Origin of the sequence: Pseudomonas sp. VE 267-6A (assembly GCF_024126555.1) — a bacterium.
Taxonomy (GTDB): domain Bacteria; phylum Pseudomonadota; class Gammaproteobacteria; order Pseudomonadales; family Pseudomonadaceae; genus Aquipseudomonas; species Aquipseudomonas palmensis.
Genome location: NZ_JAMYBY010000012.1, coordinates 1 through 57,671 on the forward strand (window position 1 = coordinate 1; position 57,671 = coordinate 57,671).

At 64.5% G+C, this 57,671-nt stretch carries 48 protein-coding genes and 2 pseudogenes (1 of these 50 running past the window's edge); 31 read left to right on the plus strand and 19 right to left on the minus strand.

Annotation, left to right across the window (positions count from 1 at the left end; translation table 11 throughout):
- Positions 1-93: 93 nt before the first annotated feature.
- Together NJH59_RS15305 and NJH59_RS15310 are read right to left on the minus strand one after the other, a co-directional pair.
- Positions 94-588, minus strand: a complete 495-nt coding sequence (locus tag NJH59_RS15305; RefSeq protein WP_043859917.1) for a DUF934 domain-containing protein — start codon at positions 586-588, stop codon at positions 94-96.
- Positions 572-2,230 (minus strand): nitrite/sulfite reductase, encoded by a 1,659-nt coding sequence (locus NJH59_RS15310; protein WP_043859916.1) that lies wholly within the window; start codon positions 2,228-2,230, stop codon positions 572-574. Before NJH59_RS15310 ends, NJH59_RS15305 begins: the two co-directional genes overlap by 17 nt.
- Before the next feature lie 228 nt (positions 2,231-2,458).
- Here NJH59_RS15310 and NJH59_RS15315 point away from each other — a divergent pair, with 228 nt between their 5' ends.
- On the plus strand, positions 2,459-3,541 hold the full coding sequence (locus tag NJH59_RS15315) for an ABC transporter substrate-binding protein (protein WP_229589289.1): 1,083 nt from the start codon (positions 2,459-2,461) through the stop codon (positions 3,539-3,541).
- 272 nt (positions 3,542-3,813) lie between these two features.
- On the opposite strand, the gene NJH59_RS15320 is transcribed toward NJH59_RS15315, so the two are convergent.
- Positions 3,814-4,026 carry a hypothetical protein gene (locus NJH59_RS15320; protein WP_054915446.1) on the minus strand — a complete coding sequence of 71 codons (213 nt, stop codon included), beginning with the start codon at positions 4,024-4,026 and terminating at the stop codon, positions 3,814-3,816.
- A gap of 10 nt (positions 4,027-4,036) precedes the next feature.
- Positions 4,037-5,464 (minus strand): cytochrome-c oxidase, cbb3-type subunit I, encoded by a 1,428-nt coding sequence (gene ccoN / locus NJH59_RS15325; protein ID WP_043863022.1) that lies wholly within the window; start codon positions 5,462-5,464, stop codon positions 4,037-4,039.
- A gap of 451 nt (positions 5,465-5,915) precedes the next feature.
- Between ccoN and NJH59_RS15330 the strand changes: the two genes are divergently transcribed.
- The 7 genes from NJH59_RS15330 (at position 5,916) to NJH59_RS15360 (ending at position 13,993) form a co-directional block, all read left to right on the plus strand.
- A complete protein-coding gene (locus NJH59_RS15330; protein WP_253086963.1) occupies positions 5,916-7,532 on the plus strand; it encodes a phosphopantetheine-binding protein in 1,617 nt (538 codons plus the stop codon).
- A complete protein-coding gene (locus NJH59_RS15335; protein ID WP_052504287.1) occupies positions 7,519-9,096 on the plus strand; it encodes a class I adenylate-forming enzyme family protein in 1,578 nt (525 codons plus the stop codon). The genes NJH59_RS15330 and NJH59_RS15335 overlap by 14 nt, the downstream gene beginning before the upstream one ends.
- A 58-nt stretch (positions 9,097-9,154) precedes the next feature.
- On the plus strand, positions 9,155-10,081 hold the full coding sequence (locus NJH59_RS15340; protein WP_043863019.1) for an alpha/beta fold hydrolase: 927 nt from the start codon (positions 9,155-9,157) through the stop codon (positions 10,079-10,081).
- 12 nt (positions 10,082-10,093) lie between these two features.
- Positions 10,094-10,780, plus strand: a complete 687-nt coding sequence (rpe, locus tag NJH59_RS15345; RefSeq protein ID WP_043863018.1) for a ribulose-phosphate 3-epimerase — start codon at positions 10,094-10,096, stop codon at positions 10,778-10,780.
- Between the two features lie 27 nt (positions 10,781-10,807).
- Entirely contained in the window at positions 10,808-11,893 is a 1,086-nt protein-coding gene (hemE, locus tag NJH59_RS15350; protein WP_253086964.1) for a uroporphyrinogen decarboxylase, read from the plus strand.
- Positions 11,886-12,314: a MarR family transcriptional regulator gene (locus NJH59_RS15355; protein ID WP_043863016.1), complete on the plus strand. Its 429-nt coding sequence runs from the start codon at positions 11,886-11,888 to the stop codon at positions 12,312-12,314. Before hemE ends, NJH59_RS15355 begins: the two co-directional genes overlap by 8 nt.
- A 179-nt stretch (positions 12,315-12,493) precedes the next feature.
- Positions 12,494-13,993: an aldehyde dehydrogenase family protein gene (locus NJH59_RS15360; protein ID WP_058541132.1), complete on the plus strand. Its 1,500-nt coding sequence runs from the start codon at positions 12,494-12,496 to the stop codon at positions 13,991-13,993.
- 23 nt (positions 13,994-14,016) lie between these two features.
- Here NJH59_RS15360 and feaR read toward each other — a convergent pair whose 3' ends face one another.
- The 3 genes from feaR to paaY form a co-directional block, all read right to left on the minus strand.
- The gene (gene feaR, locus NJH59_RS15365; RefSeq protein WP_043863014.1) at positions 14,017-14,925 is read right to left on the minus strand and encodes a transcriptional regulator FeaR; all 909 of its coding nucleotides are present in this window, start codon (positions 14,923-14,925) and stop codon (positions 14,017-14,019) included.
- Positions 14,926-14,991: 66 nt separating this feature from the next.
- A complete protein-coding gene (paaX, locus tag NJH59_RS15370) occupies positions 14,992-15,915 on the minus strand; it encodes a phenylacetic acid degradation operon negative regulatory protein PaaX (RefSeq protein WP_253086965.1) in 924 nt (307 codons plus the stop codon).
- A gap of 73 nt (positions 15,916-15,988) precedes the next feature.
- The gene (paaY, locus tag NJH59_RS15375) at positions 15,989-16,585 is read right to left on the minus strand and encodes a phenylacetic acid degradation protein PaaY (protein WP_043863012.1); all 597 of its coding nucleotides are present in this window, start codon (positions 16,583-16,585) and stop codon (positions 15,989-15,991) included.
- A 261-nt stretch (positions 16,586-16,846) separates the two neighbouring features.
- Between paaY and paaF the strand changes: the two genes are divergently transcribed.
- From paaF to NJH59_RS15465, 18 genes and pseudogenes are all read left to right on the plus strand, one after another.
- A complete protein-coding gene (gene paaF / locus NJH59_RS15380) occupies positions 16,847-17,620 on the plus strand; it encodes a 2,3-dehydroadipyl-CoA hydratase PaaF (protein ID WP_043863011.1) in 774 nt (257 codons plus the stop codon).
- A 44-nt stretch (positions 17,621-17,664) separates the two neighbouring features.
- Positions 17,665-18,456, plus strand: coding sequence for a 2-(1,2-epoxy-1,2-dihydrophenyl)acetyl-CoA isomerase PaaG (paaG, locus tag NJH59_RS15385; protein ID WP_043863010.1), 792 nt, complete (start codon positions 17,665-17,667; stop codon positions 18,454-18,456).
- A 2-nt stretch (positions 18,457-18,458) separates the two neighbouring features.
- Positions 18,459-20,033 carry a 3-hydroxyacyl-CoA dehydrogenase PaaH gene (gene paaH, locus NJH59_RS15390; protein WP_253086966.1) on the plus strand — a complete coding sequence of 525 codons (1,575 nt, stop codon included), beginning with the start codon at positions 18,459-18,461 and terminating at the stop codon, positions 20,031-20,033.
- On the plus strand, positions 20,026-20,475 hold the full coding sequence (paaI, locus tag NJH59_RS15395) for a hydroxyphenylacetyl-CoA thioesterase PaaI (protein WP_043863008.1): 450 nt from the start codon (positions 20,026-20,028) through the stop codon (positions 20,473-20,475). The genes paaH and paaI overlap by 8 nt, the downstream gene beginning before the upstream one ends.
- The gene (pcaF, locus tag NJH59_RS15400) at positions 20,468-21,673 is read left to right on the plus strand and encodes a 3-oxoadipyl-CoA thiolase (protein WP_253086967.1); all 1,206 of its coding nucleotides are present in this window, start codon (positions 20,468-20,470) and stop codon (positions 21,671-21,673) included. Before paaI ends, pcaF begins: the two co-directional genes overlap by 8 nt.
- A gap of 82 nt (positions 21,674-21,755) precedes the next feature.
- Positions 21,756-23,072, plus strand: a complete 1,317-nt coding sequence (paaK, locus tag NJH59_RS15405; RefSeq protein WP_043863006.1) for a phenylacetate--CoA ligase PaaK — start codon at positions 21,756-21,758, stop codon at positions 23,070-23,072.
- Positions 23,073-23,301: 229 nt separating this feature from the next.
- A complete protein-coding gene (paaA, locus tag NJH59_RS15410; RefSeq protein WP_054915436.1) occupies positions 23,302-24,291 on the plus strand; it encodes a 1,2-phenylacetyl-CoA epoxidase subunit PaaA in 990 nt (329 codons plus the stop codon).
- A 25-nt stretch (positions 24,292-24,316) separates the two neighbouring features.
- Positions 24,317-24,598, plus strand: coding sequence for a 1,2-phenylacetyl-CoA epoxidase subunit PaaB (gene paaB, locus NJH59_RS15415; protein ID WP_043863004.1), 282 nt, complete (start codon positions 24,317-24,319; stop codon positions 24,596-24,598).
- Between the two features lie 8 nt (positions 24,599-24,606).
- Positions 24,607-25,371, plus strand: a complete 765-nt coding sequence (paaC, locus tag NJH59_RS15420; RefSeq protein WP_253086968.1) for a 1,2-phenylacetyl-CoA epoxidase subunit PaaC — start codon at positions 24,607-24,609, stop codon at positions 25,369-25,371.
- Positions 25,358-25,891 (plus strand): 1,2-phenylacetyl-CoA epoxidase subunit PaaD, encoded by a 534-nt coding sequence (gene paaD / locus NJH59_RS15425; protein WP_054915435.1) that lies wholly within the window; start codon positions 25,358-25,360, stop codon positions 25,889-25,891. The genes paaC and paaD overlap by 14 nt, the downstream gene beginning before the upstream one ends.
- 31 nt (positions 25,892-25,922) lie before the next feature.
- The gene (gene paaE, locus NJH59_RS15430) at positions 25,923-26,999 is read left to right on the plus strand and encodes a 1,2-phenylacetyl-CoA epoxidase subunit PaaE (RefSeq protein WP_253086969.1); all 1,077 of its coding nucleotides are present in this window, start codon (positions 25,923-25,925) and stop codon (positions 26,997-26,999) included.
- A gap of 170 nt (positions 27,000-27,169) precedes the next feature.
- On the plus strand, positions 27,170-27,478 hold the full coding sequence (locus NJH59_RS15435; RefSeq protein ID WP_043863000.1) for a DUF485 domain-containing protein: 309 nt from the start codon (positions 27,170-27,172) through the stop codon (positions 27,476-27,478).
- Positions 27,475-29,037 (plus strand): annotated as a pseudogene (locus tag NJH59_RS15440) (cation acetate symporter); the annotation flags it as partial. The gene NJH59_RS15435 and the pseudogene NJH59_RS15440, both read left to right, overlap by 4 nt.
- A gap of 31 nt (positions 29,038-29,068) precedes the next feature.
- Positions 29,069-30,310, plus strand: coding sequence for an OprD family porin (locus NJH59_RS15445; RefSeq protein ID WP_043862998.1), 1,242 nt, complete (start codon positions 29,069-29,071; stop codon positions 30,308-30,310).
- A gap of 32 nt (positions 30,311-30,342) precedes the next feature.
- On the plus strand, positions 30,343-32,397 hold the full coding sequence (gene paaZ, locus NJH59_RS15450) for a phenylacetic acid degradation bifunctional protein PaaZ (protein ID WP_253086970.1): 2,055 nt from the start codon (positions 30,343-30,345) through the stop codon (positions 32,395-32,397).
- A gap of 235 nt (positions 32,398-32,632) precedes the next feature.
- The gene (locus NJH59_RS15455) at positions 32,633-34,726 is read left to right on the plus strand and encodes a PQQ-dependent dehydrogenase, methanol/ethanol family (RefSeq protein ID WP_253086971.1); all 2,094 of its coding nucleotides are present in this window, start codon (positions 32,633-32,635) and stop codon (positions 34,724-34,726) included.
- A gap of 88 nt (positions 34,727-34,814) precedes the next feature.
- A complete protein-coding gene (locus NJH59_RS15460) occupies positions 34,815-35,681 on the plus strand; it encodes a transporter (protein WP_043862995.1) in 867 nt (288 codons plus the stop codon).
- A gap of 128 nt (positions 35,682-35,809) precedes the next feature.
- A complete protein-coding gene (locus tag NJH59_RS15465; protein ID WP_152644126.1) occupies positions 35,810-36,199 on the plus strand; it encodes a hypothetical protein in 390 nt (129 codons plus the stop codon).
- A gap of 95 nt (positions 36,200-36,294) precedes the next feature.
- Here the strand turns inward: NJH59_RS15465 and NJH59_RS15470 are convergent, their stop codons facing one another.
- Complete coding sequence (locus NJH59_RS15470; protein WP_253086972.1) at positions 36,295-37,542, minus strand: MFS transporter; 1,248 nt, start codon at positions 37,540-37,542, stop codon at positions 36,295-36,297.
- A 103-nt stretch (positions 37,543-37,645) separates the two neighbouring features.
- Here NJH59_RS15470 and NJH59_RS15475 point away from each other — a divergent pair, with 103 nt between their 5' ends.
- Positions 37,646-38,614, plus strand: a complete 969-nt coding sequence (locus NJH59_RS15475; protein WP_253086973.1) for an AraC family transcriptional regulator — start codon at positions 37,646-37,648, stop codon at positions 38,612-38,614.
- A 126-nt stretch (positions 38,615-38,740) separates the two neighbouring features.
- On the opposite strand, the gene NJH59_RS15480 is transcribed toward NJH59_RS15475, so the two are convergent.
- The 7 genes and pseudogenes from NJH59_RS15480 to NJH59_RS15510 all read right to left on the minus strand — a co-directional run bounded on the left by NJH59_RS15480 (position 38,741) and on the right by NJH59_RS15510 (position 48,610).
- Positions 38,741-39,049: a DUF3077 domain-containing protein gene (locus tag NJH59_RS15480; protein ID WP_229589279.1), complete on the minus strand. Its 309-nt coding sequence runs from the start codon at positions 39,047-39,049 to the stop codon at positions 38,741-38,743.
- 418 nt (positions 39,050-39,467) lie between these two features.
- A complete protein-coding gene (locus NJH59_RS15485) occupies positions 39,468-40,100 on the minus strand; it encodes a hypothetical protein (protein WP_081315158.1) in 633 nt (210 codons plus the stop codon).
- Positions 40,101-40,912: 812 nt separating this feature from the next.
- Positions 40,913-42,043: pseudogene (locus tag NJH59_RS15490) on the minus strand (PepSY-associated TM helix domain-containing protein); the annotation flags it as partial.
- 80 nt (positions 42,044-42,123) lie between these two features.
- Positions 42,124-44,571 carry a TonB-dependent receptor gene (locus tag NJH59_RS15495; protein ID WP_253086974.1) on the minus strand — a complete coding sequence of 816 codons (2,448 nt, stop codon included), beginning with the start codon at positions 44,569-44,571 and terminating at the stop codon, positions 42,124-42,126.
- Positions 44,572-44,688: 117 nt separating this feature from the next.
- A complete protein-coding gene (locus NJH59_RS15500) occupies positions 44,689-45,642 on the minus strand; it encodes a FecR domain-containing protein (RefSeq protein ID WP_210014622.1) in 954 nt (317 codons plus the stop codon).
- The gene (locus NJH59_RS15505) at positions 45,639-46,157 is read right to left on the minus strand and encodes a sigma-70 family RNA polymerase sigma factor (RefSeq protein ID WP_253086975.1); all 519 of its coding nucleotides are present in this window, start codon (positions 46,155-46,157) and stop codon (positions 45,639-45,641) included. Before NJH59_RS15505 ends, NJH59_RS15500 begins: the two co-directional genes overlap by 4 nt.
- Before the next feature lie 278 nt (positions 46,158-46,435).
- Positions 46,436-48,610: a TonB-dependent siderophore receptor gene (locus NJH59_RS15510; protein WP_253086976.1), complete on the minus strand. Its 2,175-nt coding sequence runs from the start codon at positions 48,608-48,610 to the stop codon at positions 46,436-46,438.
- A 175-nt stretch (positions 48,611-48,785) separates the two neighbouring features.
- Here NJH59_RS15510 and NJH59_RS15515 point away from each other — a divergent pair, with 175 nt between their 5' ends.
- Positions 48,786-50,240 (plus strand): DUF1254 domain-containing protein, encoded by a 1,455-nt coding sequence (locus tag NJH59_RS15515; protein WP_253086977.1) that lies wholly within the window; start codon positions 48,786-48,788, stop codon positions 50,238-50,240.
- Positions 50,241-50,273: 33 nt separating this feature from the next.
- Positions 50,274-51,767, plus strand: a complete 1,494-nt coding sequence (locus tag NJH59_RS15520) for a DUF1254 domain-containing protein (RefSeq protein ID WP_253086978.1) — start codon at positions 50,274-50,276, stop codon at positions 51,765-51,767.
- 56 nt (positions 51,768-51,823) lie between these two features.
- Here NJH59_RS15520 and NJH59_RS15525 read toward each other — a convergent pair whose 3' ends face one another.
- Positions 51,824-52,387, minus strand: coding sequence for a recombinase family protein (locus NJH59_RS15525; RefSeq protein ID WP_043862978.1), 564 nt, complete (start codon positions 52,385-52,387; stop codon positions 51,824-51,826).
- 297 nt (positions 52,388-52,684) lie between these two features.
- On the opposite strand from NJH59_RS15525, the gene NJH59_RS15530 reads away from it, so the two are divergent.
- On the plus strand, positions 52,685-53,752 hold the full coding sequence (locus NJH59_RS15530) for a fatty acid desaturase (protein WP_043862977.1): 1,068 nt from the start codon (positions 52,685-52,687) through the stop codon (positions 53,750-53,752).
- 187 nt (positions 53,753-53,939) lie between these two features.
- Positions 53,940-55,085, plus strand: coding sequence for a serine hydrolase domain-containing protein (locus tag NJH59_RS15535; protein ID WP_078480182.1), 1,146 nt, complete (start codon positions 53,940-53,942; stop codon positions 55,083-55,085).
- Positions 55,086-55,130: 45 nt separating this feature from the next.
- Here the strand turns inward: NJH59_RS15535 and NJH59_RS15540 are convergent, their stop codons facing one another.
- The 3 genes in view from NJH59_RS15540 to NJH59_RS15550 are tightly spaced (at most 53 nt apart) and all read right to left on the minus strand, a layout consistent with a single transcriptional unit that may run on beyond the window.
- A complete protein-coding gene (locus tag NJH59_RS15540; RefSeq protein WP_238596427.1) occupies positions 55,131-55,718 on the minus strand; it encodes an NTP transferase domain-containing protein in 588 nt (195 codons plus the stop codon).
- The gene (locus NJH59_RS15545) at positions 55,702-56,748 is read right to left on the minus strand and encodes an XdhC family protein (protein ID WP_253086979.1); all 1,047 of its coding nucleotides are present in this window, start codon (positions 56,746-56,748) and stop codon (positions 55,702-55,704) included. Before NJH59_RS15545 ends, NJH59_RS15540 begins: the two co-directional genes overlap by 17 nt.
- A 53-nt stretch (positions 56,749-56,801) precedes the next feature.
- Positions 56,802-57,671 carry the 3' portion of a cytochrome c gene (locus NJH59_RS15550; protein WP_253086980.1) on the minus strand. It continues 480 nt past the right edge of the window, so only the last 870 of its 1,350 coding nucleotides appear in the window; its start codon lies off the right edge, out of view — the gene reads right to left on this strand; it ends in the stop codon at positions 56,802-56,804.

Genomic DNA, 57,671 nt, shown 5'->3' on the forward strand with positions numbered 1-57,671 from the left:
AACAAAACGCCCGATGCGGTGCATCGGGCGTTTTGAGGCCTATCGGCCTACCTGAACAGGTGTAAACCTATTTCAGGACTAGACAGGCGGTGTTCAGCGTCGACGGAACAGCGGCTGCGGCTCGTCGGTGGCGGCCTGGTAGGTCACCGAGAAGTCCTGCAGGCTCTGCAGCGCTTCGACCGGGTCCTTGTCGGCCCGCAGGGCGAAGGCGTCGAAACCGCAACGCTTCATGTAGAACAGCTGGTCGCGCAGCACGTCGCCGATGGCACGCAGCTCGCCGGTGAACTTGTAGCGGTCACGCAGCAGGCGCGCATTGGAGTAGTTGCGCCCGTCGGTGAAGGCCGGGAAGTTCAGCGCGATGACCTGGAAGCTTGCCACGTCATCGCCGATTTCCTCGGCTTCCTCGTCGGCATCCAGCCACACGCCCAGGCCGCCGTCGCGGGCCTTGAGGGCATGGGCGTGCTCGCGCCACAGGTGCAGCGGCACGATGTAGTCGTCGCAGTTGGTCAGTTCGTCCAGGGTGACGTCCTTGGGCAGCAGGTGCCAGGTTTCGTCGACGATCTGGTTGCCTTTAATGATTCGCTGCATAGACGCGCTCCTTGAAAGGGTCGATGCCAATACGTTGGTAGGTGTCGATGAAGCGCTCGTCTTCAGTACGTTTTTCGACGTACACATCGATCAGCTTCTCGATCACGTCCGGCATGTCGTCCTGGGCGAACGAGGGGCCGAGGATCTTGCCCAGGCTGGCGTCGCGGCTGGCGCTGCCACCCAGGGACACCTGGTAGAACTCCTCGCCCTTCTTGTCCACCCCGAGAATGCCGATATGGCCGACGTGGTGGTGGCCGCAGGCGTTCATGCAGCCGGAGATGTTCAGGTCCAGTTCGCCGATGTCGAACAGATAGTCCAGGTCGTCGAAGCGGCGCTGGATGGATTCGGCGATCGGGATCGACTTGGCGTTGGCCAGCGAGCAGAAGTCGCCACCCGGGCAGCAGATGATGTCGGTCAGCAGGCCGATGTTCGGCGTGGCGAAGCCGTTTTCACGCAGCTCCAGCCACAGCGCGTGCAGCTGGCGCTGCTCGACGTCGGCCAGGATGATGTTCTGCTCGTGGGAGGTGCGCAACTGACCGAAGCTGTAGCGTTCGGCAAGGTCGGCCACCGCGTCCAGCTGCTTGTCGGTCAGGTCGCCCGGCGCCACGCCGGTCGGCTTGAGCGACAGGGTAACGGCCACATAGCCCGGCTTCTTGTGCGCCAGGGTATTGCGCGTGCGCCAGCGGGCGAAGCCCGGGTGCTGCTGGTCGAGCTCGGCCAGCTGGCTGTCGAGGTTGTCCAGCGCCAGGTAGTCGGGGTCGACGAAGTGCTTGGCCACGCGATGCACTTCGGCATCGGTCAGGGTGGTGCTGCCGCCGCGCAGGTGCTCCATTTCGGCGTCGACCTTCTGGGCGAACACCTCCGGCGTGAGGGCCTTGACCAGGATCTTGATGCGCGCCTTGTACTTGTTGTCACGGCGACCGTAACGGTTGTACACGCGCAGGATCGCGTCCAGGTAGCTGAGCAGGTCCTGCCAGGGCAGAAATTCGTTGATGAAGGCGCCCACCACCGGGGTACGGCCCAGGCCGCCGCCGACCAGCACGCGAAAGCCCAGTTCGCCGGCCGCGTTGTGCACCGGCTCCAGGCCGATGTCGTGCACTTCGATGGCCGCACGGTCGCTGGCCGAGCCATTGATGGCGATCTTGAACTTGCGCGGCAGGTACGCGAACTCGGGGTGGAAGGTGGTCCACTGACGCACGATTTCACACCATGGGCGCGGGTCGATCACTTCGTCGGCGGCAACGCCGGCGAACTGGTCGGTGGTGACGTTGCGCAGGCAGTTGCCGCTGGTCTGGATCGCGTGCATCTGCACCGTGGCCAGCTCGGCGAGGATCTCGGGGATGTCCTCCAGGGCTGGCCAGTTGTACTGCACGTTCTGCCGGGTACTGATGTGCGCGTAGCCCTTGTCGTAGTCGCGAGCGATTTTGGCCAGCATCCGGGTCTGGCGCGACGTCAGCTGGCCGTAGGGCACGGCTACCCGCAACATCGGGGCAAAACGTTGAATATAGAGGCCATTTTGCAGGCGCAGGGGGCGGAACTCTTCTTCGCTCAGCTCACCGGCCAGGTAGCGTCGGGTCTGGTCTCGGAACTGCTTGACGCGGTCCTCGATGATCCGCTGATCGTACTCGTCGTATACGTACATAGGGGTCCTGTTCTCAGGCTGCTTGCAGCTAATCGCGCGCACGGCCGCGCACTCCGGGGCGGAGCCGAGGCAAGATAGCAGTTTGCGTTTATGCGCAAAAGTGATGTTTTTGCATATGAAAAGAACTATATGGACTAAGTGAGACTGGCTAGCGTTTGGCTGTCACCTGAGCGTTGCCCGTGCCGTCGCGGTTATACTCGGCGCTTTGCGTTGCAGGAGCGTACTCGAATGCTCAAGGCCTTGTGCCTGTCGGTGTGGCTGGGCCTGTCGCTGGTGAGTGGCGCCCAGGCGGCCTCGGTGGTGTTTCTCAATCCGGGCAATGCCGACGAGACCTTCTGGGTCAGTTACTCGCGTTTCATGCAAGGCGCCGCGCAGAACCTGGGCATGTCCTTGCGTGTCGAGTACAGCGGGCGTGATCGCCAGCGTGTGTTGCATCAGGCGCGACAGGCGCTCCAGGGGCCGCAGCGGCCGGACTACCTGGTGCTGGTCAACGAGCAGTACGTGGCGCCGGAGATCATCCGCCTGTCGCGCGGCAGCGGGGTCAGGCTGTTTCTGGTCAACAACGGCCTGACGGTCGACCAGGCGCGGCAGGTGCACGAGTATCCGGACCGTTATCCGCCGGTCCTCGGCACCCTGACCGGCAACGACGAGGAGGCCGGCTACCGCATGCTCAAGACGCTGGTCGAGCAGTTGCCGCCCGCTGCCCTGCAGCAGGGCGTGGACCTGCTGGCGTTCTCTGGGTTGAAGCACACCCCGGCGGCGCAGTTGCGTGAGCAGGGCATGCACCGGGCGTTGGCCGAGTTGCCCGGCGTGCACCTGCGCCAGCTGGTGTATGGGGAATGGAGTCGCCAGCGCGCCTATGAACAGGCGCAGTTGCTGGGTGCGCGTTATCCGCGTACGCAGCTGGTGTGGTCGGCCAATGACGAGATGGCGTTCGGCGCGATGCAGGCATTCGAGGAGGCCGGGCGGGTGCCGGGCCGGGATGTGCTGTTCAGTGCGGTGAACAGTTCGCCGCAGGCCCTGCAGGCGCGAATCGAGGGTCGATTGAGCGTGTTGATGGGCGGGCACTTTTCTCTGGGCGGGTGGGCCATGGTGCTGCTGCACGATGATGCGCAGGGCGTGCCGATCGGTCAGTTGCTCGCCCGGCCGCGGCCGGTGCCGGTGCTTCAGCTGATCGATGCGGTCAAGGCACGGCGCTGGCTCACGCTTGAACAGCAGGGCGACTATGGGCTGGATTTCAAGGGGTTCAGCGCCGTTGGCAAGGCGCCAGGGTATCGATACCCGTTCCTGAAGGACGCGATGGACTACTAACCGACGAGCTGTACAAAAACCCTGCTTGAGCAAAGGGCATTGCTGGACTTAACTGCATCAGGTGCAGTGCATTCCCATAACCACAACAAGAGGCAATGCAATGGGAAATCCAAGCAAGGCAAGCAAGCCGGACAGCAGTGTCGATGCGTGGGCGATACTCTGCCTGATTGTGCTGGTGGTCGTGACGGCGGTTTACTGGGTCAGTCATCAATAGGCGACGCCGCAAGAGCGAATCAACCCGCTCTTGCGGACATGCCGGTGCAGCACCACCCTCAAGCCTTCAGCAAGGCCTCCGGTGCCTCGGCAGGCACCGGTCGCCCGATGGCCTGCTCGACCCGGCGCGCCACCACCGGGTCATCGGCAAAGGGTATGAGGCTTGCCTGGTCATCCACCTGGTCGCTATGGCGCCTCAGGCAGGCGCTGGTGATCAGGTAGAAGAACACCAGTCCGGTCACGCAGTACAATCCATATGCCCAGCCGTTCATTCGCTGCCCCTTACGCCATCTGCGCGTTGTCCAGTGCCAGTTTCGGGTCTGCCACGCGTACCGTGCGCCAGGTGTTCCAGGCCATCAGCAGCATCCCGCTCAGGAAGCACACGCCACCGACGAAGCGCACGATGAAGCCCGGGTGGCTGGCCACCAGTGCCTCCACGAACGAGTAGGTGAGGGTGCCGTCGTCGTTGATGGCGCGCCACATCAGGCCCTGGGTGATGCCGTTGACCCACATCGAGGCGATGTACAGCACGGTACCGATGGTGGCCAGCCAGAAGTGCAGGTTGATCAGCCCGATGCTGTACATCTTCTCGCGGCCGAACACCTTGGGAATCATGTGGTACAGCGCGCCGAAGGTGATCATCGCCACCCAGCCCAGCGCACCCGCATGCACGTGGCCGATGGTCCAGTCGGTGTAGTGCGACAGGGCGTTGACGGTCTTGATCGCCATCATCGGGCCTTCGAAGGTCGACATGCCGTAGAACGCCAGCGACAGCACCAGGAAACGCAGGATCGGGTCGCTGCGCAGCTTATGCCAGGCGCCCGAGAGGGTCATCATGCCGTTGATCATGCCGCCCCAGCTCGGGGCCAGCAGGATGATCGACATCGCCATGCCCAGCGACTGCGCCCAGTCGGGCAGGGCGGTGTAGTGCAGGTGGTGCGGGCCTGCCCAGATGTACAGGGTGATCAGCGCCCAGAAGTGCACGATCGACAGGCGGTAGGAATACACCGGCTTGCCGACCTGCTTGGGCACGAAGTAGTACATCATCCCCAGGAAGCCGGTGGTCAGGAAGAAGCCCACCGCGTTGTGGCCGTACCACCACTGCACCATCGCATCGGTGGCCCCCGCGTACACCGGGTAGGACTTGAACCAGCTGACCGGAATCGACAGGTGGTTGACCACGTGCAGCATCGCGATGACCACGATGAAGGCCCCGAAGAACCAGTTGCCGACATAGATGTGCGTGCCCTTGCGGCGCAGCAGGGTGCCGAAGAACACCACGCCATAGGCCACCCACACGATCGCCATCCACACCGCGCCGGTGAATTCGATCTCGGCGTATTCCTTGGTGGTGGTAAGGCCCAGGGGCAGGCTCAGCAGCATGATCACGATGGTTGCCTGCCAGCCCCAGAAGGTGAAGGCGGTCAGCCAGTCGCTGTAGAGGCGTACCTGGCAGGTGCGCTGCACCGCGTAGTAGCTGGCGGCAAACTGCGCGCTGCCGGCGAAACCGAAGATCACCAGGCTGGTGTGCAGGGGGCGCAGGCGGCCGAAGGTGGTCCAGGGCAGGTCCAGGTTGAGCTCCGGCCAGACCAGTTGCGAGGCGATCCATACGCCCATGGCCATGCCGACGATGCCCCACACCACCGTCATGACCACGAACTGCCGGACCACCTTGTAGTTGTAGGCCTGTGCCTGTTGATGAGTACTCATGGCTGTTTATCCGCGTTTCCTTCCTAGCCCACCCCCCGACGGGACGAGCACAGGCGCTGACTCTAGAAAGCCTGCCGTAGACAAAACAGACTCAGAAACAGGCCTTATATACGGATCAGATAAAAGCCCTGTATTCATTGGGCAAAAGCGCTACTGATCTGTAACAGGTGCGACATTTGAACGCTGTTATGCGGCCTAAATCGCAGTCAACGGGGTGACCATCGGCCGCAGCCAGGGTTCATTGGAATTATCTTGACATCACCGCGAAACGCAGTAGAGAATTTCACAAACTTTGCGCGCAAAGTTTTGCAGGCAGGGGCTTTCTGTCGTTGTTGCAGGCGTTGCGCGATCCGATACGACACTTAACGCGCCAGGGCTAACGGGACGACGCAGGTGCGCATCCCGCGCACGCATTCGGCACCGGAAAATATAATAACGAAGGGAGCAACAGATGAAGCTTTCCAAAGAATTGGTCCTCCAGGCAAAGGCGACATTCGGTACGCCTACCTACCTGTATGACGAGGCGGTGCTGCGCAGCAGTTTCAATGAACTGCGCGACGCCTTGCCCGACTGCGTGGACATCTTCTACGCGCTCAAGGTCAATCCGAATCTGTCGCTGGTGAAGCTGATCCGTTCGTACGGCGGCAACACCGAGGTCTGTTCGCTGGGCGAGCTGGAAATCGCCCTGAAGGCGGGCGTTGCACCCCAGGACATCATTTTCCTGGGCCCCTACAAGAAGCCCGAGGAACACCGCCGGGCGCTGGAAGTGGGGGTGTACGCCATCGTCGTCGAATCCGAAACCGAACTGCGCGCGCTTTCTGCCCTGGCCGGCTCGCTGGGCTGTACCGCGCCGGTGGCCATTCGCATCAATCCCAATTTCTCGGCCTCGGGCTCGCCCTGGAAGATGGGCGGGCGCCCGACCCACTTCGGTATCGAGGAAGACACCGCAGTGGCCAATTTCGGCCAGTACCTGGCGCTGCCCAACCTGCATATCAAGGGCATTCACGTCTACAACGGCACCAAGATCCTCGACGCCCAGTCGGTGTATGACAATGCCAGCTACATCCTCGACCTGTACCGCAACCTCACCCTTCGCTACGACCTGGACCTGAGCATGGTCGACGTCGGCGGCGGCCTGGGCATCAAGTACTACGAGAACGAAAAGGAACTCGACACCCGTCAGCTCAAGCAGCTGCTGGCCCCGCTGTTCGACAGTTTCCATCGCCAGTTCCCGCGTACCCGCATCATCGTCGAGTCCGGCCGTTTCGTGGCCGGCAAATGCGGCGCGCTGCTGGTCACCGTCGACAACATCAAGCACAACCACGGCAAGACCTTCGCCGTGACCGACGGCGGCACCAACTGCCACGGTGCTGCGGCGGGCAGCGGCCAGGTGCTCAAGCGCAACTTCCGCATCGTGCACGCCACCGGCGGCAATGGCGCGCCGCTGCGCGAGTACCATATCTCCGGCCCGCTGTGCAGCCCCGACGACCTGCTGGGGCGTGACGTGCGCATCGAGACCCTGAGCGAAGGCGACCTGCTGGCGGTGACGGCCTCCGGTGCCTATGGCCCCACGGCCTCGCCCACCCTGTTCCACAGCCATGGTCACCCGGCCGAGGTGATCGTCAGCCACGGCCGCCTGTTCCTGGCCAGGGCCCGTCAGACCGCACTGGAGATCCGCGACAGCCACGCCGACGTGGCGCTGGACGACATGCTCGCCGCCCCGGCCAGCGCACCTGCTGCCAGCAGCGCACCGGGCGTGACGGCCAGCGGCGCCACGCAGGCGCAACTGATCGAGATCCTGCGGGTGGTGCTCAAGCTGCCAGCCAGTACCGAGGTGCGTGCCGACTCGCACCTGCGTGACCACCTGGGGCTCGACTCGCTCACCTCGATGGAGCTGCTGGTCAGCCTGGAGGACGAGATCGAAGGCTTCTTCGTCAACCCCGACACCATTGCCCCCGGGCACTTCAATACCGTGACGACGCTGGCGCAGTACATCGACGCCAACCGCCAGAACGCCCCCGAAACCGCCTCGCAAGGCCAGCCAGAGGTACAGTATGAGCCGGTCTAGCGTGCTCCTGCAGCAGGTACTGGAGGCCAGCAACGGCCTGTACCCGCGCAAGGCGGCAGTCATCTATGCCGATGAAACCTACACCTATGCCGACCTCGACGATTCCAGTTCGCGGCTGGCCTCGGGCTTGCAGGCCTGTGGCCTGCAGCGTCAGGAACGGGTGGTGCTGTGCCTGGGCAACCGGGTAGAAACCATCTGTGCCTTCTGGGGTGTGCTCAAGGCCGGTGGCGTGGTGGTCAATGTCGGCCTGGAGACTCATGCCGAGGGCCTTGACTACATCGTGCGGGACGCCGAGGCCTCGGTGCTGATCACCACCTCGGAGAAGTTCGCCAGCCTGTCGGTGGACACCCCGAGCCTGCCGTACCTGCGCACCATCGTGCTGCTGGACGGCGAGGCCGACTCGGCGCTGACACGCACCTTCGAGGGTGTGCTGATGCAGGGCAACGGAGCTCCGGTGCCTTGCGGCACGCTGGACCTGGACCTGGCCGCGATCATCTATACCTCCGGGTCCACCGGCGAGCCCAAGGGCGTGATGCTGACCCATCGCAACATGCTCGCGGCGCTGTCGTCGCTGCACACCTACCTGGGCTACAACGACAGCGACCACGTGCTCTGCTCGTTGCCGCTGTCGTTCGACTATGGCCTGTACCAGATGATCATGGCGCTGAGCGCGGGCGCCACCCTGGTACTGGAAAAGGAATTCACCTGGCCGATCTTCCTGATCAAGAAGATCCGCCAGTACCAGATCACGGTCATCCCGTTCGTGCCCACCATGCTCATGCTGCTGCATGAGTACGCGAGCAAGCGCAACGCCAGTTTCGAGCACGTGCGCATGGTCACCAATACCGGCGCGGCGCTCAAGCCGCCGCACATTGCGCAGATGAAGGCGCTGTTTCCGCAGGCGCAGATCTTCTCCATGTACGGCCTGACCGAGTGCAAGCGCTGCACCTACCTGCCGCCAGAGGACATCGACAGCAAGCCGGGCAGCGTCGGCATCGCCATTCCCAACACCGAGTTGTGGCTGATCGACGAGCACGGCCAGCGCATCGACCAGGCCCACCAGGTGGGCCAGTTGGTGATTCGCGGCGCCACGGTCATGGCCGGCTACTGGCGCAACCCGCAGGCCACGGCGAAAAAGCTCAAGCCCGGCCCCTATCCCGGGGAGAGCGTGCTGCATACCGGCGACTACTGCCACCTGGACGAAGACGGCTACCTGTATTTCGAAGGCCGGATGGACCACGTGATCAAGTCCCGCGGCATGAAGGTCAGCCCGGCGGAAGTGGAAGACTTCTTCTATGCCATGGCAGGCATCGACGCGGCAGCGGTGGTCGGTGTCGAGGATGCTGCGGCCGGCGAAGGGCTGTGGGCTTTCGTGACCTTGAGCCAGGGCGTCACGCTCAGCGCCGAGCAGTTGCTCGAACGCTGCCGCGCCGGGCTCGAGCCGCACAAGGTGCCACTGGCAATCAGTATCGAGCTCACCTTGCCGCGCACCGCCAACGGCAAGTTCGACCTCAAGCAGTTGCAACACACGGCACGCTCGGCGCAGCTGGCGGCCGCCGGCTGACAGGCGCTGCGGGTGTTGCCCGTTACCTCGAAACAGTGCTTACGCAGGGAGTATCTACATGCGTCTTGGCAATAAAGGCAGGGACCAGACCCTGGACGTCAACGGGCAGACGTTTGCCCTGCGGGTCTGGGGCGAGGAGGGGGCTCATCCGGTATTGGCCGTGCATGGCTGGCTGGACAACGCCGCCTCGTTCGAACAGGTGGCGCCGTACCTGAAGGATTGCTTCGTGGTGGCACCGGACCTCGCCGGGCACGGACGCTCGGACCATCGGCGTGCCGACAGTGGCTACTATCTGTGGGAACATGCCGACGACATGAATACCCTGGTCGAGTGCATGGGCTGGAAGCGCTTTTCGGTGATCGGCCATTCCATGGGCAGCGGCATCGCGTCGATCCTGGGGGCGATGAACAAGTCCATCGACAGCATGATCTTCCTCGATGGCATGGGCGCTCCGTTCACCATCGCCGAAGAAGACACCGTGGAGCACCTGAAGAAGGCCCATCGCCTGATGCGCCTGGCCCTGCGCACCCGCCTGCATGGGTTCTCGGCCCCCGACAGTGTGCAGTTCAGCAGCGTCGAGGCGGCTGTCAACGAGCGGCGCAACAGTATCGACGGCCTGCTCTCGCCGGCCTCGGCACGCCTGCTGGCCATGCGCGACCTGCTCAGCGTGGGGGATGGCTACCGCTGGCGTCACGACCCGCGGCTGGTGCTGCCCGAACCGATGCAGCTGACCGAGCGTCAGGCCTGCGACTTCCTGCGCCAGATCAGTTGCCCGCTGCATGTGATGCTCGGGCGCCAGGGCCTGTTTGCCGGCCCGGAATTCGACAAGCGCAAAAAAGCGTTGCCCTGGGCCAGCCGTGTGCACTGGCATGATGGCGGGCACCATTTTCATCTCGAAGCGGCAAGTGACAGCCTGATCGCACAGATCAACACCGCCCTTGCGCAAAACGAGCAGGGCCCGGTGCGACGAATAGCCAATGAGTAACGGAGTAGGCGTGTGAAAGAGTTCTGGATTGCCCCGTCGATGCTGGCGGCCGATTTTGCCCGGTTGGGCGAGGAAGCCGAGCGGGTTCTGGCTGCCGGTGCCGACGTCATCCACATCGACGTGATGGACAACCACTACGTACCCAACCTGACCATGGGGCCGCAGTTCTGCAAGGCCCTGCGCAGCTACGGCATCACCGCGCCGCTGGATGTGCACCTGATGGTCACCCCCGTGGACCCGATGATCCAGGCATTTGCCGAGGCGGGTGCCGACTACATCTCGATTCACCCCGAGGCCACCGTTCACCTGGACCGCTCCCTGCAACTGATCAAGGATCTGGGGTGCAAGGCGGGCCTGGCCTTCAATCCGGCCACAGGGCTGGAGGAATGCAAGTATGTGTTCGACAAGCTCGACCTGTTGTTGCTGATGTCGGTCAACCCCGGCTTCGGCGGGCAGTCGTTCATCCCGGCGGTCTTGCCCAAGATCGAAGCAGCGCGCAAGCTGATCGATGCCAGTGGCCGTGACATCCGCCTGGAAGTGGATGGCGGGGTCAACCTTCACACCATCGGCCAGGTCGCTGCGGCCGGTGCCGACATGTTCGTGGCCGGTACGGCGATCTTTTCCCAGCCCGATTACCGCGCCACGCTCCACGCCTTGCGCAGCACGATTGCCGATGCCGCCCCGCGGCGCCAGTCATGAGCTGTGCAGTGAATTTCGCGAACCAGCATGAGTTACCCGTCCTTGCACAATAATACGTTTATCAAGGCCTTGCTGCGCCAACCCACGGCGCATACGCCTGTCTGGCTGATGCGCCAGGCCGGCCGCTACCTGCCCGAGCATCGTGCCCTGCGTGCCAGGGCCGGCTCGTACCTGGACCTGGTGAAGAACCCGGACCTGGCCACCGAGGCCAGCCTGCAACCGCTGCGCCGTTTCAGCCTGGACGCCGCCGTGGTGTTCGCCGACATGCTCAGCCTGCCCGACGCCATGGGGCTGGGCCTGTACTGCGTGAACGGCGATGGACCGCGCTTTCGTCACCCCTTGCGTGACGAGGCGGCCATCGAGCGCCTGCGCGTACCCGAACCCGAGGCGCTGGAGCACACCTACCAGACCCTTGCCCAGGTGCGTCACGAACTGGAGGGCAAGGTGCCGGTGGTGGGCTTTGCCGCAAGCCCCTGGACCCTGGCCTGCTACATGGTCGAGGGTGGCCCGTCGGGCGACTGCCAGTTGATCAAGAAGATGCTCTACCGTCGCCCGGAACTGCTGCACCGGTTGCTCAAGGTGCTCGGTCACGCGGTGGCTGCCGACCTCAATGCACAGATCGAGTCCGGCGCCCAGGCGGTGATGCTGGTGGACAGCTTCGGCGGTGTGCTGGCCGACGCTGCCTATCGGCGTTTCTCCCTGTATTACCTGCGTGAAGTGCTGGCGCGCCTGCACAAGACCCAGCATGGCGTGCGCATTCCCTCCATCGTGCATACCCGTGGTGGCGCCCAGTGGCTCAGCCCGCTGGCCGACAGCGGCGCCGATGCGCTGGGCCTGGACTGGACGTGTGACCTGGCGCTGGCTCGCCAGCTGGTGGGCAACTGCGTGGCGCTGCAGGGCAACCTCGACCCGGCCGTGCTGCTGGCAGACGAGGCGAGCATTCGCCGCGAGGTGCGACGCACCCTGCAGACGTTCGGACCACCGGCGGCCGGTTTCGGCCACGTGTTCAACCTGGGGCAGGGCATTTCGCCGGCCACTTCGCCAGAGGCGGTTGCAGTACTGGTCGACGCGGTGCATCACTACAGCCGCGTCGCGGGAGGTGTGCATGCTTGACCCGACGTTCGACTTCGACAAGATGCTGTGTTTCTCGCTGTATTCGACAGCCAACGCCATGGTTCGGGACTATGCCGAACCGCTCAAGCGACGTGGCGTCACCTACCCGCAACTGCTGGTGATGGCCGGGTTGTGGGGCAAGGATGATGTGTCGATCAGCGCCTTGAGCGAGCTCACCCTGTTCGACCTGGGCACGTTGACGCCAATCGTCAAGCGCCTGGCGGATGCGGGGTTCATCACCGTGTACCTGGACCCCAGCGACCGACGCCGACGCAACCTGCTGCTGACCGACAAGGGCCGTGAGCTCAAGGCCGAGGCGGCGCAGGTGTTCAGCAACATGGCGTGCAAGATCGACCTGGGCGAGGGCGAGGTGGAGCAGGTGCTCAACGTGTGCCACCGGATCCGTACCCGCCTGCGCTGACCCGCACCCATTCGCCAGCAAGGCCTGCTCCTGTAGGAGCCAGCCTTGCTGGCGAACAGCCACACCACCCACCACATTGGCACACTCGCCAACCACCCTGGCAGCCAGCGAAACACCCCACCTTCAGCAGCGCCATACACTCTCCTGGGATGTTCCCAACCATAACAAAAGGAGTGTTCATGACTGCCGGCACCGTACCCCTGCTAGCCAGTGTCCAGCGTTTTCTCGGACGCCAACACGGCCTGTACATCAATGGCGGCTGGCGGCCGTCCACCTCCAGCCAGACCCTTACCGTCTTCAACCCGGCCAACGGCCAACCCATTGCCGTGACCCCCGATGCCAGCGCCGAGGATGTCGACCAGGCCGTGCAATCGGCGCATCGGGCATTCGTCAGTGGCGTGTGGGCGCGCCGCGCCCCGGCCGAGCGCGAGCGTATCCTGCTGCGCTACGCCGACTTGCTCGAACAGCACGGTGAAGAGCTGGCCCAGCTCGAAACCCTGGAACAAGGCAAGTCGATCAACATCGCCCGCGCCTTCGAAGTCGGCAGTACCCTGAACTGGATGCGCTACACCGCCGGCCTCACCACCAAGATCTGCGGGCGCACCCTGGATGTGTCGATCCCGGTGCCCGAAGGTGCCCGCTACACCGCCTATACGCGCAAGGAGCCGGTCGGCGTGGTGGCTGGCATCGTGCCGTGGAACTTCCCGCTGATGATCGGCATGTGGAAGGTGATGCCCGCCCTGGCGGCCGGCTGCTCGATCGTCATCAAGCCCTCCGAGATCACCCCGTTGACCCTGATGCGCATGGCCGAGCTGGCCACCGAGGCCGGCATTCCGGACGGCGTGTTCAACCTGATCACCGGCAGCGGCAGCGTATGCGGCAGCGCCCTCACCAGCCACCCGCGGGTGGCGAAGATCAGCTTTACCGGCTCTACCGCCACCGGCAAGCACATTGCCCGTTCGGCAGTCGACCGCCTGACGCGCCTGTCACTGGAGCTGGGTGGCAAGAACCCGGCCATCGTGCTGGCCGACGCCGATCCGCAGCAGGTGATCGAAGGCCTGATGATGGGCAGCTTCCTCAACCAGGGGCAGGTGTGCGCCGCCAGTTCGCGTATCTATGTCGAGGCGCCGCTGTTCGACCGCCTGGCAGCGGACTTCGAGCAGGCGATCAAGGGGCTGAGCGTAGGCCCGGGCCTGGACCCCAGTGCGCAGATCAACGCCCTGGCTTCCGGCGCGCACCAGCAGTCGGTGCAGGCCTACCTGGCCGATGCCCGCGAGCAGGGCGCGCAGATCATCAGCGGTGCCAGCGCGCCGGATGCCAATGGCTACTACGTCAGCCCGTCATTGATCCTCAACCCCGACGACAACCTGCGCCTGACCCGCAGCGAAGTGTTCGGCCCGGTGCTGAGCCTGACCCGCGTGGCCGATGTGGAAGAAGCGCTGGCCCGCGCCAACGACAGCGACTATGGCCTGACCGCCAGCCTGTGGACCACCAGCCTCAAGTCGGCCATGGACCTCACCCCGCGCATCGAGGCCGGCACCGTGTGGGTCAACAGCCACACCCTGATCGATGCCAACATGCCGTTTGGCGGCTTCAAGCAATCCGGTACCGGGCGTGATTTCGGCGTCGACTGGCTGGACGCCTTCACCGAGACCAAGTCGGTGTGCATCCGCCACTGAGGCGGCTGGCAGGCCGCAGGCGCTCAGCTGTAGCGCTTGCGGTACTCGCCGGGCGACACGCCAAAGCGCTGCTTGAACGCGGTGGTGAAGTAGCTGCTGTTGGAGAAGCCCCAGGTGTACCCCAGCGCCGACAGCTTGAGGGTCGACTGCGGGTTGCGCAGGGTTTCGGCGCAGATGTCCAGGCGCCGGTTCTTGATGTACTGCGCGATCACCAGGCCCTTCTTGGCGAACACCCGGTACAGCCCGCGCATCGACACGCCGATGTCGCGCGCGATCATCTCCGGGCACAGCGCCTCGTCGGCAATGTGCGTCTCGATCAGCGCCAGGCTTTTGCGAAAGATGCGTTCATGCGGGTCGGGGTTGCTGTCGCTGCCGCACAGTGCCGGGCGCATCAGGCTGATCAGCGCATCGATCACCGCTTCGCTTTCGGCCAGGCTCACCTCGTCCAGCTGGGTCGAGGACAACAGCATCTGCTGGGCGAGCAGGGCGACCGGCGAGCCGGCCGGGATCTTGCGCCCGATCTCCACCGGGGTGAAGCGCAGCAGCTGGTCGACCCGGTCGTGGGGCAGTATCAGCGAGATCTGCTGGGAGGCATCGCCAAAGGTGAAGTCGCTGGGGCGTGCACTGTCGATCAGCAGGATGTCCCCCGGCATCAGCACTTCGCGGGCGTCGTCCTGGGCCATGTTGGCCATGCCCTTGAGCTGGAACACCGCAAAGTACTTGTGTTCGCTGCTGCGCTGCACCTCGCGCGGCGTGCGCAGCAGCCGCGCGTGAGAGCTGCTCACGTGACTGAAGCGCAGGGCGCCCAGCTGGCGGGGGCGAATCTCACCGCTGAACGCATCCCCCAGCGCGGCACCGTCGAACTCGCCGCAGGCATGGTTGATGTCGGCCAGCCATTGCTGGAAGTGCTGCTGGGCAGTAGCGGTATTCATGGGTCACACCTCACACCTGGCATTGTTGTTAGGGTGCATGTGATGGCTGGGGGCACGCGCTGCAGGTTAGCGCAGCCCGCCGAAGCGCCGGTAGAAGTTTTCGCTGGCATCGGGCAGCGGGCCGTCTGCGGTTTCCATCGCACTGCTCAGCCACTGTTCGGCCGGGGCACAGGTCAGTCGATACAGGTTGCGGCACAGCTGGCGTGCGGCGCGGCCCTCCCAGTCGCCCGGCAGCAGTTCGTCGGGCAGGTGCGGGTCGCGCAGCAGCAGCTTGCGGTACTCGTGAGTCAGCAGCAGGCGCACCATGAAGCAGTCCATCGGCTGCAGGCTGTCCTGCTCGCGCAGCGCCTGCCACACCGGGCGAAACAGCTGGATGAACTCGCTGTACTGCGCCCCCAGTTCCTCGATACGCCAGCTTTCGCGCACCTGGGCACGCAAGGCGCGGGAGGCCATCACGTCCTGGCCGGTGGTCTCGAACAGGATGGTGTCTTCCAGCGCGTCCAGGTCCAGCAGGGTGGCGTTGATGTCGGTGCGGTCGGCCCGCGGGCTGGCCAGCACCACCGGCGAGATGGCGCCAAAGCCCTGCCATTCGAGCTCTTCGCGTACCTGCTTGCGCTTGTCGGCAGACAGCTGGGTGAGCATCGCCAGGTGCCAGGAGCCATCCCACTGCGGCACCACCGAGCTGTACACCCGCTTGAAGGCCTTGTCGAAACGCCGCCGCCCGGCACCGGTGAGGCTGTAGTAGCTGCGCCGGCCGACCTTTTCGGCGGTCAGCCAGCCTTCCTTGGTCAGGCGGAACATCGAGGTGCGGATCAGCCGCTCGTTGATGCCGAAGGGCTCGAGCAACTGGATCAGGCTGCCCAGCCACACGGTGCCGCCGTGGGGTTCGATGGCATCGCCATACAGGGTGACGATCAGCGAACTGGCACGGATCGGGATCTGTTCCTGGAAACGGGTGACGAGCTGATTGAGGGGCGCGAGCGACGACATGGAGGATCCGCTGGGTGAAACCCCGGAATATAACTGCCGTTTGTCCTTCAAGGCCAGCGTTGCCGCCGGCACTTCAGGCCGTGTGGTTTTTCGGGCGGAACGTACTGTCGCTGACACGTCTGCGGTCCTGTTCGGGTTGGCTCAAGGGGCTGCATTCCACCATCTGCTCCAGGCAGCGACGGGTCAGTGCGTGGTACTCGCCCGTGCCGCCCTGCTTCCAGTGCACTTCAGCGTCGCTCAGGCTGCGTTTTACCTGGGCCGGCGAGCCCACCACCAGCGAGCGGGGCGGGCAGTCGAAGCCGGCCTTGACGAAGGCGGTGGCACCGACGATCGAGCAGGCACCGATCACGGCGCCGTCCATGACCACCGCATTCATGCCCACCAGCGCATCGGCACCGATGCGGCAGCCGTGCAGCACGGCGCCGTGGCCCACGTGCCCGTTGCGCTCGATCACCGTGTCGCTGTCGGGGAAGCCGTGCATCACGCAGGTGTCCTGCAGGTTGGCGCCCTGTTCGAGAATGATGCGTCCGAAATCGCCACGCAGGCTGGCCAGCGGGCCTACATAGCAGTCGGGGCCGACGATCACGTCGCCAATCAGCACCGCCGAAGGGTGCACGTAGGCGCTGGGGTCGATGACCGGGGTGATTCCGCCAAGGCTGTAGCAGGTCATGTCGGTTTCCTGTGGACGGGGATGACAGCGAATATAACGTATTGTTACTTGTTTGCAATGCTTCTATGTATCGCTTCTTGGCGCTGTTCTCGCGATAAACACAGTATTTACAGGGTTTGTTTGGCACGGATGGAAAACAAATAGACACAGACAAGCCACAGTAATGTTGATTTTGTGTATCGTTTTGTGGCTATACTCTGCCGCAATCGGCCTCGACCCAACAATAACAGCCAGCCTCGACTGGCCCGTGCGGTGACCGTCATGCCTGACACCCTGTTGCTTGATAACTCCCACGCCGGCATCTGCCTGGTGACGCTGCACCGCCCCGAGGTGCTCAATGCCCTCAACACCCGCCTGCTCGGCGAGCTGGCAGCCGAACTCGAGCGCCTGGAGCGTGACGACAGCTGCCGCGCCGTGGTGCTCACCGGCAGCCGCAAGGCGTTTGCCGCCGGCGCCGACATCAACGAGATGGCCGAGCGCGATGCGGTGGGCATCCTCAACGACCCGCGTGTTGCCTGTTGGCAGCAGATCAGCCGCTTCAGCAAGCCCCTGGTGGCGGCCGTCAACGGCTTTGCCCTGGGCGGTGGCTGCGAGCTGGCGATGCACGCCGATATCATCGTGGCGGGCGTGGATGCGCGCTTCGGCCAGCCGGAAATCAACCTGGGCATCATGCCTGGCGCCGGCGGCACCCAGCGTCTGCTGCGCGCGGTGGGCAAGTCCATGGCCATGCAGATGGTGCTCACCGGCGAGCCCATCGATGCGCGCACCGCGCAACAGGTCGGCCTGGTCAGCGAAATCACCCAACCCGAATTCACCGTCGAGCGCGCCGTGCAGATCGCCCAGGCCATCGCGCGCAAGGCCCCGCTGGCCGTGCGCCTGGCCAAGGAATCGCTGCTCAAGGCCATGGACACCGACCTTGCCAGCGGCCTGCGTTTCGAGCGCCACGCCTTCACCGTGCTGGCCGCCACCGATGACCGGCGCGAGGGCATCAGTGCCTTTCGCGAAAAACGCGCCCCGGTGTTCACCGGCCGCTGAGTGCGCCGGCCCCTTTTACTTCAACCTTGCGAGCGGTACTGGTCATGACCTTCGAGCACATTCTTTTCGACATAGACGACGGCGTGGCCTTTCTGCGCCTGAACCGTCCCGAGCAACTCAACAGCTTCAACGCGCAGATGCACGCCGAAGTGAAGGAGGCGCTCAAGCAGGTACGCGCCAATGCCCAGGTGCGTGTGCTGCTGCTTACCGGTGAAGGGCGCGGCTTCTGTGCCGGGCAGGACCTGTCCGACCGCAACGTCGCGCCCGGTGCGCAGATGCCCGACCTGGGCGAGTCCATCGAAAAATTCTACAACCCGCTGATTCGCGCCCTGCGCGATTTGCCGCTGCCGGTGATCTGCGCGGTCAACGGCGTGGCCGCCGGCGCCGGGGCGAACATCCCGCTGGCCTGCGACCTGGTGCTGGCGGCGCGTTCGGCCAGCTTCATCCAGGCGTTCTGCAAACTCGGCCTGGTGCCCGACTCGGGCGGTACCTGGTTCCTGCCGCGGCTGGTCGGCGTGGCGCGGGCCAAGGCCCTGGCGCTGCTGGGCAACAAGCTGTCGGCCGAGCAGGCCGAGCAGTGGGGGCTGATCTACCGCTGCGTCGACGACGAGGCCCTGCGCGACGAGGCCCTGGGCCTGGCGCGACAGCTGGCGACACAGCCCACCTCGGGCCTGGCACTGATCAAGCGCGGGCTCAATGCCAGCCTGGACAACAGCCTTGACCAGCAACTGGACCTGGAGCGCGACCTGCAGCGCCTGGCCGGGCGCAGCGAGGACTACCGCGAGGGCGTGGCCGCCTTCATGGCCAAGCGCGCCCCCGTGTTCAAGGGGTGCTGAGCATGAGCGCACTGGACACAAGCGTTGTGGTGGCGGTGATCGGTGCCGGGGCCATGGGCGCCGGCATTGCCCAGGTGGCGGCGCAGGCCGGGCATCCGGTGCTGCTGCACGACAGCCGCCCGGGGGCGGCGAGCGCGGCCATCGAGGGGCTGGGTGTGCAACTGGGCAAGCGGGTGGAGAAGGGCAAGCTCGACCCCGCGCAGCGCGAGGCCACTTTGGCGCGCCTGCACGGGGTGCTGGCGCTCGACGAGCTGGCGGATGCGGGGCTGGTGATCGAGGCCATCGTCGAGAACCTCGACGCCAAGCGCGAGCTGTTCGCTCGCCTGGAAGCAATCTGCACGGCCGACTGCGTGCTGGCCAGCAACACCTCGTCGCTGTCGATCACCCGCATCGCGGCCGGCCTGGCGCGGCCCGAGCGGTTCGTGGGTGTGCACTTCTTCAACCCCGCGCCGGTCATGGCGCTGGTCGAGATCGTCTCGGGGCTGGCCACGGCGCCGCAGGTAGCGGCCAGCTTGTATGCAACGGCCAGGGCCTGGGGCAAGGCGCCGGTGCATGCCAGCTCCAGCCCGGGCTTCATCGTCAACCGCGTGGCGCGTCCGTTCTATGCCGAAAGCCTGCGCCTGTTGCAGGAGGGTGCGGCCGAGTGTGCCACGCTGGATGCGCTGATGCGCGAGGCCGGCGGCTTTCGCATGGGTGCGTTCGAGCTGACCGACCTGATCGGGCATGACGTCAACTACGCGGTCACCTGTTCGGTGTTCGATGCCTATTACGGCGACATGCGCTTCCAGCCGTCGCTGATCCAGGCGGCGCTGGTGGATGCCGGCCGGCTGGGACGCAAGAGCGGGCAGGGGTTCTATGACTATGGGCCCTCGGCCGCGCGCCCGGTGGTCAGCGAGCTGCGCAGTGGTTTGCGCATCGAGGCCTGTGAAGTCGAAGGCGACCTGGGCATTGCGCAGGGCTTGCTGGCGCGTATCGAGGCGCACGGCATCAAGGTGTCGCGGGCCCCGTCGCGGGTCGAGCCCGCGCCCACCGGTCGTTGTGGGAGCGGGCTTGACCCGCGATGCGGGCACGCAGTCATACGCGTGGGCGACGCCGTGCTGGCCCTGACCGACGGTCGCCTGGCCAGCCAGCGTGCCCGCGACGAAGGCTTGCACAACCTCGTGCTGTTCGACCTGGCGCTGGACTACGCCACCGCTGGGCGCATCGGCATCAGCTGGTCCGCCGACACCACCCCCGCTGCCCGCGACCAGGCTGTGGCCTTGCTGCAGGCCGCGGGCCTGGTGGTCAGCCCGCTGGCCGACGTGCCGGGGCTGCTGGTGATGCGCACCGTGGCCATGCTTGCCAACGAAGCCGCCGACGCGGTGCTGCAGGGCGTGGCCACGGCGGCGGATGTCGACCTGGCCATGCGCAAGGGCGTGAACTACCCCCAAGGCCCGCTGGCCTGGGCCGACGCCATCGGCCCGACGCAGGTGCTGGCGGTACTCGACAATCTGCAGGCCGCCTACGGCGAAAGCCGCTACCGGCCATCACTGCTGCTGCGGCGCACGGTCGCCGAGGGGAGGGCATTGCATGACTGACCTGAACGCCACCGAGCTTGCCAGCCAATGTGCCCAGGCCATGCTCGCCCGTGACCGCGCCAGCCTCGCGCTGGGCATGCAACTGCTGAGCGTCGCGCCGGGCAGGGCGCGCCTGAGCATGCCGGTGCGCGCCGACATGATCCAGGGCCATGGCACCTGCCATGGCGGCTACATCTTCACCCTGGCCGACTCGGCGTTTGCCGTGGCCTGCAACACCTACAACCAGGTCACCATCGGCCTGGGCTGCAGCATCGACTACATCGCCCCGGCACTGATGGGCGACACGCTCAATGCAAGTTGCGTCGAGCAGAGCCGTGGTGGACGCACCGGCAACTACGACGTGCGTGTGGAAAACCAGAACGGGCAGCTGATCGCGCTGTTCCATGGCAAATCTTACAAGGTGCAAGGCACAGTGCTTGCCCAGGAGACCGCAGATGAATGACGCCCTTATCATCGACGCCGTGCGCACCCCCATCGGGCGCTATGCCGGCGCGCTGAGCACGGTACGTGCCGACGACCTGGGCGCGGTGCCGCTGCGTGCGCTGATGGCGCGCCACCCGCAGGTGGACTGGTCACAGGCGGACGACGTGCTGTTCGGCTGCGCCAACCAGGCCGGCGAAGACAATCGCAACGTGGCGCGCATGTCGGCGCTGCTGGCCGGCCTGCCGATAGAAGTGCCGGGCACCACGGTCAACCGCCTGTGCGGCTCGGGCATGGACGCCATCGGCCTGGGCGCACGCTCGATCCGCAGTGGCGAAGCCGGCCTGCTGCTGGTGGGCGGGGTGGAGTCGATGTCGCGCGCACCGCTGGTGATGGGCAAGGCCGAACAGGCCTTCTCGCGCCAGGCGCAACTGTACGACACCACCATTGGCTGGCGCTTCGTCAACGCCGCGATGGAAAAGGCGTATGGTATCGACTCGATGCCGGAGACTGCCGAAAACGTCGCCGCACAGTTCGGCATTTCCCGTGCCGACCAGGACGCCTTCGCCCTGCGCAGCCAGCAACGTGCGGCGGCTGCCCAGGCCAGCGGGCGCCTGGCGCAGGAGATCGTGCCGGTGTCGATTGCCCAGCGCAAGGGCGAGCCCAGGCGCGTCGAGCACGACGAACACCCGCGTGGCGACACCACGCTGCAGATGCTGCAACGCCTGGGTACGCCGTTTCGCGAGGGCGGCAGTGTCACGGCGGGCAATGCCTCGGGGGTCAACGACGGTGCCTGTGCGCTGCTGCTGGCAAGCCCGGCGCAGGCTGCGCGCTTCGGGCTCAAGGCCCGTGGGCGGGTGGTGGCGATGGCCACGGCTGGCGTCGAGCCGCGCATCATGGGCATCGGCCCGGTGCCGGCCACGCGCAAGGTACTGGAACTGGCCAACCTGAACCTGGCCGACATGGATGTCATCGAGCTGAACGAAGCCTTCGCCGCGCAGGGCCTGGCGGTGCTGCGCGAGCTCGGGCTGGCTGACGACGACCCGCGGGTCAACCCCAATGGCGGCGCCATCGCCCTGGGGCATCCGCTGGGCATGAGCGGCGCTCGCCTGGTGACCACCGCACTGGTGGAACTGGAGCAGCGCGGCGGGCGGTACGCGCTGTGCACGATGTGCATCGGCGTGGGGCAGGGTATCGCGATGATCATCGAGCGAACCTGAGCCGGCAACACAGCGGGAGCCGTGCAGCTCCCACACTCGGGCCCGTCAGGGGCTGAACCATAAAAAGAATCAGAGTGAACACATGAACATGGCCGCCTTGAACACTGCTGTACTCGACCCGCTGGAGACCGCCAGCATCGATGAACTGCGCCAGCACCAGCTTGACCGCCTGCGCTGGAGCCTGTCCCACGCCTACCAGAACGTGCCGCTGTACCGCCAGCGCTTCGACCAGTTGGGGGTGCACCCCGACGAGGTGCGTTCGCTGGACGACCTGGCCCGATTCCCGTTCACCACCAAGACCGACCTGCGCGACAACTACCCCTACGGCATGTTCGCCGTGCCCATGCATGACGTGGTGCGGGTGCACGCCTCCAGCGGCACCACCGGCAAGCCGACGGTGGTGGGCTACACGCAGAACGATATCGACACCTGGGCCAACGTGGTGGCGCGCTCGATCCGCGCCGCGGGCGGGCGCAAGGGCGACAAGGTGCATGTGTCGTATGGCTACGGGCTGTTCACCGGCGGGCTGGGCGCGCATTACGGCGCCGAACGCCTGGGCTGCACGGTGATCCCGATGTCGGGCGGGCAGACCGAGAAGCAGGTGCAGCTGATCAACGACTTTCAGCCGGACATCATCATGGTCACGCCCTCGTACATGCTCAACCTGGCCGACGAGATCGAGCGTCAGGGGCTGGACCCGCACAAGCTGGCGCTGCGCCTGGGGATCTTCGGTGCCGAGCCGTGGACCGACGAGCTGCGCCGCTCCATCGAGCAGCGCATGGGTATCACCGCGCTGGATATCTACGGGCTCTCGGAAATCATGGGCCCGGGCGTGGCCATGGAGTGCGCCGAGACCAAGGACGGGCCGACCCTCTGGGAAGACCACTTCTACCCCGAAATCATCGACCCGGTGACCGGTGTGGTGCTGCCTGACGGGCAGATGGGCGAGCTGGTGTTCACCTCGCTGAGCAAGGAGGCGCTGCCGATGATCCGCTACCGCACCCGCGACCTGACGCGACTGTTGCCCGGCACCGCGCGGCCAATGCGGCGCATCGACAAGATCACCGGGCGCAGCGACGACATGCTCATCGTGCGCGGGGTCAACGTGTTCCCGACCCAGGTCGAGGAACAGGTGCTGAAAATAAAACAGTTTTCAGAGTGCTATGAGATTTATCTGTATCGCGATGGAAATCTCGACACGGTGGATGTGCACGTGGAACTGCGCGCCGAATGCCAGCACTACGACGAGGCGCAGCGCAGGCTGCTGACTGCCGAGCTGGGCAAGCAGATCAAGACCTACATCGGCATCAGCACGCGCATCGTGCTGCAGCCGTTGGGCACGCTGAAACGTTCGGAAGGCAAGGCCTGTCATGTGTATGACAAGCGTCTGGCCAGCTGATAGCTGATGGCTGCCGAAGCCCCGACCTGGTCGGGGCTTTTTTTTGTTTTTGGGTAAAGCGTGTTCCTGTGGGAGCGGGCTTGACCCGCGATGGAGCGCGTAGCGGTCCGCTTTCAGTGCAAAGCGATACAAAAAAACATTAGATACACTAAAAAGCTGTTTGATATTGAATTGTGTATCGCTTATAAATACTCCCATGCCCAACCAGCCTTGAGGCGGGAGCCCGAACATGTACGCACAGCTTGTCGAAACCGGCGTCAAACGCATCAAGTCCCTGGACGAGATGTCGCCCCAGGAACGTGCCTTCCAGGAAAAGATCGACGCCGAAATCAAGATCGAAGCCAAGAACTGGATGCCCGACGCCTACCGTCAGACCCTCATCCGCCAGATTTCCCAGCACGCCCACTCCGAGATCGTCGGCATGCTGCCCGAGGGCAACTGGGTCACCCGTGCCCCGACCCTCAAGCGCAAGCTGCAGCTGATGGCCAAGATCCAGGACGAAGCCGGCCACGGCCTGTACCTGTACAGCGCCATGGAAACCCTGGGCGCCGATCGCGACGAAGAGATCGCCAAGCTGCACAGCGGCAAGGCCAAGTACTCCAGCATCTTCAACTACCCGACCCTCAACTGGGCCGACATGGGCGCAGTGGGCTGGCTGGTGGATGGCGCGGCCATCGTCAACCAGGTGGTGCTGCAGCGCACCTCCTACGGCCCCTACGCACGGGCCATGGTGCGCATCTGCAAGGAAGAGAGCTTTCACCAGCGCCAGGGCTACGAGATTCTGCTGACCATGATGCGCCACGGCACCCAGGCCCAGAAGGACATGGTGCAGGACGCGATCAACCGCCTGTGGTGGCCGGCGCTGATGATGTTCGGCCCCAGCGACGACAACTCGCCCAACAGCGCGCAGTCGATGGCCTGGAAGATCAAGCGCCAGAGCAACGACGAACTGCGCCAGCGCTTCGTCGATCAGACCATCCCGCAGCTCGAACTGCTGGGCTGCACCGCCCCCGACCCCGACCTGAAGTGGAACGCCGAGCGCGGCCACTACGATTTCGGCGCCATCCAGTGGCAGGAATTCTTCGACGTGCTCAAGGGCAACGGCCCGTGCAACCAGGAACGCCTGGCCACCCGGCGCAATGCCATCGAAAGCGGCGCCTGGGTGCGTGAAGCCGCCGTCGCCTACGCCCGCAAACAACAGAACAAGAACGCCGCCTGAACCGGCGACTGATGGGAGATACACGATGTCTGTCTGGACCCTCTACGAAGTGTTCGTGCGCAGCAAGCACGGCCTGAACCACAAGCATGTGGGCAGCGTGCATGCCGCCGACGACGCCATGGCCATCGAGAACGCCCGCGAGCTGTACACCCGCCGCAGCGAAGGCGTAAGCCTGTGGGTGGTGCCCTCGGCGCTGATCGTGGCCTCCTCGCCGGACGAGAAGGACCCGCTGTTCGACCCGGCCGACGACAAGGTCTACCGGCACGCCAGCTTCTACGAGCTGCCCGACGAAGTCGGACACATGTGAGGTCGACCATGAACAGCACCCAAGACGATCTGATCCATTACCTGCTGCTGCTGGGCGACAGCGCCCTGATCCAGGGCCAGCGCCTGTGCGAGTGGTGTGGCAAGGCGCCGGCCATCGAGGAAGAGCTGGCGCTGATGAACGTCGGCCTGGACCTGGTGGGCCAGGCGCGCAACTGGCTGGACTACGCCGCCGAGCTGCTGGCCGACGGCCGCGATGCCGACGACCTGGCGTTTCGCCGCGACGAGCGCGCCTACCGCAACCTGCTGCTGGTGGAGCAGCCCAACGGCGATTTCGCCGTGACCATGGCCAAGCAGTTCCTGTTCGACGCCTGGCACCTGCAGGTGCTCAAGGGCCTGTGCGACTCCACCGACCTGCGCATCGCCGGCATCGCCGCCAAGGCGCTCAAGGAGGTCACCTACCACCTGCGTCGCTCCAGTGAATGGGTGCAGCGCCTGGGTGGCGGCACCGACGAAAGTCGCCGGCGCATGCTCGCGGCCATCACGCAGGTGTGGCGCTTCACCGTGGAGCTGGCCAGCGGCAGCGAGGCTGAAACCCGCCTGGCCGCAGCGGGCATCGGCGCCGACCCGGCGCAGGTCGGCGCGGCATGGCTGCACCAGGTCGAGGTCACCTTCGCCTCGGTCGAACTGCCGCTGCCGCCTGCGGCCAGCCACTTCTACCTCAGCGGACGTACCGGCATGCACACCGAGCACCTGGGCATCCTGCTGGCCGAAATGCAGTTTTTGCCACGGGCCTACCCCGATGCAACCTGGTGAGCTGATCGCCAGCGACCACGGTGCGCGGGCACTGCGGGCCGATGACCTGAGCCACGCCTGGACGGTGCTGGAGCAGGTGATGGACCCGGAAGTGCCGGTGGTCAGCGTGGTCGACCTCGGGATAGTGCGCGACCTGCACTGGCAGGCCGGCCACCTGCACCTTGTGGTCACGCCGACCTATTCGGGCTGCCCGGCCACTGAGGTGATCGAGGGCGATATCCGCCAGGCGCTGGAGCAGGCCGGGTTCGCCGCGCCGTGCCTGGAGCGGCGCCTGACGCCGGCCTGGAGCACCGACTGGATCACCGAGCAGGGGCGCGAGCGCCTGCGTGCCTATGGCATCGCGCCGCCCGTGGGCAGTGCCAGCAAGCGCAGCCTGCTGGGCGAAAGCCCGCAGGTGCTGTGCCCGGTGTGCGCCAGCAGCCACACCGAGCTGCTCAGCCAGTTCGGCTCCACGGCCTGCAAGGCCCTGTACCGGTGCCGCGAGTGCCTGGAACCTTTCGACTATTTCAAATGCATCTGAGCGCGCTGGCGCCGTGCAGCGGGAGAACAGCATGAGTCAATTTCACAGACTGACCATCAAGGATGTGCGCGCCGAGACCCGCGATGCGGTGTCCATTGCCTTCGAGGTGCCGGCGCACCTGCAGGACGATTTCCGTTTCACCCAGGGCCAGTACCTGGTGATGCGCACGCAACTGGACGACGAGGAAGTGCGCCGTTCGTACTCGATCTGCAGCGGCGTGGAAGACGGCGAGCTGCGCGTGGCGATCAAGCGCGTGGCCGGCGGGCGCTTCTCGGCGTTTGCCAACGAGGTGCTCAAGGTCGGCCACAGCCTCGAAGTGATGCCGCCTTCGGGCAGCTTCCATGTGCCACTGGACCCGACCCGTCGCGGCAACTACCTGGCGGTGGCGGCGGGCAGCGGCATCACGCCGATCCTGTCGATCATCAAGACCACCCTGGAGCGCGAACCCGACAGCCGCTTCACCTTGCTCTACGGCAACCGCTCAAGCTCCGGCGCGCTGTTTCGCGACAAGCTCGAAGACCTGAAGAACCGCTACCTGCAACGCCTGAACCTGATCTTCGTGTTCAGCCGCGAGCAGCAGGACGTGGACCTGTACAACGGGCGCATCGACGCCGACAAGTGCGGTCAGCTGTTCTCGCGCTGGCTCGACCCCAGGGCGCTGGACGCCGCATTCATCTGCGGCCCGCAGGCGATGACCGAGACCGTGCGCGACAGCCTCAAGGCCAATGGCATGGCGGGGGAGAAGATCCATTTCGAGCTGTTCGCAGCGGCGGGCGACGAACGCAAGCGTGAAGCCCGCGAGGCGGCGCGCCAGCTGGACGCCGCCGTCAGCCAGATCACCGTGATCAGCGACGGTCGGGCGCTGGCCTTCGACCTGCCGCGCAACACCGTCAGCGTACTGGATGCCGGCAATGCCATCGGCGCCGAGCTGCCGTACTCGTGCAAGGCCGGGGTGTGCTCGACCTGCAAGTGCAAGGTCATCGAAGGGGAGGTGGAGATGGACAGCAACCACGCCCTGGAGGACTACGAAGTGGCGGCGGGGTATGTGCTGTCGTGCCAGACGTACCCGGTCAGCGACAGGGTGGTGCTGGACTTCGATCAGGTCTGATACCGCGTCGACTCAATCGCGGGTCAAGCCCACTCCCACAGGTACAGCACGGGTCTTGAGGAGAGTGCAGACCCTGTGGGAGCGGGCTTGACCCGCGATGAGGCCCGCCTGAACACCGCAACACCTGTGTGCCCTGAAAACTAAAACAACAACACCAAGAGAGCGCCCCAATGACCCCCGAAGACATCGACAGCATCTGCAAGCACCCCGACTTCAAGCAACTGGTACGGCGCAAGCAGCGCCTGAACTGGTCGCTGACCCTGGCCATGCTGGTCATCTACTACGGCTTCGTGCTGCTGGTGGCGTTCTCCCCCAGCACCCTGGGGCAATCGCTCAGCGGCGGCGTGACCACCGTCGGCATGCTGGTCGGCGTGCTGGTGGTGCTGGTGTCCTTCGGCCTCACCGGGATCTACGTGTACCGCGCCAACAACGTGCTCGACCCGCTCAACGACAAGGTCCGCCAGGAGTGCGCGAAATGAACTGGACAGCCATCAGCATGTTCCTGCTGTTCGTCGTGTTCACCCTGGGCATCACCCGCTGGGCCGCACAGCGCACCCGCTCGGCCAGTGACTTCTACACCGCAGGCGGCGGCCTTACCGGCTTTCAGAACGGCCTGGCCATCGCCGGCGACATGATCAGCGCCGCCTCGTTCCTGGGCATTTCCGCGATGATGTTCCTCAACGGCTACGACGGCCTGCTGTACGCCCTGGGCGTGCTGGCCGGCTGGCCGATCATCCTGTTCCTGATTGCCGAGCGCCTGCGCAACCTGGGCAAGTACACCTTCGCCGACGTGGTGTCGTACCGCCTGGACCAGACCCCGGTACGCCTGACCTCGGCCCTGGGCACCCTGACCGTGGCACTGATGTACCTGGTGGCGCAGATGGTCGGCGCCGGCAAGCTGATCGAGCTGCTGTTCGGCATCAGCTACCTGTATGCGGTGATGCTGGTGGGCGTGCTGATGGTGTTCTACGTGACCTTCGGCGGCATGCTCGCCACCACCTGGGTACAGATCATCAAGGCCGTGCTGCTGCTCTCGGGCACCAGCTTCATGGCGTTCATGGTGCTCAAGCACTTTGGTTTCAGCACCGAGGCGATGTTCAGCGCCGCCACCGAGGTGCACGCCAAGGGCACCGCGATCATGGCCCCGGGCGGGCTGCTGTCCAACCCCATCGACGCGATTTCCCTGGGCCTGGGCATGATGTTCGGCACCGCCGGGCTGCCGCATATTCTTATGCGCTTCTTCACCGTGAGTGACGCCAAGCAAGCGCGCAAGAGCGTGTTCTACGCCACCGGCTTCATCGGTTACTTCTACCTGCTGCTGATCATGGTGGGCTTCGGCGCCATCGTGATGGTCGGCACCGACGCAAGCTACCGCGACGTCAACGGCGCGATCATCGGCGGCGGCAACATGATCGCCGTGCACCTGGCGCAGGCCGTGGGCGGCAACCTGTTCCTGGGCTTCATCTCGGCCGTGGCCTTCGCCACCATCCTGGCGGTGGTGGCCGGGCTGGCGTTGTCCGGCGCCTCGGCGGTGTCCCACGACCTGTACGCCTGCGTGATCCGCAAGGGCCAGGCCACCGAGAAGGAAGAGATGCGCGTGTCGCGAATCGCCACCCTGGCCATCGGCGTGCTGGCGATCATCCTGGGCCTGATGTTCGAGTCGCAGAACATCGCGTTCCTGTCCGGGCTGGTGCTGGCGATTGCCGCCTCGGTGAATTTCCCGGTGCTGTTCCTCTCGATGTACTGGAAGGGCCTGACCACCCGTGGCGCGGTGATCGGCAGCATGAGCGGGCTGGTCTCGGCCATTGTGCTGCTGGTGCTCAGCCCGGCGGTGTGGGTCAACGTGCTGCACAACGAAACGGCGCTGTTCCCCTATAGCAACCCGGCGCTGTTCTCCATGAGCCTGGCGTTCCTGGGCGCCTGGGTGTTCTCGGTCACCGACACCTCGGAGCGGGCGGCGCAGGAACGCGGCCGCTACCTGGCGCAGTTCATCCGCTCGATGACCGGCATCGGTGCCGCAGGCGCAAGCAAACACTAATAAACCAAAACGATTGTCGGGTATAAAAATAATGAACCACATTCGCTTCATGCCGGCTTCGCTGCTGGCCGGCTTTGCCTTGCCCCTGGTCGCCGCGCCGGCCCTGGCCGACTTCATCGACGACAGCCATGCCAAGGTCGAGTTGCGCAACCACTACATCAATCGCGATTTTCGCCAGAGCAACGCGCCGCAATCCAAGGCCGAGGAGTGGGCCCAGGGTTTTACCGTGAAGTTCGAGTCCGGCTTCACCGATGGCCCGATCGGGGTAGGCGTCGACGCCATGGGGCAACTGGGCATCAAGCTCGACTCCAGCCGTGATCGGCGCGGCACCGGGCTGCTGCCGTTCGGGCCCGACAGCCTGGAGCCGGCCGACGACTACAGCGAGCTGGGCCTGACCGCCAAGCTGCGCGCCTCAAAGAGCGTGCTGCGCCTGGGTACCTTGCAGCCGATCCTGCCGGTGGTGGTGTACAACGACACCCGCCTGCTGGCCGCCAGCTTTCAGGGCGGCCTGCTGACCAGCCAGGAGATCGACGGCCTGACGTTCAACGCCGGGCGGCTGACCAAGGCCAACCTGCGCGATTCCTCCAGCCGCGACGACATCGGCTACGGCGCGGCCAGCAGCGACCGCTTCGATTTTGGTGGCGGCACCTATGCCTTCACCCCGCAACTGAACCTGACCTACTACTACGCCAAGCTCGACCAGATCTACCGTCAGCAGTTCGTCGGCCTGGTGCACACCCAGCCGCTGGGCGAGGGCCTGAGCCTGCGCAGCGACCTGCGCTATTTCGACAGCCGTGGCGACGGCGCCGAGCGGGCAGGGCGCATCGACAACCGCAACTTCAACGGCATGTTCACCCTGGCCAGCGGCGCGCACAAGGTCAGTGCCACCTTCCAGCAGATGTCGGGCGACAGTGCCTTCCCGTTCCTCAACGGCGGCGACCCGTACACCGTCAACCTGGTGACCTACAACACCTACACCCGCGCCGGGCTCGACTCCTGGCAACTGCGCTACGACTACGACTTCGTCGCCCTGGGCATTCCGGGCCTGAGCTTCATGACCCGCTACACCGACGGGCGTCATGCCAGGACCGCGACCGTGGACAACGGCCGCGAGCGCGAACGCGACACCGACATCACCTACGTGGTGCAGAGCGGCCCGTTGAAGAACGTCAGCCTGCGCTGGCGCAACGTCACCTTCCGCTCAGGCAACGGCTTGACCAACAGCCTGGACGAGAACCGCCTGATCATCGGCTACACCCTGGCGCTGTGGTAAGCGCGCCCCTTAAAAGAACCGGAGGACACCTCATGTCTGTTGCCCCAACCTTGCAAAGCTTCATCGCCGGCCGCTGGCTCGGCCAGCATGGCGCGCAGCCGCTGCGCAGCGCCCTGGACGGGCACGTATTGGCGTACAGCCATGAAGAGCGGCCCGACTTTGCCGAAGCCATCGAGCATGCGCGCCGTGACGGCCTGCGCAGCCTGATGGCGATGGACTTCCAGCAGCGTGCCGCGCGGCTCAAGGCCCTGGCGCTGTACCTGGCCGAGCGCAAGGAACAGCTCTACGCACTGTCCCACCACAGCGGTGCGACCCGCGCCGACAGCTGGATCGACATCGAGGGCGGCAACGCCACGCTGTTCGCCTATGCCGGCATCGGCAGCCGCGAACTGCCCTCGGGCAACCTGCTGCACGAAGGCCCGGCCATCCCGCTGGGCAAGCAGGGCACCTTCGCCGGCAGCCACATCCTGGTGCCGCGTGCGGGGCTTGCGGTGCACATCAACGCGTTCAACTTCCCGATCTGGGGCATGCTCGAAAAGTTCGCGCCGACCTTTCTGGCCGGCATGCCGTGCATCGTCAAGCCGGCCACCTCCACCAGCTACCTGACCGAGGCGGTGGTGCGCCTGATGGATGAGTCCGGCCTGCTGCCGGCCGGCAGCCTGCAACTGGTGGTGGGCAGCACCGGCGACCTGCTCGACCGCCTGCAAGGCCAGGACGTGGTGACCTTCACCGGTTCTGCCGACACCGCGGCCAAGCTGCGGGTGACCCCGAACCTGATCCGCCACTCGGTGCCGTTCACCGCCGAGGCCGACTCGCTCAACTGCGCGATCCTGGGCCCGGACGTGAAGCCGGACGATGCCGAGTTCGACCTGTACATCAAGGAAGTGGTGCGCGAGATGACCACCAAGGCGGGGCAGAAGTGCACCGCCATCCGCCGCGCCATCGTGCCGGCCAAGCACCTGGACGCCGTGGCCACGCGCCTGCGCGAGCGCCTGAGCAAGGTGGTGGTGGGCGACCCGTCGGTGGAGGGCGTGCGCATGGGCGCGCTGGCTTCCCATGACCAGCAGCGCGACGTGGGCGAGCGGGTGCGCAGCCTGCTGCAGAGCTGCGACCAGCTGTTCGGCGCCAGCGATGGTTTCGAGCCACGGGGCGAGGGCGTGAGCGAAGGGGCGTTCTTTGCGCCGACCCTGCTGCAGGCACGCGACCCGCACGCCGACGGCGGTGCCCACGACATCGAGGCCTTCGGCCCGGTGAGCACGCTGATGGCCTACCACGACCTGGACGAAGCGCTGGCGCTGGCCGCGCGCGGCAAGGGCAGCCTGGTGGCCAGCCTGGTGACCGCCGACCGCGAGGTGGCAGCCAAGGCCATTCCGGTGGCTGCGGCCTGGCACGGTCGGTTGCTGATCCTCGACAGCGAGGCGGCGGCGGAGTCCACCGGGCACGGTTCGCCTTTGCCGCAGCTCAAGCACGGCGGCCCTGGGCGTGCCGGTGGCGGCGAAGAGCTGGGCGGGCTGCGGGCGGTCAAGCACTACCTGCAGCGTGCGGCAGTGCAGGGTTCGCCGAGCATGCTGATGGCGGTGACCGGCGAGTATGTGCGCGGTGCCCAGGTTTACGAGAGCGAGGTGCACCCGTTCCGTCGTCACTTCGAAGAGCTGCGCATCGGCGAGTCGCTGCTGACCCATCGGCGTACCGTGACCGAGGCGGACCTGGTGAACTTCGGCTGCCTGTCGGGGGATCATTTCTACATGCACTTCGACGACATTGCGGCCAGGCAATCGCAGTTCGGCAAGCGCATTGCGCATGGCTACTTCGTGCTGTCGGCGGCGGCGGGGCTGTTCGTGTCGCCGGGCGAGGGGCCGGTGCTGGCCAACTATGGCCTGGACACCCTGCGTTTCATCAGCCCGGTGGGCATTGGCGACACCATCCAGGCGCGCCTGACCTGCAAGCGCAAGATCGACCAGGGCAAATCCAGCCCGCTGGGCCAGCCGCAAGGGGTGGTGGCGTGGGATGTGGAAGTGACCAACCAGCTGGGTGAGCTGGTGGCCAGCTACGACATCCTGACGCTGGTGCTCAAGCGCCCGGTGTAACGCCGAGCGCTGCGCGCTCGATCGCGGGTCAAGCCCGCTCCCACAAGGATTATCGCCATCCCTGTGGGAGCGGGCTTGACCCGCGATGGGCTACGCAGCAGCCTCCGCAATATGGCACGCACACAAAAATACCTGGCACACACGCAAGCGCTTTACCCCCTCCGACTTTGCTCTAATCCCGTCATGGCCTGCCACGCCACTCATTGATCCACCCAGAACGGGATAACAATAAAAAATGAAACGCTTGATGCCGCTTGCCGTGCTCTACGTGTCAACGCTCGCCCACGCCGGCACGCCCGGCAACATCGACGCCAACCGACTGCTCAACGCCAACCAGGACGCCGCCAACTGGCTCGCCCACGGGCGTACCTACGACGAACAACGCTTCAGCCCGCTGACCCGCATCAACGACCAGAACGTCGCTGGGCTTGGCCTGGCCTGGACGCAGAAGCTCGACATCGATCGCGGTACCGAAGCCACCCCCATCGTGGTCGACGGCGTGATGTACACCACCGGTGCCTTCAGCATCGTGTATGCCTTCGACGCCGCCAGCGGCAAGCCGCTGTGGAAGTACGACCCCAAGATCCCCATGGAAAAACTCAGCCAGGGCTGCTGCGACGTGGTCAACCGCGGTGTGGCCGTGTGGCAGGGCAAGGTCTACGTGGGCAGCTTCGATGGGCGCCTGATCGCCCTCGATGCGGCCACCGGCAAGGAGGTCTGGAGTGTCGACACCGTTCTGGACCCCAACAAGAGCTACACCATCACCGGCGCCCCGCGCATCGTCAAAGGCAAGGTGCTGATCGGCAACGGCGGCGCCGAGTTCGGCGTGCGCGGCTATATCACCGCCTACGATGCCGATACCGGCAAGCAGGCCTGGCGCTTCTTCACCGTGCCCGGCGACCCGGCGCTGCCACCGGAAAACGAGGCCATGGCCAAGGCCATGAAAACCTGGAAGGGCAATGGCTGGGTCAAGTGGGGCGGTGGCGGCACCGTTTGGGACTCGATGTCCTACGACCCCGAGCTGGACCTGCTGTACGTGGGCACCGGCAACGGCTCGCCGTGGAACTACCAGTTCCGCAGCCAGGGCGAGGGCGACAACCTGTACCTGTCGTCGATCGTCGCGCTGCGCCCGGAAACCGGCGAATACGTGTGGCACTTCCAGGTGACGCCCGGCGATCGCTGGGACTTCACCGCCACCCAGCAGATCGTGCTGGCCGACATCCAGATCGACGGCAAGACCCGCAAGGTGCTGATGCAGGCACCCAAGAACGGTTTCTTCTACGTGATCGACCGCACCAACGGCGAGTTCATCTCGGGCAACAACTTCGTGCAGGTGAACTGGGCCAGCGGCCTGGACCCCAAGACCGGGCGCCCCATCCTCACCGACCAGGCCGACTACGCCAAGGCGCCGAAGGTGATACAGCCAAGCTTCCTCGGCGGCCACAGCTGGCACCCGATGTCGTACAACCCCAACACCGGCTATGTGTACATCCCGGCCCAGGACACCGTGGCCGAACTCAAGGCCGCCGACAAGCCGCTGTTCCTGCCGACCAAGTCGGTGGTCAACTTCGGCCTGGACGTGCCCGACCTGCCGGAAGACCCGAAGGTGTTCAACCAGATCCGCAGCGCCTGGCGCGGGCACCTGATTGCCTGGGACCCGGTCAAACAGCAGGCCGCCTGGACCCACGACTATGTCGAGTCCGGCAACGGCGGCACCCTCAGCACCGCCGGCAACCTGGTGTTCCAGGGCACCTCGGACGGCCGCGTCATGGCCTTCAGCGCCGACAAGGGCAAGCAGTTGTGGGAGCACCGCGCCAACTCCGGCGTGCTCGGCGGGCCGGTCACCTATGAGGTCAAGGGCGAGCAGTACGTGGCGTTGATGGCCGGCTGGGGCGGCATCATGCCGCTGATCGCAGGCGGCCTGACCGACAAGGGCAAGGTCCAGCCAGAGTCCCGCGTGCTGGTGTTCAAGCTCGGCGCCAAGGGCGAACTGCCGCCGCCGCGCAAGGCGCCGGTGCTGCCACCGCAGGTGCCCGCGCTGACCGCCTCGGCGGATGAAATCGCCCAGGGCCGCACCCTGTTCAACGGCATGTGCGGCGCCTGCCACGGCCTCAACGCCGCCAGCGGCGGGGTGATCCCCGACCTGCGCTACCTGAGCCCGGACAAGCACCAGGCCTTCGTCGGCATCGTCAGCGGTGCGTTCATGAGCAAGGGCATGCCGAGCTTTGCCGGGGTGCTGGACATGCCGCAGATGCAACTGATCCAGCAATACATCATCAAGCGCAGCCTTGACCTGCGCGCCGCCGCCGACGCCACTGCGGCGCAGTAAGCCACCCCTCGACCCCGCTCGCCAGGCGTGCGAGCGGGGCAGCCTCAACCCGTTCCAATAACAATTAACCGGTAGACAGGTGATCCCCATGAAAGCGCTTTTGCACAAAGGCGGCGCATTGCCGTGCTCGCTGTTCCTTGCCCTGTGCGCCAGCCCCGCGCTGGCCGATGTACGCCCCGACTCCGGCGACTATGCCGCGCTGCCACCGGGCACCGACCTGGCCTTGCTGTACCAGCAGAACCCGCGCATCGACCGCTCGTACATGGGCGGCAAGCGCGCCGCCGACAACCTCGACCTGGACCTGACCGTGGGCGTGCTGCGTCTGGTGCACTTCACCGAGTTCTTCAACACCGGCCTGATCTGGGACCCGCAGATCATCATCCCCTACGGCCATCAGGAAATCGGCGCCACCGGCCAGAAGAACAGCGGCCTGGGCGACATCACCTTCGGCGCCACGGTGTGGAGCCTGGCCGACATGGAGCGCAACCGCCACCTGGGCTGGTCGCTGTTCGTCACCGCGCCCACCGGCGCCGACAAGAACCAGGGCTTTGCCCTGAGCGGCAACCGCTGGGCGGCGGACTTCCAGGTGGGCTATGTGCACGGCTTCAACGAGCGCTGGACGTGGGACGTGATCGCCGAGACCGAGTTCTACCAGGAGCAGCGCGACACCGGTGCGCACCGTGACCCGCTGATCCAGTTGCACAACCACCTGCGCTACAACTTCACCCCGGCCACCTCGGTGGCGCTGTCGTACCGGCACAACTGGGGCTCGCGCGAGACGCTGGACGGGCAGACCCTGGAAACCAGCCACAACAACGGCACGGTCGGCCTGTCGGCGACCACCATGCTGGGCAAGCAGTGGCAGGTAATGGGGCAGTACTGGCGGGATGTGGACGTGCGTTCCGGGCCCATGACCGACCACTCGCTGCAGTTCAGGTTGGCGTATATCTACTGAGGCGAGCCTGACGCACACCGGGTGAGGGGCACCCGGTGTGGTCACACGCCATGGCCGGGCTTAGACTGCGTGGATTGGGCCTGTCAGTCGCCACGCGCCGGGCCGGACACTTGAACTGTGACGTGAACATGAAGCTCAAACTGTGCCTGCTGCTGCTTGTCTGCCCACCGCTGTTGGCCCAGGAGTTCGCCTGCCAACTGGGTGGCAAGATCGTTCCCGTTGCCGAGTATCGGCAGCCGACCCCTGTCTTCACCCGGCTGAAAAATGACGGGCATCCGATGACGGCCTTCGGCTTTTCAATTGCGCACAGTCAGGTGCTGGGGGCCGACAAAGCCGCGCGTGACTATTGCCAGTCGCTGATCGCAACAACGCGCACCGTTCTGTTGTCAGGTCAGTACCCGGCTGATCACTTTCACCCGGGCCAGACCCTGTCGCTCAAGCATGTGCATCGCGACCGCCATGTCTGGCCCTACTGGCCAGACTATTACTGGCTCGCAGATAGCCCCCAGGGCCGCTGACCGACTCTTCGCTGCCGTGTCGCCTGGCGTGTATCGACCGAGGGGAGGGCGGCGCCCAAGGCGCGATCGCGGATCGGCGCCGCAGAGCTGAATCATCAGTGGCGTGCAGACCGGTTCAGCACAGCGGCCTCTACCGAAGGAACTCGCACCCGCAGTGCAATCAGCAACGCGGCCAGCAGCATCAGCACGGCCGCCGCCACGAATACGCCTGCGCTGCCACCGAGGCTGAACATTGCCCCACCCGCGGCTGCGCCTGTGGCGATGGCCGACTGTACCGACGCTACCACCATGCCCCCGGCGCTTTCCGCCTGGTCAGGGACCGCGTTGGCTACCCAGTTCGACCACGCCACCGGCACACCGCCAAAGGCCAGGCCCCACACCGCCAGCAGTACGGCCTGCCCTGGCACCGACGCCGGCAACAGGACCAGCGCCAGTGCCGCAACGCCCACCAGCGCGGGCATCGACACCAGGGTGGCCAGCGGGTAACGAGCAAGCATCCACCCGGCCACCAGGGTGCCGACAAAGTTCGCCACACCAAAACCCAGCAGCATCAGCGACAGCCCCTGCGGGCCAATGCCGGTCGTGCCTTCGAGAAATGGCCGAACATACGTGAACATCGCGAAGTGGCCGCTGTGCACCAGCACACAACCGAACATCCCCATGGCAATGCCTGGGCGCAGCAATACTTCAAGCACCGTGCGCAGGCGTGCCGGGCGGCGCGGCGCAAGGCTCGGCAGCGTGATTGACTGGAACGCCAGGGTCACCACCCCCACCGCCGCCGCTGCAAAGAACGCGCTGCGCCAGCCATATAGCCCACCCAGATAACTACCCAGCGGAACCGCAACCACCGTCCCGACGGCGATGCCACTGAAAATGATCGAGAGCGCTCGCGGCAACAGCGCCCCCGGCACCAGACGCATCGCCACCGCCGCCGCCATGCTCCAGAACCCGCCAAGCGCGATGCCCAGCAAGATACGCATCAACAACAGCACCACGAAACTGGAGGAAACGGCGACCAACAGATTGGACGCGATCATCAACGTGGAAAATCCCAGCAACACCCAGCGGCGATCGATACTGCGAGTCAGGCCTGGCACCAACAGGCCGGCGAACAGCGCCACCACGGCTGTCACCGTTACCGCCTGGCCAGCCAGCGCTTCGGATACCCCCAGCTCGGTCGCCATTGGCGTCAACAGGCTGGCCGGAAGGTACTCCGCGGTCAGCAAGCCGAACACGCCCATGGCCAGCGAGAACACGGCCATCCACGCGGGGGTTGCAGGTTCTGCATCCGGCCCGGCGCCGGGACGGCTGTCGGGTACGGCATTGCAAACAAGGTCAGTCATTGCACGGATCTCCCAATCTTCAATTGCGACCCGCAGTCTAGGCGCGAGAATCCGGATGATCTATGATCGAAAAACTCGATTTTTTGACCAGAACACCTGAATCATGCCGACGGACCCCTCTGCCTTCTCTTCCGATCTCATCAACGAGCTGTTGCGCGGCATGCGCCTGCGCGGTGTCGACTACCGGCGTATCCAGGCGGGCCCGGCCTTCGGCTTGGGCTTCGCTGCCAAACCCGGGCATGCCTGGTTCCACTTCCTGGCGGTCGGCAACGCGGTGCTGCGCATGGAAGACGGCACAACCTATGCGCTGTGCGCCGGTAACGCCGTCTTCATCTCCCATGGCGCGGCCCATCAATTGCTCTCGGATACACAGGTGCCCGTGCAGCAAATCGACCTTCTGGACGGCGAGCCGCTGGGCGACGCCGTCAGCGCGGTGCACACCGGAACCGAGGCCGGCGCCATGCCGGCCACGCTTTTGTTCAGTGGCTGCATGGCGTTCGAATTGGGCAGCCTGCATGGCCTTGGCAAGCTGATGCCGGGCCTGATGCTGATTGATGCCGGCGGCCAGCGTTACCCCGGGCTGGTGCCTATTCTCACCACCATGGAGCGCGAGGTCAGCGCCGCACGCATCGGCTTCGCCGGCATCCTCGCGCGGTTGGCCGACGTGGTCGCCGCCATGGTCGTTCGAGGTTGGGTCGAGTGCGCCTGCGGTAACGCCTCCGGCCTGGTTGCCGCCCTGCGCGATCCGCGCCTGGCTGGTGCGCTGCTGGCGCTGCATCAACAACCGGGCCGCGACTGGACCGTCGAGCAGTTGGCGGAGCAATGCAATACGTCCCGCTCGGTCTTTGCGGAGCGTTTTCAATTGACGATTGGCATGACCCCGCTGCGCTACGTCACCGAAGTGCGAATGCGGCTTGCCAGCCAGTGGCTGACGCTGGAAAGGTTGCCTATTGAAGAGGTTGCGCAGCGTTTGGGCTATACGTCTCAGGCGGCGTTCAGTCGGGCGTTCAAGCGTGTTACGGGTAACACGCCTGGGTTGAGTCGCAGGTTGAGGCAGTCGGCTGCCGTCTGAAACTGAGTGGGATGGGCGAGTGGGCCATCTTGGGCGGCCTTGGCACTATTTGAGACAAGGCCGAACGCAGTCGCTCGCACCTCTTTGATTTCGATAGGCCGCGTCTGCGGCCCGTGTGTTGCGTCATCAACTACTGACCGCTTTCGCCTCCATGCCATCAAGCACCGACTCGATCAACGCATTGCTCAATTCCAGCGAGTGTTGCGAGGCCATCAGCAGGCTTTTGAACTGCTCATCGGCGCGTTCGCAGGCTTGTGCGGTGGTGTCCCTTGCACACTGGATCATGATCGACAGGTAGACCAGCGCATCTTCGAGCTTGATGTCTTCGCGCACGGAAAACAGGGGAGGGTGATCGCCGTGGCAACAGCCGAAGGAGGTGTAGGCGGGTTTGCGCGGGGTGTTGGGGAGTGGGGGATTCGGGACGAACTTAGCCATGTGGTGCTCCTTGATTAGTGGAGCCGACCCTGATTCGGATTCGGCGCTTTTTGCGCCTTGATTTATTTCAGGTGACCAAACCTGGACGCTGGGTTTACAGCGACCGGGCAAGGTTAAAGGGGTTGAGGTGGGGATTCAAGTTTCTGGTAGAGGGAAGGAGGAGGCGTTAACGTCTGAGTGCTGATGCATTCATTTTGACGATCTGGCTTGCTTTGAATTTCAAAGGTTTGAGGCGCGCAGAGCGGCCTGCGCTTGAGCCTGACCAATACGTTGCAGTCTGTTGCGGCAGCTAGAGATTCTGGCCGTATGCGGTCTTTGGTGAAAGACCGCTAACAACCCACAGCAGCCATTCACGAAGGGCCGCAATCGGCCAATGCCGCAGCAGTGGGCGCCGCAGCATGAGTGCGAAGACCTTTAATTACTCGACCTTTTTACCTGGCAATGGGGCCGTATGAATTTCGTCAAACATAGCGGTTGCCACTGAAGCAGCATAAACAATGTATTTCACATCACTTTCTTTGCTCTTGACTTCATAGATTTCACAAAGAAGACTTTTGTTGTTCTTGGGCAACGCTGCAGGCGACCAGGATGAAGGGCTCTTGAAGTTATACTCAGGGCCTTTGTACATTAAGGATTTTATGCCAACAACGGTGCGCTTGTAGTTTTGTCTATCAGGTCTTTTGGAATTTTCATAGTCGCCTATAAATGATCCTAAAGAACCGGAGACAACATCTATGCACTCCTTGTCTAGCGCGGTCTCATAATCAGCAGCCGCGTATGTTCCAACGCTGCCATGGTTGGAATAGAATTTTTGTCGGGGCGTCAATTTCTCTTCTGGCTGCTTGGGTTTATATTCATCACCCTCGAAATGGTATTCAATGTACCCTCGCGAAATATCCACCCTGTTGTATATTTTTCTCTTTTCTATCACGTCTTCAAAAGTGTACCAGCGATGCTCAATTAGTGTGTGCTCGACGTCTAGCCCGCTCGCCATCACTTTTAAAGAAAGCGCGGAGCCGAACAGGATATATGCAATGTTGATACTTTTCATGAGCTCGCCCAGGGCATGGTTTTTTTAAGTTTACTTGATTCTAGCCAGTGCACGGTAGAGTTGTAAATTTATCTAATGGCAAAATCAACCTCATCAATTGAATTGCCCCGCTTGTAGACGCGTCGTATGACCGCTTTTGGCCGATAGCTGCCACTCACAAACGACCGCTTTCGGCCAAAAGGAGCCAGCCGAAGGGCTCTAGGCTCTGTACAAAATCCCGAGAACCCAATAGACGCGCCTCATCTGCTGAGGTTTTGTAGAGCCCCCGCCACTCACGGAGACCCTGCCGCCTGCGCCTGCAACCACGCCACCGAAGCGGGCGATGCTTGGCTCAACGCAATCGAGCCCTGGTGCACCGAGCCGTCCCAGCCCTCCATCGTCACCCACAGCAGGGTATCCACCGGTGTTTTCGGGGATATCGGAATCGAGGTGCCCATGCTGTGCGGCGAACCAAAGAAGATCCCGCCCGCCGCGCGCAGGCTGCGGGGTTTGCCCACGCGCAGATAGGTCGCTTTCACTTCGCCGATGCAGGCCTCGCACAAGGCCGCGCTGAAACTCTTGATATACCCCGCCGGCCCTTCGTTGCGCGGCGGCTGGGCGCGAAACTCCGCCAGGCGCAGGCTCCACGGCCCGACCGTAACCTCACCGATCTCTCGCTCGCCGAGCCCCGCCTCACCCTTGAACAACGCCTGATCAGCGAAGTACCTGGGCAAAAATACCAGGGGCACCACCACCAGCACCACGTTCAGATGAAACCGCCATTTCAGCCAGTAGCGCCGCAGCGGCGAGCCACTCACCTCGATTGCCTTGCCTCGCTTGAGCGCAGCCGCAGTGGCCTGCAGCGTGCGCTTGCTCCAGATCAGCAGGCCGCTGAGCACCATCACGCTCAGTAGCAGGCCGAAGACAAACCACACCAGCTTCAGCCACAGCCCACCAAAGTCACCGGCATGCAGCGGGCGCATGGATTCGGTGACGAACTCCAGCGCGCGCCGATCCGACAGTGTGTAGGAGGTGATGACGCTGCCGTCGTACGGGTTCAGGTTCGCGCTCTGCTGCATCAGCGGATAGGCGCCACGCCCGCGCACCTGCAGGGTGTCATAGGCATTGCCCGGCAGCTTGATGAAGCTCGCGGTGAAGCCGGGCACCTGCGCCGAGAAATTCGCGATGGCCTGTTCCACGCTGATGCGCGCGGGTTGCTCGCCAGGTGCGGCCAGGGGCACCGTCTCCCTCGCGACAAGGCCAATGGCAGGCCGGCTGGAGATGGAGATGTGGTTGTCGGCCAGCACGGCCTGGATCAGAAACCAGAGGCCCGTGACCGAAATGATCGCGATGAACCAGATCGACCACACACCGCTCAGGCGATGGAAGTCGCCCCAGAAAATCCGCGCACCCTGGTTCAAGCGCAGGGTCGGTTTGAAAAAGGCCTTCCAGAAACGCTTGTAGACCACCAGCCCGGTCACCAGCGAGGCCAGCATCGGCAAGGCGAGCAATGACACCAGGTACCAGCCCCAGGGATAGCCATTACCGAAGGGCACCAGCCACCAGCCGTGCAGCGCACGGGTGAAGCCGCGCACGTCGAATGCCGGGCTCACCCCCTGGATCTTGCCGGTGTACGGGTTCACATAGAGGTTGCGGGTGCTGTGGTCCGGTTGTACCACCTGGACCTGCAGGGCGAACGAGTCCTGGTCGGGACGCAGGATGTACTGCACGTCCAGGTCGGGGCGGTCGCGATGAATGGCCGCGAGGATCTGGTCGTAGTCGAGCCGGCGGGCGTCTTGCGTCGGCGGGTTGGCACGCATTTGCGGCTTTGCCAGCCACACCAGCTCCTGGCTGACGACTGCCAGGGTACCGGTGACGCAGACGAGCAGGGCAAAGCACCAGATCGGCAATGCCAGCCAGCTGTGGATCAGGAACCATAACTTAGAGCGCGATTTCTTGGACATGACTCAGCCGTCGTCAGGGGAGTGCAAGAAGGACGACGGGCCCCTGGCATGAACACCCATGCCAGGGGCCCGAAACCTGCTCAGAACTGCGGTGTGTACTTGACGGTGAACATGACGTTGCGCGGGTCGCCGTAGTAGTTGTTGGACGCCACTGCGGTATAGGACGGAATGTAGTAGACCTTGTCGAAGAGGTTGTTGAAGTTCACCGCCAGGCCGATCTCATCGCTGACCTTGTAGCCGATGCGTGCATTCCAGATCGTGAACCCTGGCGTCTCGAATTTGCGGTCGTAGGCGACGGCGCTGCTCTGGCTGTTCAAGCCACCGCCGACGCTGAAGCGGTTGAAGTCGCCTGGCAATGTGTAGTCGGACCAGATGCGCACCGTGTGCTTGGGGGTCCAGGTGGAGAAGATCTTGCCTTCGTAGGTGTTGTCCTCGATAAACCTGGTGGTGTTGTAGACATAGCTGGCAGACGCTTGCAGGCCAGGCAGCACTTCACCGTTGATTTCAGCCTCCAGCCCCTGGCTGCGCACCTTGCCGGATGCCTCGGAGCAGTTCGAGCCCCCGCACTGGGACTCGGTGTTGAGCATTGTGACGGCGCGGTTCTGGTGGTCGTAACGGAACAGGGCAAGCGAGGTGTTGAGCCGCCCGTCGTTGAGCTCGCCCTTGAGGCCGACTTCATAGTTGCTGCCGGTAATCGGCTCGATCGTGGAGCCGCCCACCCCGATGGCGCTCTGCGGAATGAACACGTCCGCATAGCTGGCGTAGGCCGACCACTCGGGCGTCAGCGCATAGACCAGCCCGGCGTAGGGCGTGACCACGCCATTGTTGGCCTTGTCACTGTCGCTGGGGTAGCTGAAGGCATTGCGATCGTAGATCTGCGAGTCGTACTCGTAGGAGTACCAGCTGGTGCGCCCGCCCAGGATCAGTGTCAGGGGGTCGGTGAGCTTGACGCGCCAGGTGCCGTAAATGCCTTTTTGCACGATCTTGTACTGGCTGTCGGTGCGCGTGCCGCGCGCCGCCAGGCTGTCGTAGTTTTCGTACGGCAGGTGGTTGTCCAGGTCGAAGATGTTGGCGCCTACGCTGCGTACTACGGCCATGGTGTTGTCGCTGGTGTAGCGCGAGTAGTTGCCCCCGAGCACGACTTCCTGATCGAAACCCAGGCCATTGAAGTCGCCGTCCACGAACAGGTCCAGGCCGCGGCTGTGCGAATTGAAGTCTGTGGCATAGCGCCAGTTGGCGACGCCGCTGCCATCGTTCGCCACACCGGTGGGTGTCACGATGTAGGCATAGGTCATTTCGTTGCGTTCGTTGATCGCGACCGCTGCTGTCTTGAACTTCCAGTGGTCGTTGAATCGGTGCTCCAGGTCGACGTAAAGGGCCAACTGTTCGGTCAGCCCGCGGTTCCAGTCGGAGCCGGTGTACGTCGAGCGGGACAGGCCGATGTCACGTCCGTCGCTGTAGCGTGGCAGGCCGGCGACCATGGGCGTGAAGCGGGTCTTGCGATCACTGATGCCAACGCCCAGGGTGGTGTTTTCCGACAGGTCGAAGTCCAGGGCGCCGTAGACCTTCTGCTCCCATCCGCCAACGTGGTCGATGAACGAGTCGCGGGTGTCGTAGTCGACCACGGCGCGACCGCGCACGGTGCCCGCGTCATTCAACGGGCCGCCGACATCCGCCTGGGTAGCGTAGTGGTCCCAGCTTCCGGCCTGTGCGGTCAGGGTCACGGTGGGCTTGGCCTGGCCGCGCTTGCGCACCAGGTTCACCGCGCCGCCCGGGCTGTTGGCGCCTTGCAGCAAGGCCGCGCCGCCACGCAGCAGTTCCACTCGGTCGTAGAAGGCCGTGGATTCGGTGAGGTAGCTGCCCAGCGCATAGATGCCGCGGGTCATGGGCACGCCGTCGTACTGCAGCGATTCGATCTCGAACCCGCGCGAGGTGATGAAGCCACCGGTACCGGGGCTCTTGGCAAAGGTCATGCCCGGTGCGTTGGCGAACAGCTCAGGCAGGTTGGTGATGTTCTGGTCGTCCATGCGCTGGCGGGTCATGACCGTGACGCTTTGCGGGATGTCCTTGAGCTTGTGCTCACTCTTGCCGATGGTGACGGTGCCCGTGGTGTAGGAGCCGGTACCTTCGGTGGTGCTGCCCAGCGTCTGGCCGCTGACGTTGATCGCGCTCAGTTCGAGCGAGCCGTTGCCGGGGTTGGACGCGATCAGCAGGTACACGCCATTGGCCTGGCGTGCCACCTGCAGGCCGCTGCCCGCCAGCAGGGTGGCGAAGCCGCCTGCGACGCTGTAGTCGCCCTGGAGGGCGGGGGCGCGGCGGCCCTGGGTGCTCGCGGCATCGAACGACAACACCACCCCGGCGGCGCTGGCAAAGCGGCCCAGGCTTTCGGTCAGCGTGCCGGGCGCGATGTCATAGGCACGGGTTTGCTCGCTGGACGCATGCGCGGCCAGGCCGGCGAGCGGCCAGGCGGCAACGCTGCCCAGGGCGAGGTGGGCCGCCAGGGCCAGTGCGGTGTGTGATCGTTGCATGACGCTCATGTTTCCTTCCCCAGAACACTCAGTTGAACTTGTGGGAGGGAAGGCCGGATGAGCGTCGATGAAAGTGCAAGTAAGTGAAAATTATTTTCATTCGTGGTGCCGGCTGGCTCAGGTGCGCGCCACAACCGTCACCCAGTAGCGCGTGCGGCGCTGTACGGTCAGCGGGAATGCGCTTTGCAGCGCCGTCAGGGCCAGTTCGGTATCGGTGATGGGGAACGCGCCGGAAATCTTCATCTGCGCCACCGCCGGGTCACAGTTCAGTACGCCGGGGCGATAGCGCGCGAGTTGCGCCAGCAGGGTCTGCAGCGGGGTATCGACCGCGATCACGCTGCCTTGCTCCCACGCCGCCACAGCGGCGTCGTTGCTGCGCAGGCTGCCGATCCCGGCCGGGCCGAACGCCACCCGCTGACCGGCATGCAGGCGCAGGCGCTCGATCGGCTGCACCGACACCTCCACGGCCTTTTCCAGCACCGCGACTTCGCTGCCATGGTCGTCGACGCTGACGGTGAAGCGGGTGCCCAGGGCCAGGACGCTGCCGTGGCGGGTATCGACCCTGAAAGGCCGGGCGGCATCGTCGCGGGCGGTGGTGATCAGCACCTGGCCGCGGTGCAGTAGCACACGCCGCTGCTGCATATCGAAATCCACGTCCACGGCGCTGTCGGTGTCCAGCAGCATCTGGCTGCCATCCGCCAGGCGCACGGCACGGCGTTCGCCGACGCCACTGCGGTAGTCGGCGTACCATTGGCGACGGGTGTCGCTGCGCCAGCCCAGCGTCCCGAGGACCCCACCGCCCAGCAGCATGGCCAGGCCGTACAGCACCTGGCGGCGGCTGTTGCCGCTGCCCAGCAAGGTGGAGGCGGCGATACGCCCCGGCAGCCCGGCAAAGCTGTGGCTGACCGCCTGCATGCGTTGCCAGGCCTGGCGGTGCAGCGGGTCGCTGTCGTGCCAGCGTTGCCACGAGGCCTGATCCTCGGCACTGACGGTGCCGGATGACAGTTGTGCGTACCAGCGCGCGGCCTCACGCACCGCCTCGCGTTGGGCGGCGGAGGGGGAGCGGTTCATTCGACGCTTTCCCACTGCATCAGGCAGACATGTTCCATGGCCTTGGCCATGTGGTTGTTGACCGAGCGCAGGGAAATATCCAGGCGCGTGGCGATCTGCGCGTAGGGCAGGCCCTCGAGCTGGGACAGGATGAACACCTCACGCACCTTGGCGCCCAGGCCGGCGAGCATGCGGTCCAGCTCCACCAGCGTTTCGAACATGATTGCCTGCGCTTCGGCGCTGGGGATGTCGGCAAGCGCAATGCTGGCCAGGGTTTCCATGTAGGCCTGTTCGAGCGAGCGACGGCGGAACAGGTCGATCATCAGGCCTTTGGCCACCGTCGACAGGTACTGGCGGGGTGCACGGATTTCCAGTGATGTGCGGGTCTTAAGGAGCTTGACGAACGTGTCCTGCACCAGGTCCGCCGCATCGCAGTGGCTGCCCATGCGCTTGCGCAGCCAGCCGTGCAGCCATGAGCTGTGCTGCGCATACAGCGCGCCGACAGCAGCAGATAGGGCAGGTGACTCGACCGGCATGATGGCATCTCAAATGGGAATTGGTTGCATTATTATTCGGATCACGAGGAGGTGGCAATATCGGCAGGTGCCAGTGCGACGTGGCAGCGGGAGCGCTGACTCGCCACGAAAGGGTGCTTGCCAGGCGTTCGCCGAGTCATCCGGGATGGCAGCTGAAGGATTTCGCAGGGCGCGAGCAGGGGCGGGGGTGTACGCAACGGTGTGTCGATCGAAAGGCAGGGCGTGCGTGGCGCACTGCGTACAGACAACAACACGGCGCATCCCTGCGCCACTTCACATCAGAAACTGTACTTGGCCGTGAGCATCATGTTGCGCGGTGTGCCGTAGGTGTCGCTGCCATAGCTGGTCGAGTTGGAGATGGACGAGTAGTACTTGCGGTCGAACACGTTGTTGGCGTTGAGCTGCAGGTCCAGGTTGCGGGTCAGCCGGTAGCCGGCCATCAGGTCGGTGACGGCGTAGCCACCCTGTTCCAGGCGATAGCTGCCACCGTTGGCCAGCGCCACGTCGTTGTACAGGCGGCTCTGCCACGACACGTTGCCGCCCACGCGCAGTTTCTCCAGCGGGCCCTGGAAGCGGTAGGTGGTGGTCAGCTTGAACAGGTGCTCGGGCGTGTCGGTGTCAAAGCGCTGGTTGACGTTCTGCGGGTTGGCGGCGTCCTTGAGGGTGTGCACGCGGGCATAGGTGTAGCCACCGCCCACCTGCCAGTTCTCGGTCAGCCCACCCTGCAGCTCGAAGTCGATACCCTGGCTGCGGATCTCGCCCGAGGCCTCGTAGCATTCGGTCTGCGGGCAGTTCGGCACGAACACCTGCACCGCGCGGTTTTCCTGGTCGATGCGAAACAGCGCCAGGCTGGCGTTGAGCGCACCCTCGAAGTACTCGCCCTTGATGCCCACCTCGTAGTTCTTGCCCACGATCGGCTTGACCGGGGTGCCGGAGGTGCCCTTGCTGCTCTGCGGGGTGAAGATGTCGCTGTAGCTGACGTAGACCGAGTGATGCTCGTCCAGGTCATAGATCAGCCCGGCATAGCGGGTGACGTTGCGGGTGACCTTGTAGTCGCCGTCGCCATCGCGGTTGTCGTAGTCATACCAGTCCAGGCGCCCGCCCAGGATCAGCTTGAGCGGGTCGGCCAGGCTCAGGCGGGTGGTCAGGTACACGCCGTCCTGGGTGGTCACTTCGCGGCTGTTGCCGGTGTGGGTGAAGTTCGGCTTGCCGGCATTGATCGGCCAGTTGGGGTCGTAGGGGGCATAGTTGTGGGTGGTCATGTCGTAGATGCGCTTGCTGGCACCCACCACCAGTTCATGGGTGCGCCCCAGCGCCTCGAAGGGCCCGCTGACAAAGGCATCCACGCCGGCCTGGTTTTCATCGTGGGCCGACTGGTACACGGTGCGTGCCAGCGTGTTGTTGACCCAGCGCGACTGGTACGAGCCGGAGAACAGCGCGTTCTGCTCGGAATAGTTGGCGTTGACCTGCAGCTTCCAGTCGTTGGCCAGGCGCTGGCGTACCTCGGCAAAGACGGTGTTGATCTCCTGGTCCTTGTTCTCCCAGGGGGTACCTGGGTTGTACGAGCGCGGCAGGTTCAGGTGATGGCCGTCCAGGCCGATCATCGAGGCGCCCCAGAAGTAGTTGGTCTTGTCCTTCTGGTTGGAGAAGCCGAGGGTCAGGGTGGTGGCGTCGCTCAGGTCCGCCTCGGTGATGGCGTAGAACAGGCCGTGGGTCTCGTCCACGCCATCGACGAAGCTGTTGCTGTCGCGGTAGGACGTCACCACCCGACCGCGCAGGGTGCCGCTGTCGTTGAGCGGGCTGGAGGCATCGACCTCGCCGCGGTAGTCGTCCCAGCTGCCGGCCGCACCGGTGAGGGTGACCTTCTGTTCGGCCAGCGGGCGCTTGCGCACCAGGTTGATGGCAGCCGAAGGGTTGCCCGCACCGGTCACCAGCCCGGTGGCGCCGCGCACCACCTCCACCCGGTCGAACATCGCCAGGTTCGGCTGGGCGCCCACGGTCCAGCCCTGGTAGCCACTGGGGATGCCGTCGTACATCAGGTTGTCGATATCGAAACCGCGCGCCGAATACGTCTGCCGGCCAGGGCCGCTGGAGAAGTCGAGGAACAGCCCCGGGGTGGCCTTTACCACGTCGTTGATGCTGGTCATGGCCTGGTCGTCCATGCGCTGGCGGGTAATCACGGTAACGGCCTGGGGCGTTTCACGCAGGGTCAGCGGCAACTTGGTCGCCGTCGACATGGCGCCGGTGGTGTAGGACTGGGTGCCTTCGGTGGTGCTGCCCAGTTGAGTGTTGACGATTTCGGTGGCGCCCAGCTCCAGGGTCGCAGCCTTGGCTGGCTGCGGTGTCGCAGAGCTGTCATCGGCCAGGGCGGGGGTCAGGGTGGCCATGCAGATGGCCATGGCCAACAGATTGCGGGGCAGGCCGGAGCAATGCGGCGGGGTAGGGCGCGACATGAAGGGTTCCAGTGGTAGTGATAAATATAATACATATGAGAATCGTTACCAAATGATGTGTCAAGGTGTGTCGCAATAAATAGCGGCGTTCTGGCCGATGCCGCGTCCTCTGCTAGGTTTCTAACCATCACCTTTTGTCACCCCACCCCCAGGCATACAGGCAAGGAAGCACCCGATGAACAAGACACCCCTGTTTTTCAGTGGATTGCTCGCTACCGCGGTACTGTTCGGTAGCGCAGCGGCCCAGGCACAGACCCAGCCGGTAGTGCAGGTTTCCGGGCCCGAAGCGGATGTGAAGGTCACGGAAACCTACGTGCGGATGATGGCCAGGGAGGCGTACTTCTGGGGTTGGCCCATGGCCAACATCTTCAACCGCCGGCAGAAGTTCAAGGACCTGCCCGAGGCGGGGTTGATGGGCGGCATCGTGCCTGTGGCGCCGATCAACCACCTGTCGATGCTCACCGACTACATCTCGCCCGGGGAACGGCTCGTGGCCTGCCCCAACCAGGATGTGGTGTATGGCGCAGGCAGCATCGCCCTGGACATCGAACCCGTGGTGATCCAGGTACCGGACTTCGGTGACCGTTTCTGGGTGTACCAGATGGTGGACCTGCGCTCCGACAGCTTCGCCGAGCTGGGCAAGATGTACGGCACCAAGCCCGGCTTCTACCTGCTGGTGGGCCCGGACTGGAACGGCAAGGTGCCGCAGGGCATCACCCAGGTGTTCCGCGCCAGCACCAACACCGGGTTCGTGATTCCACGGGTGTTCCAGGACGATACCGACGACGATCGCAAGGCCATCCAGCACTATCTGTCGGGCATCGACATGTACCCCTTGTCCAAGTACGACGGCAAGCCCAAGCAGCGTGACTGGAGCCAGTCGCCGAAATTCCCGGCCGAGGCGGCGGGTGAAGAGGAAACCCGCTGGGTGTTCCCGGAAACCTTCTTCGACGAGCTGCCGGCGATTCTCAAGGATGCCAGGCCGCTGCCCGGCGAAGAGGCGCGCTATGCGCAACTGACGGTGCTGGCGCAGATAGCCCAGCGCGATCCCGAGCTGAAGAAAGCCATGATCGACGAGGCGCAGAAGGCTGACAGCGAGGTGGTCAAGCCGTTGCTGCAATTTCGCAACTACGGCCAGCAGTTGCCCCACCACTGGAGCACCATCAGCAACGGCGCGGCGTTCGGCACCGATTATTTCCTGCGCACCGCGGTGGCCCGTTCGAACATCTTCGTCAACAAGCAGATCGAGACCAAGTACTTCTACCAGGACCTGGATGCCTCCGGCACCCGGCTCAACGGTGGCCAGCGCTACAGCGTGACCTTCCCCAAGGGCGCGCTGCCGCCGGTCAAGGGGTTCTGGTCGTTGACGCTGTACAACCAGCAGCACTTCTTCGCCGAAAACCCCTTGGGGCGCTACTCCCTGGGTACCAAGAACACGTCGCTCAAGACCAACCCCGATGGCTCGCTGACGCTCTACGTACAAAGCGATTCGCCCGGCGCGGACAAGGAAAGCAACTGGCTGCCCGCGCCCAAGGGGGCCGACTTCTCGCTCTACGTGCGGGCCTATTGGCCACAGGCGGCGGCGATGAACGGCCAGTGGACGCCGCCGGCAGTGGTCAAGGTCAACTGAACGGATTACCCCATCGCGCCACGAGGACACCTCATGAACCGTTTGAGCAGCACCGTGACGGCCCTGGCCGTAGCCATTTCCCTGAGCAGCGTGGCCAATGCCGCCACCCGGTACGAAGAACTGGCCAACCAGCCCTTCGAAAAGGGCTTCCCGACCGAAGTAACCGCACGCAGCCTCATCGACGAGCTGGTGTTTCAGCGCGCCGTGCAGTCGTACCTGTGGGCGTTGCCGGCGATCAACATCTGGTCGATGAAGGAGGCCTCCGAGAAGCACTTCGGCGCCGGCTACAACATCCTGCCCACCTGGAAGAAACGCATCAACGCCAAGACACTGGTGACCACGCCCAACTCCGACCTGGTCTACGCCATGAGCTACCTGGACCTGGCCAAGTACGGTCCGCTGGTGGTCGAAGCCCCGCCTGGGGTGCAGGGCATGTTCGACGACTTCTTCCAGCGCCCCATCGTCGGCCCGACCATCGACGGCAAGACCTGGCGCGGCGACGTGGGTCTGGCCGGCCCTGACAAGGGCAAGGGTGGCACCTACGTGCTGTTGCCGCCGGGCTACAAGGGCCCGGAGCCGACCGAGGGTTACGTCTATCGCTCGCGCACCAACAACGTGTTCCTGTTCTGGCGCACTTTCTTCAAGGACCCCAACGACCTCAGCGTGCCGGTGGCCGAGGTCGAGCGCACCAGGATCTATCCGCTGGGCAAGAAGGACTCGGCACTGGCGATGCAGTTTCCCGATGCCACCGGCGCACCGATCAACATGCTGTTCCCCGAGGACGGTCGCTACTTCGACATGCTGTCGCGCTTCATCGACGCCGAAGCGGTGGACCCGGCCGACATGGACATGCGCGGGTTCCTGCACACCCTGGGCATCGAGAAGGGCAAGCCCTTCGCCCCGGATGCCGAACGGCGCAAGTTGCTCGATGAAGCGGCGCGCACCGCGTTCAAGATGAGCAAGGTGGTCACCAGCCACCTGCTGCCCAAAGAGCCTGGCGGCCTGTACTACAAGGACCGCCAGTTCGTGAACACCTTTGCCGGGGAGAACACCGAGTTCCAGGCCAGTGGCACCTTCACCAACCTGGAGCAGCGCGTGGCGTTCTTCACCTCGGCCTATTCGGACAGCCCGGGCATGGTGATGAACCTGGTCGGCGCCGGTGCCAAATACCCGGCCACCACCCGCGATGCCGAGGGCAAGTTCCTCGACGGTGCCCACACCTACAAGCTCAACCTGCCGGCGAACGTGCCGGCGGCCTTGTTCTGGTCGGTTACCGCCTACGACAACCTCACGGCATCGGGCCTGGACAACGGCCAGCCGTTCCCGTCGCTCAACCAGATGGACAAGCCGACGCCCAACAGCGACGGCTCCACCGACATCTACTTCGGCCCCACCTCGCCGGGCGAGGGCAAGAACTGGATCAAGACCCTGCCAGACAAGGGCTTTCTGGTGATCGTGCGGTTGTATGGGCCCAAACAGGCGTTCTTCGACCAGAGCTGGAAGCCGAGCGACCTGGTCAAGCAGTGAGGGTAGTCCAGCCGGCCTGGAACAACTAGTACCCAGGGCTCTTCTTCTGAAGAGCCCTAGGTCGATTTCAAATACCGATATAACGTCTGGCGACTGATATCGAAATCACGCGCCAGCCGGGATTTACTTTCTCCCGCGCGGGCGCGCTCAATTAAACTTACAACCTGATTGTCGGACAGTTTCTTCTTTCGACCTCGGTAGGAACCCCGATTTCTTGCAGTTGCAATACCGGCGGCCTGTTTTTCGCGCAGTGCCGCGCGCTCGAACTCTGCAAGCAACTCCATGGCCGCGACGATGGGGCCCGCAACTTCACGGCCGTCATCTCGGAATGTCAGGTTTTCATCCACAAACTTGAGCGTGACCTGTTTTTCGATCAAGCGGCGAATGAAGTTGCACAACTGCTCGGTATTGGCCGAGAGCGAGGCCATGCTGTCCACGATCACGGTATCCCCGCACTGCAGGTAACGCAGCAGCTTTTCAAAGCCTGCGCGGTGGGTGGCCGTGTCTGCAGGGGCATCGTAAAACACCGCGTCGAAGGCATCGGGGCTGGCTGGGCTGGGTACGCTGGCGTCTGGTTTCGGTGAGGCGAGCCGGCAATATCTGATGCGATGCAATCTCATGGTGCCTCCTTGGCAATACTTGTACGGCGTCGTTTTATAACTGTACAACCTGTAACTAAATTAAAAATCCTTACACGTAACTGTCACGCTGAACCCACCCAAAATACACAGTTGCAAAGACTTTTACTTGCCTTATCATTTTGAAGCTTGAAAGGATCTTAACAAGCTTCACGCAAACAGTCGATTTGCGTTTATATAATGCGCGCATGCATTCACCTACCCGTTGTATAGCCCGAACAATTGACGCGGCCGGTTTGTCCTGGCGGGGGATTGTCCGACACAAACAGAGGATGAGGTATGAAAGTCTTGGAGGCAGCAATGGAACTTGAACGCCCCACTACCGATCAGCAAAAGATTGATCATGTTACCCGGCGTATTACCGAACATGGTAATTACCTGCGCCAGCGCTATCCGATCCTGCAACATCAGAATGCGCTGGGCGCAGGTGTCATGGCGGTGTCGCTGATCGGCATGGTGGTGAGTGGGGGGCTCTACCTGCAGGGGTCCATTCCTGCCTGGGGCTGCATTCTGATCAACGCGCTGCTGACCTCGTTCATTCATGAAATAGAACACGATCTGATTCATCGTCTTTATTTCAGAAAACAGCCGCTGGCGCACAATGCCATGATGTTTTTATGCTGGTTGGCTCGGCCGGGAATGCCCAGCCCCTGGTTAAGGCGAAGTTTGCACTTTCATCACCATAAAGAGTCAGGCACCGAGACGGATGTGGAAGCCTGGATCACCACCAGTGGCAGCCCCTGGGGTGTACTGCGGTTGTTGAAACTGGTGGACGGGTTCATCTTCGGTTTTCTCAATGCGGTATTTGCCCCAGGCTGGCGGGAGAAAGTCCGCTTGCTGGTCAAGATCGTCCGGCTCAATACACCCTTCGGGCTGTTGTACTGGGGTTGCTGGTATGTGTTTCTCGGCTACCACCTGTATGCCTGGCTTGGCGCGGTCAGCGGGCACGAGGTGCACAGTTCCGCGACCACACTGGCGGTGATGGACGTGGTCAACAGTGTGGTCGTGATTCTGGTCGCGCCCAACCTGATCCGGCAGTTCTGCCTGTTTTTCATCAGTTCGAACATGCACTATTACGGTGATGTGGCACCGCGCAATGCGCTGCAGCAAACTCAGGTCATGAACGCCTGGTGGCTATGGCCGTTTCAATTGTTCTGCTTCAACTTCGGCAGCACCCACAGTATTCACCACTTCGTTGTCAGGGACCCGTTCTACCTGCGCCAGATGACCGCGCCTTATGCGCATCAAGTCATGGCCGAGGCCGGTGTTCGGTTCAATGACTTCGGCACCTATAAACGCGCGAACCGTTATTCCCTGGCACACACGCACACGCGCTCGCGTGGATGAACGTTCCATCAACCTGTGTGTTTGAGGGGGCGCCCCAGGGGGCGCAGTCGGTAGTCAGGTTCACGAGCCAACAGTAATGCGTTCGGGTCTGTCAGGCGCCGAGACAATCATTGTCGCCTGGCAGGTCTGCTACGCAGCAACGTCGCTCGGTTACAGGGCAACACTTCAACGACGAGGAAGACGAGGCATGAAAGCGCAAGGGATATGTGCCCAGCCCTTCGAGGCGGTCCGGCAGGCCTTCGAAGCGATGTTCGATGATCCGCAGGAGCGGGGTGCCGGGCTCTGTGTGCAGGTGGACGGGGAGCGGGTCGTCGACCTGTGGGCCGGTGTGGCGGACCAGGAGGGCGGCAGGCCCTGGACGCACGACACGCTGGCCAACACCTTCTGTGTTGTAAAACCCTATGTGGCAGTGGCCATCCTGATGCTGGTCGAGGCGGGCCGGCTGGAACTGGATGCGCCGGTGGCCCGCTACTGGCCCGAGTTCGCCCGCAACGGCAAGGCCAGGGTCAGTGTGCGTCAGGTGATGAACCACACCGCCGGCCTGCCGGCGCTGCGAGGCCCCGACCATAACCCGATGATGTATGACTGGGAGCACATGGTGCGGGTGCTGGAAGACGAGCCGCTGTGGTGGGAACCGGGCACCGACCTGGGCTACGGCACCACCACCTTTGGCTGGATTCTGGGCGAGCTGATTCGTCGGGTGGACGGGCGCGACCCCTGCGCCTTCATCCATGAACAGATGCTGGACCCCCACGGCCTGGACGTGCACCTTGGCGTGGACGAGACGCAGTTTCACCGTATCGCTCGCTTCGACAGTGCCTCCGGGCGCGTTGGCGACCCCTACTCGCAAGCGCTGCGCACGGTGGTGAAGAGCGAGCCCTCGCATATCGCCACATTCGCCTTCACCAACCCCGGCATGGTGCCCCGGCGCACCAGTGACCCGCGCTGGTGGGCCTATCGGCAACCCGGGGTGTGTGGCCATGCCACTGCTCACGGCCTGGCCGGTTTCTACAGTGCGCTGCTGGCGGGCCACTTCATCGGCCCTGAACTGCTCGACGAATTCACCCGAGAGCACAGTCATGGCATGGATCGGGTATGGATGCGGCCGATGCGCTACGGGCTGGGCTGCATGCTGGAGCAGCAGGTCGACCCGGCGGCTACCCACGCCATGGGCCCGGACACCTTCGGCCACATCGGGCTTGGCGGCCCGATCAGCTTTGCCGACCCCGAGCGGCGCGTGAGTTTTGGTTTCGTCACCACGACCTCGGGCGGCCACAGCATGATCGATCCGCGCCCCGGCCGGCTGTCAGCCCTTGTCTATGCGGCGCTTTGAGCAAGGCGCCAGCGTGCAGCGGCAGTTGCGTGCGGGTGGCGTCGCTCACCTCGAGCCAGCCGGGATGTCCCGCAGCTGATCCACATCCCTGAGGACGCCCGCATCTTCCACCGGCACCTGGACGCAGGCGTCGTGCGCGCCGCGCACGATGTCCTTGCCGCCCTGATCGCCCTGCAGGCATGCCAGGGCCGGCCAGAACTGTCGACCGAAGATCACCGGATGCCCACGCACCCCGTGATGCAGCGGCAGCACGATCTGCCGGGCGTTGCACAGGGCCTTCAACTGCTTGAGCGTCTGCCCCTGCACCCAGGGCATATCGCCCAGCAACACCGCCACGGCCGGGGCCGGTGACTGTTCCAGCGCACGCACCCCGGCTGCCAGGCTGCTGCCCATGCCCTGGTCGGCCTGCTCGGCCCACAGGACCCGTACCCGCCCGTCAATTGCCAGGTTCGCGGGATCGTCCCCGGGCCTGAGTACCACCCGGACGTCGTCGAACGCCTCCAATGCCCGTGCCAGCGTGGCTGCCAGCAGCGTTTGCCCCGACGCCAGCCGTGCCAGGCGTTTGTCGCTGCCAAAGCGCCTGGCACGGCCTGCAGCCAGCACCAGGGCGATGCAGTCACCCTGGGTGCGCACAACACGATGCCTGAGTCAGTGGCGGGTGCTCCACCTGGGGCTGGGTCGGCCCCGCGCCGACAGCGCCGGGCAGGGGCACGCCGTTCTTCACCGCCAGCACCTCGGCCATCACGCTCACCGCAATCTCCCCTGGGGTCTTGCTGGCGATATAGAGCCCGATGGGCCCATGAAGGCGCCGCAGCGATTCCGGCGTCTGGCCAAAATGCCCGATCAAGCGCTGGCGGCGGCTCTCGCTGTTGCGCCGCGAGCCAATCGCCCCGATGTACATCGCCGGCCCGCGCAGCGCTTCGATCAGCGCCAGGTCATCCAGCCTGGGGTCATGGCTCAGGGCAATCACGCAGGTGCGAACATCCACCGTAAACGCGCGCACCACGTCGTCCGGCATGCCCATCAGCTTCTCTACTCCGGCGACCGTCCACACGTCCATGTGCTCGGGCCGCGGATCACACACCGACACCTTGAACCCGTTGAACAGCGCCATCACCGCCACGTACTCGGCCAGCACACCGGCGCCGATCAGCAGCATCCGGTAAGCCGGCCCCAGCGGGTTGCTCATGCGCTGCCCATCGAAGCTGAACGGTGCATGGGGCTGGTCGGCCTGCACCGTCACCTCGCCCGAGGCCAGGTCAAGCTCGCGGCGCATCAGTACTCCCTCATCAAGCAGCGCCAGCAATCGGCCCAGCGCCTGCGCGCAGGGTGCGAACTCCAGCACCAGTTCCAGGGTGCCGCCACATGGCAGGCCGAACCGGTGCGCCTCGTCCGCACTCACGCCGTAGCGCACCACCTGTGGCGCGCCGCCGGGTATCCCCGGCCCGCCATGGAGGCTGCTGTACCGGTCAATCAGGTCGTCCTCGATGCACCCGCCCGACACACTGCCCACCGCGCGCCCGTCCTGCCTGAGCACCATCATCGAGCCCACCGGTCGCGGCGACGAGCCCCAGGTGCGCACCACGGTGGCCAGCAGGCAGCGCTCGCCGCCGGCAAGCCACTCCCGGGCAGTTCGCAGCACCAGCAGGTCAATGCTTTCCATGGGGCGTCCTCGACAGGCGTTGCAATGGCATGGGGGCTTCCTGGTTGTGATGCTCAACGCATCTGCAAGATGATCGGGTTGCTGCTGGCCGGCCCGGTGTGCTCGCGCAGCTTGCCCACCGCCTTGGCCTCTACCGCGCCACCGTGATTGCCCCAGGTGCTGCGCACAAAACTGAGCACCTCGGCAATTTCCCGGTCCGACAGCTGTTCGCGAAATGCCGGCATGCGGTAGGCGTCCGGCACGCCCGCGGCGACGATGCGCTGCGAGCCGTTCAGGGTGATGTTGATGGCCGATGCGTCCTCCCTGGCCAGCGCCGAGGTGGCGCCGGCCAGGGGTGGCATCCACTCGGCCTGGCCGCGCCCGTCCAGGCCATGGCAGGTCGCGCAGCGGCTCACGTAGGTATGCGCGCCGGGGGCCGAGGATGCGGCCGACAGCTCGCTGGCCTGGTACTGCCATGCCGGCCCGTCGCGGCTGGGGTCGCCGGGCAGCGACTTGAGGTAGTGCGCGATCGCGCCCAGGTCTTCGTCGCTCATGAACTGCGTGGAATTGTTGAACGCCTCGGTCATCGAGCCGTACACCACCGCGTGCCGGTTGCGCCCGTGCTTGAGGAAGCTGACGATATCCGCCTCGTTCCAGCGCCCAAGCCCGGTGTTGGGGTCGTTGCGCAGGCTCGGCGCATACCAGCCATCCAGCAGCCCGCCGGCCAGGTACGTCTTGCTGGCCTCGTTCAGGCCCTTCTCGTTGAAGGCCAGGCCGCGCGGCGTATGGCAACTGCCGCAGTGGCCCGGCCCCTGCACGATGTAGGCGCCGCGGTTCCACTGCGCGTCCTGGTCCGGCTTGGCCGGGTAGGGCGCGGGGTCGGTGAACAGGCCGTTCCACAGCGCAATCGGCCAGCGCAGGTTCAGTGGCCAGGGGATTTCGCT

Coding starts and splice junctions, on each gene's coding strand:
- NJH59_RS15530 (WP_043862977.1), top strand. CDS start 52,685: ATGAAAGTCTTGGAGGCAGCAATGGAACTTGAACGCCCCACTACCGAT.
- NJH59_RS15315 (WP_229589289.1), top strand. CDS start 2,459: ATGCTCAAGGCCTTGTGCCTGTCGGTGTGGCTGGGCCTGTCGCTGGTG.
- pcaF (WP_253086967.1), top strand. CDS start 20,468: ATGAATGACGCCCTTATCATCGACGCCGTGCGCACCCCCATCGGGCGC.
- NJH59_RS15310 (WP_043859916.1), bottom strand. CDS start 2,230: ATGTACGTATACGACGAGTACGATCAGCGGATCATCGAGGACCGCGTC.
- NJH59_RS15445 (WP_043862998.1), top strand. CDS start 29,069: ATGAACCACATTCGCTTCATGCCGGCTTCGCTGCTGGCCGGCTTTGCC.
- NJH59_RS15320 (WP_054915446.1), bottom strand. CDS start 4,026: ATGAACGGCTGGGCATATGGATTGTACTGCGTGACCGGACTGGTGTTC.
- feaR (WP_043863014.1), bottom strand. CDS start 14,925: ATGAATACCGCTACTGCCCAGCAGCACTTCCAGCAATGGCTGGCCGAC.
- paaY (WP_043863012.1), bottom strand. CDS start 16,585: ATGACCTGCTACAGCCTTGGCGGAATCACCCCGGTCATCGACCCCAGC.
- NJH59_RS15330 (WP_253086963.1), top strand. CDS start 5,916: ATGAAGCTTTCCAAAGAATTGGTCCTCCAGGCAAAGGCGACATTCGGT.
- NJH59_RS15525 (WP_043862978.1), bottom strand. CDS start 52,387: ATGAGATTGCATCGCATCAGATATTGCCGGCTCGCCTCACCGAAACCA.
- NJH59_RS15305 (WP_043859917.1), bottom strand. CDS start 588: ATGCAGCGAATCATTAAAGGCAACCAGATCGTCGACGAAACCTGGCAC.
- paaI (WP_043863008.1), top strand. CDS start 20,026: ATGACTGACCTGAACGCCACCGAGCTTGCCAGCCAATGTGCCCAGGCC.
- NJH59_RS15460 (WP_043862995.1), top strand. CDS start 34,815: ATGAAAGCGCTTTTGCACAAAGGCGGCGCATTGCCGTGCTCGCTGTTC.
- ccoN (WP_043863022.1), bottom strand. CDS start 5,464: ATGAGTACTCATCAACAGGCACAGGCCTACAACTACAAGGTGGTCCGG.
- paaK (WP_043863006.1), top strand. CDS start 21,756: ATGAACATGGCCGCCTTGAACACTGCTGTACTCGACCCGCTGGAGACC.
- NJH59_RS15500 (WP_210014622.1), bottom strand. CDS start 45,642: ATGAACCGCTCCCCCTCCGCCGCCCAACGCGAGGCGGTGCGTGAGGCC.
- paaA (WP_054915436.1), top strand. CDS start 23,302: ATGTACGCACAGCTTGTCGAAACCGGCGTCAAACGCATCAAGTCCCTG.
- NJH59_RS15335 (WP_052504287.1), top strand. CDS start 7,519: ATGAGCCGGTCTAGCGTGCTCCTGCAGCAGGTACTGGAGGCCAGCAAC.
- paaX (WP_253086965.1), bottom strand. CDS start 15,915: ATGTCGTCGCTCGCGCCCCTCAATCAGCTCGTCACCCGTTTCCAGGAA.
- paaE (WP_253086969.1), top strand. CDS start 25,923: ATGAGTCAATTTCACAGACTGACCATCAAGGATGTGCGCGCCGAGACC.
- NJH59_RS15435 (WP_043863000.1), top strand. CDS start 27,170: ATGACCCCCGAAGACATCGACAGCATCTGCAAGCACCCCGACTTCAAG.
- paaB (WP_043863004.1), top strand. CDS start 24,317: ATGTCTGTCTGGACCCTCTACGAAGTGTTCGTGCGCAGCAAGCACGGC.
- NJH59_RS15340 (WP_043863019.1), top strand. CDS start 9,155: ATGCGTCTTGGCAATAAAGGCAGGGACCAGACCCTGGACGTCAACGGG.
- NJH59_RS15515 (WP_253086977.1), top strand. CDS start 48,786: ATGAACAAGACACCCCTGTTTTTCAGTGGATTGCTCGCTACCGCGGTA.
- NJH59_RS15480 (WP_229589279.1), bottom strand. CDS start 39,049: ATGGCTAAGTTCGTCCCGAATCCCCCACTCCCCAACACCCCGCGCAAA.
- NJH59_RS15510 (WP_253086976.1), bottom strand. CDS start 48,610: ATGTCGCGCCCTACCCCGCCGCATTGCTCCGGCCTGCCCCGCAATCTG.
- NJH59_RS15355 (WP_043863016.1), top strand. CDS start 11,886: ATGCTTGACCCGACGTTCGACTTCGACAAGATGCTGTGTTTCTCGCTG.
- NJH59_RS15465 (WP_152644126.1), top strand. CDS start 35,810: ATGAAGCTCAAACTGTGCCTGCTGCTGCTTGTCTGCCCACCGCTGTTG.
- paaC (WP_253086968.1), top strand. CDS start 24,607: ATGAACAGCACCCAAGACGATCTGATCCATTACCTGCTGCTGCTGGGC.
- paaD (WP_054915435.1), top strand. CDS start 25,358: ATGCAACCTGGTGAGCTGATCGCCAGCGACCACGGTGCGCGGGCACTG.
- NJH59_RS15470 (WP_253086972.1), bottom strand. CDS start 37,542: ATGACTGACCTTGTTTGCAATGCCGTACCCGACAGCCGTCCCGGCGCC.
- NJH59_RS15455 (WP_253086971.1), top strand. CDS start 32,633: ATGAAACGCTTGATGCCGCTTGCCGTGCTCTACGTGTCAACGCTCGCC.
- NJH59_RS15535 (WP_078480182.1), top strand. CDS start 53,940: ATGAAAGCGCAAGGGATATGTGCCCAGCCCTTCGAGGCGGTCCGGCAG.
- paaH (WP_253086966.1), top strand. CDS start 18,459: ATGAGCGCACTGGACACAAGCGTTGTGGTGGCGGTGATCGGTGCCGGG.
- NJH59_RS15360 (WP_058541132.1), top strand. CDS start 12,494: ATGACTGCCGGCACCGTACCCCTGCTAGCCAGTGTCCAGCGTTTTCTC.
- NJH59_RS15520 (WP_253086978.1), top strand. CDS start 50,274: ATGAACCGTTTGAGCAGCACCGTGACGGCCCTGGCCGTAGCCATTTCC.
- NJH59_RS15485 (WP_081315158.1), bottom strand. CDS start 40,100: ATGAAAAGTATCAACATTGCATATATCCTGTTCGGCTCCGCGCTTTCT.
- paaF (WP_043863011.1), top strand. CDS start 16,847: ATGCCTGACACCCTGTTGCTTGATAACTCCCACGCCGGCATCTGCCTG.
- hemE (WP_253086964.1), top strand. CDS start 10,808: ATGAGTTACCCGTCCTTGCACAATAATACGTTTATCAAGGCCTTGCTG.
- NJH59_RS15545 (WP_253086979.1), bottom strand. CDS start 56,748: ATGGAAAGCATTGACCTGCTGGTGCTGCGAACTGCCCGGGAGTGGCTT.
- paaZ (WP_253086970.1), top strand. CDS start 30,343: ATGTCTGTTGCCCCAACCTTGCAAAGCTTCATCGCCGGCCGCTGGCTC.
- NJH59_RS15495 (WP_253086974.1), bottom strand. CDS start 44,571: ATGCAACGATCACACACCGCACTGGCCCTGGCGGCCCACCTCGCCCTG.
- paaG (WP_043863010.1), top strand. CDS start 17,665: ATGACCTTCGAGCACATTCTTTTCGACATAGACGACGGCGTGGCCTTT.
- NJH59_RS15505 (WP_253086975.1), bottom strand. CDS start 46,157: ATGCCGGTCGAGTCACCTGCCCTATCTGCTGCTGTCGGCGCGCTGTAT.
- NJH59_RS15475 (WP_253086973.1), top strand. CDS start 37,646: ATGCCGACGGACCCCTCTGCCTTCTCTTCCGATCTCATCAACGAGCTG.